The following is a 57,671-nucleotide window of genomic DNA, read 5'->3' as shown; positions in this document are numbered from 1 at the left end:
CGATGCGATAACACTGCTGGAAGAGTACGAGGCGTGCGGCGTGGACGCCGTCAGCGTCACCCAGCCGGCGATTTACGGCTACACCGCCGAGGCGCTCTACCGCTTTTATGCCGGCGTCGCCGAGCACACCAAGCTGCCGGTCTATATCTATAACGCGCCCCAGACCGGCAACACTCTCACCCCCTCCCTGGTGGCCAGGCTGGTGGAGGAATATGAGGGGATTCGCGGATATAAGGACAGCGTGCAGGATATCATCCATCTGCAAAGCGTGATGGCCAGGATCCCAAAGGGCCGGCATTTTGAATGCCTGGCCGGGTCGGACGCCACCATCTTTCCCACCCTGGCGCTGGGCGGCTGCGGGGTGATCTCGCTGATTTCGGCCCTGTTTCCAAAGCCGGTGGCGGATGTCTGCGAGCTTTATTTCGCGGGCAGGATCGAGGAGTCGCGCGAGGCCGCCTGCCGGGTGCTCGAAATCCGCACGGCGCTCAAGGGCGCGCCGTTCCTGGCGGGCTACAAGTATGTGGCCGAGCTGGTCGGTATGCCGCTGGGCCGGGTGCGCCCGCCGCTGTCCGAGGCGAGCGACGGGCAAAAAGAGAAGATCAAAGAGAGCCTGCAAAAATTGGGGCTGCTCTAAAAGAATCAAGAGAGGGCCGGTTCTTTATGAACCGGCCCTTTCCTCATGATTGCTTTAAAAAGACGCGCAGGAAGGTGTCTCTGATTTCGGCCTCTCCAAACCGGCCGGGGGTGCGCAGAAATTGGTTGGCCCCGGCCCCCGGCCCCGTCCAGCGCCGGGCGGCTACCTGAGAGAGCTCTTCCCGGCTAAGGGGCGGCGGGGTGTAGGCGTTGAGCCGCCGGACCGCTTCCCCCAGTGCCTCGATCGTCCCGCCGCAGGCGCGCTCGTACCGGGCGGCCTTCTGGGGCAGCAGCTCCTTGGCGCGGGAGAGGTAGTCGGGCAGGAAGAAGGCGCAGGCCGTGCCGTGCGGGGCGCCGTACTCCTCGGTCAGATAGTAACCGAAGGCGTGGCAGTAGCAGGTGCCGATGTGGGCGATCACCATGCCGCCGAAGAGGGAGCCGTAGTAGAGATCCTCCCGCTGCTCCCAGGAGATGGGCCCGTCCTCACGCAGGGACGCCAGGACGGGGACTATGCGTTCCACCGCCGCGAGGGCGGCCGCGTCGGTCATCTCGTTGGCGGCCTTGGAGAAAAAACCTTCCGACGCGTGGGTCAGAGCGTCGAGCGCGGTGGAGACGGTATAGCGGTAGGGCAGGGACAGGGTGTATTTCGGGTCGCCAAAGACCACCCTTGCGTAGTTGCAGTCCGCGCCCACCGATTTTTTGCGCCCGGTCAGGTCGGAGGTCATCACGCTGTATTTGTTGATCTCGCTGCCGGTGCCGGCCGTGGTTCCCACCAGCACGATGGGCAGGGGAGGGTGCTCCCAGCGCTTTTGCACCGTATAGACCGAGTCCCCGGGCAGGTCGTTGCGCGCGAACACCGCCGCCATCTTGGCGCAGTCGAGGGCCGACCCGCCGCCGATCCCGACGACGAATCCGGCGCCCATCTCTGCCGCCAGCGCCCCGGCGCGCCGGGCGGTGGAGATCAGCGGGTTTGGCTCCACCTTGTCGAACAGCTCCCAAGCGATCCCCAGGCGCTTGAGCAGCGCGCAGACATCCTGGAGCGCCCCGGACGCCAGCGCCCCGTGCCGGCCGCTCACCAGCAGGCATCGCCGGCCCAGGGAGGAGAGGACCTCCCCCTTTTCGTTCACGCAGTCCTTCCCCGTCACCAGGCGGCAGGGGAGGTAGTAATCCATGTTTTTCATCGGTATCCTCCAATTCTTCACGGAAATGGAAAAAGTAACGCCTGGGGCGTTACTTTTTCCGCAGAGATAGGCTGAGATTGTATCCGGATCTTTATCAGGAAACACTGGTGTAGATGTCGGTGAACTTGTCGCACCAATTCTTCTTGTTCTCGATGGCTACCGATTCCTCGGCCTGGAGGGCGTTTACCTCGCCGTAGGGCTTGAGGATGGGGGAATCCGGCAGGTCGTTGCGGATGCCGCGGTTGTTGAGCTCGGTGACCATCATGGTCTGGGCCTCCTTGCCGGTGAGGAAATCGACGAACTTCTGCGCGTTTTCCATGTGCGGGGCGTTCTTGACGATACAGACGTTGGTGCCGCGGAAGATGACACCTTCCTCCATGTAGACCAGCTTGACGGGAGCGCCGGCCACCACATAGTCCGCGCCGCCGGTCTCATAGGTCAGCCCCACGGTGTACTCGCCGTCGGCCACGCCCTTATAGACCGCGGAGGAGCTGTTGAGCAGCTTGCCGTCCAGGTTTTCACAGAATTTCGTCACATAGTCCCAGGCTTCGTCGGTGTCGCCGCCGCCCATGGCGTAGAGCATGTTGACCAGGTGCTCCCAGCCGGAGGCGGTCTGCGCGGGATTAGCCGCCGCGATCTTGCCCTTGAGCGCTGGATTGAGCAGGTCTTCGTAGCCGTTGATCTCGATGTCGCCGATCAGGTTGGTGTTGACCATCAGTACGCTCGGCATCAGCGTCGCGCGGGTGATGCACTTTTCTGAATTTTTAAACTCGTCCGAAAGGACGAACTCCTCGTTGGGGCTGACGTAGTCCTCGAACAGCTCCATCTGGGGGGTGACGGTGGAAACCGTGCCCGCGAACAGGATGTCGCCCAAGGGGTTGTTGGTTTCGGATTCGATCCTCTTGAGCAGCTCGCCGGTGCCGGCCGCGATCAGGTCGACCTTGACGCCGGTCTCCTTCTCGAACTCTTCGATCAGCGGATCGAGGAACTCCAGCGTGTAGGCGCTGTAGACCACCACGGTGTTGTCGTCGCTCTTGGAGGCCGCGGGTGCGGCCTCGCCCGTACCGGCCTCAGCGCTGGCCTCGCCGCCGCTGGCGCTGGTGGTCCCGGAGCCGCCGCCGCTGCACGCCGCCAGGGTTAAAACAAGGGATGCAGACAGGATCCCCGCCAATACCTTCTTCATATTCATGCTTTTTCCTCCTTCACAATCTGGGTTCCTTGACAATTCCATTATAGCCGGGCGGGGAGGGCGCCACAATCCGAGAAATCTGTCAAAACATCTGAGAAACTGAACTCTTTTATTGAGGTCTTTAAAAAATGCGCATGCATCGCAGGTCCGCATAGCCGGCCCGGCACAAGCAAACGCCCCCGGCCTTCCAAAGCGGAAGGCCGGAGGCGTTTTATGAAGCGCAGTCGGATGGAGGGGTAAACGGTAAGTAGGCCGCCTGTAACCAGGCGGCAGAATTTAACAACCTTTGCGGAGCTTTAACAACCGCAGCCCCAGCTGCCGGAGCAACCACAGCCGCAGCCACTGGAACTGCCGCAACCGCAGCCGCAGCCACTGGAACTGCCGCAACCGCAGCCGCAGCCACCGGAACTGCCGCAGCCGCAACCGCAGCCGCTGGAACTGCCGCAGCCACAGCCGCAATTGCCCCAGGAGTTGCAGGAGCAACTCCCGCACAGGACGGTATCCGTCGCGATCACAGTATCCAGCGCGACGGAATCAGATTGACAACCACAGTTGCAGGCGCCGCACCCGTTATTCATCCAACACATTTTACATCCTCCATATCTGCGGGAGTGCCCCGCAGACTATCCTATGAAGGAGGGAAATAAAAGGTGTCAGCGGGTGGAGATGTCGCTGGCGTCCGCGATGATCTGATACCCCATCTTGTTTAAGCAGTTTTCAATTTTGTCATAGGAGGCGCCCGAGCTGTCGTAATCCACCGCGATCCGGTTGGTCTGCTCGTTCACGCTCACCGAGGAAACGCCGTGCAGCGTGTCGAGCTGGCGCTTGATCTGCCCGAGGTCGCGTTTCCCGTCCACGTTCTCCACCATGATCCATGCCGTTTCGTTCGCCATAAGATAACCTCCCGATTCATTTTGATCCCACATGGAGCGTTAAAACGCCCGTTATTATCCTTCCCGCTGCCTCGGCGGCGATACGAGGATTCGCTTGGCACAAAGCGCTTGCGGTGGAAAACAATTCGGTAAAATCAACAAAATTTTTTTCCAGAATAATATTGACTTGCGGTCAGTCAAATGATATACTGGCAACAGATTGGAGGGGAAGAGATGAGGATTACCAAGAAGCCCGACGAGCGGCGCGAGGAGATCGTGCAGGCGGCCAGGGAGCTCTTTGGGCAAAACGGCTTTGCCAAGACGACCATCAGCGACATCGCGCAAAGGATCGGGATCGCCAAGGGCCTCTTCTACTACTATTTCCGCACCAAGGATGAAGTGATGAACGCCGTGGTGGATGAATACATCTCGGAAACCTCCGAGGTGGTGCGGCATATCGTGGAACAGGATACCGATTTTTTAAAACGGATGAACCAGGTCGTTTTCACCATCATTGAATTCACCCAAAAGACCGAGACCGTGTTCGCCGAGCTCAAGGACTCCGACCGCTTTATGTTCCACCAAAGTATTTTGGAATACGCGGTGGAGCGCTTCCGCCAGCAGGTGGCGGGGCTGGTCGAGGAGGGCGTCGAGAAGGGGATCATCTGCTGCAAGCACCCCTACACCACGGTGGAAATCCTGTTTTACGGCTTCGGTATGCTCAATGTGAGCAACATGGAGCGCGAGCAGGTGATCGATATCGTCGGGCAGGCGCTCTGCGTGCGACAGGAGCAATAACTGGGAGGCCGGGACGGCCTTTTCTTTGGCGATAAATTTGACTTATGGTCAGTCAAATTTACAAAAAGTTTTGATTGCGTTTTCTTCCTTTTTATAGAAATCGACGGACGATCCGCGAAACATGGGGGATCGGGCCGCAGAAAAGAGGGGTTTTCGTTTGCTGAAAAAATTCGCGCACCTGCTGACGCGCAATTCGGTGGTGGTGCTGACCTTGGCGGTGCTGCTGCTGATCCCGAGCTTCATCGGGATCGTCAGCACCAACATCAACTATGACATCCTCAGCTACCTGCCGGACGACCTCGAGTCCACCCAGGGCGAGACCATATTGGAGGACACCTTCCAGAACGCGGCGACCTCCATGCTGGTGGTCGAGGGGATGCCGGCGCGTGATGTGGAAAAGCTCAAGGAGAAGATCGCCGACGTGCCGAACGTCTCGAATGCTTTGTGGATCAGCGACATGCTGGACATCAGCGTGCCCAAGGAGATCCTGCCGGACACGCTCAAGGACATCTTCTACAGCAGCAAGGCCGACTCCACCATGATGATCATCCAGTTTGATCATCCCGGCGCCTCGATCGAGACCATGACCGCCATCGACGACATCCGCGCGCTGTGCAATGAGCAGTGCTTCCTCAGCGGGTTTTCCATCTTTACAAGGGACATCGCCTCCCTGGTGGCCAGCGAGATGCCCACCTACACCATCCTGGCGGTGGTGCTCACCATCTTCGCCATGCTGCTGACCATGTCCTCCACCGTGCAGCCCTTTGTCTTCATCATCGGGATCGGGTTCGCGGTGCTTTACAACATGGGGACCAACGTCATTTTCGGTGAGATTTCCTATATCACCAACGCCATCGCGGCCATCCTGCAGCTGGGGGTCACCATCGACTATTCCATCTTCCTGATGGACCGCTACGACGAGGAGAAGCCGAAGTTTTCCGACCGGCGCGACGCGATGGCCAGCGCCGTGGTCAGCGCCTTCACCTCCCTGTCCGGCAGCTCGATGACCACGGTCGCCGGATTCATGGCCCTGTGCTTCATGCGCCTGGCGCTGGGCAAGGACATTGGCCTCGTGATGGCCAAGGGCGTCATCATCGGGATTCTGGTGGTGGTCGTGGTGCTGCCCTCGCTGGTGCTGCAGTTCGACAAGCTGATCCACCGCTGGCACCACCGCACCATCATCCCGGACTTCAGCCGGCTCAACAACTGGATCATCGACCACCGCAAGACCTTCACCGCGCTCTTCCTGGTGCTCTTCATCCCGGCGGTGATCCTGCAAAGCCGCACCGAGATTTACTACAACCTCGACCGGGCGCTGCCCGAGGACCTCGGGTCGATCGTGGCCACCGACAAGATGAAGGAGCAGTACAACATGGCCTCGACCCACTTCATCATCCTGGACGATTCGCTGCCGGCCAACGATCTGAGCGACATTGCGAAGAAGGTCGAGAAGGTACAGGGGATCGAGAGCGTGCTGGCCTTCAACAAATTTGTCGGGCCGGGCATCCCGGACGAATTCATCCCGCAGGAGATCAAGGACTTCTGCAAGAAGGACGGCAAGCAGATGATGATGGTCAATTCCAGCTACAAGGCGGCCACCGACGAGGAGAACGCCCAGATCGACGAGCTCTATGCGATCGTCAAGGCCTATGATCCCGATGCGCTCATCACCGGCGAGGGACCGCTGACCAAGGATCTGAGCGAAATCACCACGGTGGACATCAGCGTCACCAACGTCATCTCGATCCTGGCCATCCTCCTGATCGTCGCCATCTGCTTTAAATCCCTCACCGTGCCGGTGGTGCTGGTCGCGGCCATCGAGCTGTCCATCTTCATCAACCAGGGGATCCCCGCCCTCAGCGGGACGGTCATCCCCTTCATCTGCCCGATCGTCATCGGGTGCATCCAGCTGGGCGCCACGGTGGATTACGCCATCCTGATGACCACCCGCTTCCGCGAGGAGCTGCGGGCGGGACATGAGAGCGTCGAGGCGATGAAGATCGCCTCGAACGCGGCCGACCGCTCGATCATTACCAGCGCTTTGGGCTTCTTCTGCGCCAACTTCGGCGTGGCGATCGTCTCGAAGATCGAGATCATCCAGTCCATCTGCTCGATGCTCGCGCGCGGCGCGATCATCAGCGCACTGGTGAGCATCTTCATCCTGCCCTCGATCCTGCTGTGCTGTGAAAGGATTTTCGCTCGGACCACCAAGGATTGGCGCACCACCCCGAAGCCCCGCGCCTCCAGGCGGCGGGCGGATAAAAAGGCCCCGGCCGGGCTCCCGGAATCTGCGAATTAGTGCGAATTAGGAGGAATCAATCATGAGAAAAGCACCCTTAAAAGTGATTTGTGCGGGCATGGCGCTCCTGTTCGCAACCGTCAGCGTGGCCGCGGTGGCGGGCGTACCCGCCTCGGCCCCGGCGCCCTTGGCGCCCGTGAGCGCCGCCCCGGCCGTGAGTACGGCCGCAAAGGAGGCGACAATCGGCCTCTCCTGCAAGAAGACCGAGACGGTCTATGTCAACCTCGATCCCTCGGGCAAGCCCCGCGAGCAGATCGTCACCGACTGGCTGCACACCGACGAGGCGAACGTCACCGTCGAGGACCGCACCACCCTCGACGATGTGATCAACATCAAGAGCGTGGAGGGCCCGCAGCGCGACGGGAGCGCCCTCACCTGGAAGATGGACGGGACCGACCTGTACTACCGCGGCAAGGCCAGCGGGAAGCTGCCCGTCGAGCTGGAAATCTCCTATTCGCTCGACGGAAAGCGGATGAAGCCCGAGCAGATGGCCGGCCAGAGCGGCCGGGTGCAGATCGATTTAAAATTTCGCAATACCAACAGAAACACCGTTCGGATCGGCGGGAAGAACGTCACCATGTACACCCCGGCGATGGCCGTGGTCGCCATGACCCTGCCGGACGACAAGTTCTCGAACGTCTCGGTGTCAGATGGTACCGTGCAGACCGACGGCAACAACCAGGCAGTCGCCCTGATCGCCATGCCCGGTATGGAGCAGAACCTCGATCTTGAGCGCTACGACATCCCCGGCTTCGAGGACCTCGACTTCCCGGAGGAGTTCACCGTCACCGCCGACGTGACCGAGTTCGAGATGGGCCCGATCATGATCGTGATGACCACCGAAATCCCCGACCTCGACGAGATCGACGCGCAGCAGGACATCCGGGAGATGAAGGCGGATATGTACGACCTGCGCGACATGCAGAACAATCTCGACGCCGCCGACCCCAACCACCGCACCCGCTCCCTCTTCACCGATGAGCCGATCACCGAGGGCGCGCGCACGATGATCGACGACATCTTCGATTTCTATGACCTGGACACCGCGGTGCTCGACATCCTCCCGAAGTACATCACCGACGAAAACATCGACCTTTACGACCGCGTCTGGGAGGACATGGATAAGGTGGACATCGACGACCTGCTCGATTCCGACGCGATCAACGACATGATCCACCAGATGAGCAAGAAGAATATTGAGAAGATTCGCGACCTGCTCGACGACTATGACACCATCGAGGATTTGGACTGCAAGGACCTCGACAAGCTGTGCGACCAGGCGATCGAGATGCTCGACGCCATGCAGGACAACAAGGAGCAGGTCGAGACCTTCAAGGTGCTGCTGAAGTACAGCGATGCGATGGTAAACTTAGCAAAATCCCTGGATAACCCGGCGGTGGAACAGTACCTGACCCCGGAGAATATGAGGGTGGCCGTCAAGGCGGTGGCCGAAAACGAGATCAACAAGCTGGCGCTGATGATCCCGCAGAGCGGGACGATCGACCCCGGCGTGCAGAGCGCCATCCTTTCCCAGATCAAGCCCTACGTCAGCGCCCAGGAGTATGCGGCCCTCGAGGCGCTGCTCTCAAGCGACATGGGCGCTTCCCAGGGCAGCCGCGACAGCTCCGTTCCCGCAGAGCTGACCATCGGCTCGGAGGAGCGGGGTACCATCCGCCGCTCATCGAACACCTCGCCGGTGGACCATTCCTTCTGGGACGGCTACGACGAAGAAGATGAGGAGGACGAAGAAGACGGGGACCTGACCGTCGGTGAGAGCGGGGAGGAACATGCGAGCCACCGCGCCGCCCGCAGCGTAACGCTCGCTTCCGGCGGCCCGACCAATTACCAGACTTTGATGGGCATTTTGCAGAGCAAGCGGGACACTATCGCCGGGCAGAAGGCCGACGAGGTCATGGCGCAGCTGACCCCGGCGCTGCAAAGTATAAGCCAGCTCAAGGGCGCGATCGTCGGGGAGCTGGGCGGCGCCGAGAAGGCCAAGGAGCGCCTGCAGAAGGCCGCGGCCTTCACCGAGGCGCTGCTGCCCAAGGTGCATGAGATCGTGGACACCGCCGAGAAGCTCTCCGACCGGATCGGCGGACCCGAGAGCCGGCAGCTGCAATACCTGTTGGGGGAAATGCGCGACATGCTCGACGATTTGGACGAGAACCGCGACAACATCAAGGCCCTGCAGCGGGTGATGCGCGAATACGACTCGGATAAGTTCCAGGATTTCCGCGACAACTACGGCAGCCTCAAGCAGAGCTTTAATGACGCGCGGCCCATCCTGCGCGACCTGCGCCGCGATCTCGACGATCCGGCGATGGACAAGAGCCTGCACGAGAGCCCAAAGACGGTGGATGTGCTGCTCAACATGAAAAACGACCTGCTCGCCAACCGCAACGTCAGCGAAATCCTGCGCGACGCGGTGGCCCCGCAGAGCTCAAACCTGATGGCCAGCGTCTTCAACCTCTTCGACGTGCTGCAGGACAAGGGCGCGGTGGACAAATATACCGGTCAGGTCGAGGACCTCGACGAGCTCATCGAGCGCAGGGACGCCCTGGTGGACCTGGCCGACGCTTACCGCATCTACACCGACGCGCCGGAGTACATGGACACCGACCTGAAGTTCATCATGAAGACCGACGAGATCAAAATCCCTGAGGTGGAGGAAGCCCCCGCCCCGGTACAGGAGAAAAAGGGCTTTGGCGAATGGATCAAGGGCCTGCTTAAAAAATAATTTGAAGAATGAAAAGCGGCGCCCTCCAATTTTTGGAGGGCGCCGCTTTGCCATTTAATTGACCGCTAGAAACGCTTTCTTGCAGTCCAAATTCCCCTGAAAGCTGGACTGTCGATCGAACGCGGCTTCTAATCGGCCCTGTTTTTTCTAATTATATCCTATTTTGCCAGCTCTTTCAAGGGGATTCGCGCTTTTGCGGCGGATTCCCGGCGGGGCGGAGACCGGCAGAAAGCGTTTCTTGCGGTCAATTATGGGGAGTTGGAACCGGTGAAAAAACAGATGGCGGTATGCGCGCTGATCCTTTTATTCATAGTAACGCTTAGTCCCGTGGTTCTGGCGGCGGGAGCCGAGGTAAACGTGGAGGCGGGCGAGGCCTGCGACTATGGGGTGGACATCCCCTTCACACCCTCCCCGCGCGCCGCACGGTATACCTTCGAGGTGTTCGACGAGGAAGGAGCCCAGGATTCTCTGATGCGCGCCCAGGTGACGGTGAGCGGGGAAGGCGAGCAGCGCGTCTATCTCCCGCTGGCGGTGGACCCCGAGGGGGCGCACCGCTATACCCTCCAGGTCACCGCCCATCCCGCCTCGGAGCGGGTGGGGCTGGACACGGCGGCCACGGTGCGCACCCCCTTTACCACCTCTCCCTCCTGCGGCTGCGCGGCGGGGACCGCCGGCGCGTTCTACGCCGGGGCGGGCACCGAAGGAAGCCCGTGGCGGGTGACGAACCAGGCGCAGCTCGCGCACATCCACAGCGCGCACCTCGCCGGCGGACACTCTTTTTTGCAGGTGCGGGACATCCGGCTCGACGGGAGCTGGGGCGGGATCGGCACCGACATCAAGAGCTTTACCGGCCGGTACGACGGCGGGTACCATACAATTACGTTCCCGAATCAAACGCTTTCCAGCGGGCTCTTTATCTATGTTGTTGATTCCACGATCACTTCGTTGGGGATTGAAAATGCCGCGATCAGCTCCTCCGCTGCCCGGGGAGCGCTGGCCGCGGTTTGCATGGGAAACACGCGGATTACGGACTGCTATGCACTGAACTCCACCGTCTATGGATACGCCGCGGGCGGGCTTGTCGGCACGGCGGAAAAGGGCAGTGTCCTGGAAAACTGCTATGTCCTGGGCCCGCGCCTGAACGCCGACTGGGAGACGGGGGGACTGATCGGCCGAATCAACAGTGGCGGGCTCGACCTGAGCGGCTGCTACGCCATCCCCGCATCGGGCGGCTCGCCCCGGCGCGGCAGCTTCGCCCTGGCCGGCAACACCTCCTATCCCGGAACAGGCGGGAATATCTACAACAGCTATTGGTGCAATTCCCCGATTTCGGCCGGGGTCGGCGGCAGCGTCAACGACGGAGGCGGCTACGGCACGCCCCCGACGCTGCACGCCCCTTCCAAGGGGCTGGCGCTCGGGGACTTCTCCTTGCTGGACAACTTGAATTTTGACAGCGGGCTCTGGGAAATCCGCACCCTGACCTTCAACACCGCCGGCGGCAGCGTGAGCCAGCCGGTGCCGGTGCTCAAAGGCTTCTACGGCGATTGACACCGGCTAGCCCCTGTGCTACAGTGAAGAAAATGTGAAGTGCCAAGGGGAGGAAATAGCCATGCCCAGACGCCTGCTGCCCATCGTAACCGGTATGCTGCTGTGCATACTTTCACTGACCGCCGCTGGCGCGGCGCTCGCCGTCCCCGACGAGGAGGACGTGCGGACGGCCTTTGTCTTCGGGGACTTCGTGAAATACGAGGTCACCGACCCGCAGGACGTCGAGCGGATTTTTACAGAGCTCCAGGAGATCGACGACCTGACGGCGCCCAATGAGCAGTACGCCTTCGCGGCCGGCGGGGTCCCGCGGGGCGTGCTGTTCGAGCTTAAGGATGGGAAGACGGTTTGCTACGAGGTGTGGGGCGACAACCGCATCCAACGAGAGGGCAGCGCTTCCCCCGCCATTCTGAGCGGGAAGCTCGGCACCCTGCGAGGGCTGATCGAGGAGCTGAGCCAGAAATACCAGCCGGACGTCGAGCCGTTTCTGCTCGCTTCCCCCGGTGAAATCCCCGCGCCGGGCCAGGCGGACGGGGGAACGCTCCATCTTTACGACAACCCGACCAAGAGCTACGCCCCCGTCAAGGGCGGCAGGCTGACCCGGCTGATCGGGGCGTTGGCGGCGCTGGACGGCGCCGGCCGCCCGGCCGGGCCGGACGAGCTGGGCGCCGCCCTCGCCTCTCCCGACGGGATGGCGGTCTACGACGGGGAGATCAAGCTGGAATATGAGTTCTACGAAAAGGGGATTCTCATCAAAACCCACGTCAACCGCTACAACTTCGGGCAGGAGCCCTTTCGCAGCGATATGGGGATTCCGGACAGGGCCTACGTCTTTTCGGGGGAGGGCTACCGCGCGCTGAGGAACCTTCTGCGCGAGGATATGAAGGAGCTGCCGAAGGGCGACTACTGGCTGGGGATGATGCGCTATTATAAGCTACGGGGCGGGGCGGGGATGCCGCCGGCCTTCTCGCTGCACAATTACCTCACCGGCTACCGGCGCGAATCCGACGCGAACGAGGGGATCATCTTCTCCGACCTCAAGGCGCTGCAAATCGAGCCGGAGAGCTACCAAAAGATTACCGGTCAGGTGCTGCTGTCCGAGCCCGAGCTCGCCATAGAGATCCGCTTCGAGGGCGGGATCGTCTACACGGTGAGCATGAACCAATCTTATTTGCAGGTGCACTCCAGCGATGTGGGCTATGCCGTGCGCCACCGCTTCGCCGCCGGCTCCCCGGGCTATGGGCGGCTGCTCGAGATCGCGAGTGAAGCGCAGCGGTATGCCGATGTGCGCCAAAACCCCGGCACCTGAAATCCCCGGCGGGCCGTGTAGGATCCTATTTGGGCCGTTTACAGAAGAGCGAGCCGAGCCCGTTCCCGAGCAGAGAGACGATCCCGTAGCCGACGGAATACATCCAGGCGGAAGGATTGTAGTAGAGGAAGATGGACGGCACGAATAAAACCGCCACGGCGAGCGCAAACAGGGGATGAAACCCATGCCTGCCCCCGTAGGCGGCGGCGCAGGCAAAACAGAGCAAGGGGATCACCACCAGCATGAGGAGCATGGCGCTCCCGGTGTCCCGGATCAGCAGCGGGAGGATGTAAAAGTCAATTGCCATTGCCAGCAGGAACGGGAGCATTTTTTTGACTGTATCCATGGGCCCTCCTTCATTGATTTTGAATTTGCTCGACAATCAGCCTTGTGTTCTCTTCAATGGGCTTTGTCCCATCGACCCGGATGACGGGGTAGCGGATGCCGTCTACCCATTCTTCGACTTCCTTCCCGGCTCTGGATTCGACGAACGCAAAGAAGCCTTCCTCCCGCTCATGTAAATCCCCGCCCGGCAGCATTCGATCGCCGAATTTCTCAAAAGAACGTTGTTTAACCCGCTGTACCCGAATGTTTTTGGGAACGTCAATCAATACGGCATAGTGAAAGCAGGAGGAAATGGATTCCCTGTAATCCCCCTTTACGCAGGTGAAGATGAAATTTTCATGCGCGTTCACCTCGCTAAAAAGGAGCTTTTCCACTTCTTCGCGGGTGCGGGGAGAGGCGTAGACATCACGGGGGTCTGTCCCGGGAAAATAGAGCTCTTCAATATCAATCAGATGAAAATGCAGTTTTTCTGCCAGGGCTTTCCCCAGCGTGCTCTTCCCGGCGCCGTTTAAGCCGCATAGGATAATACCTGTTCCCATCAGTCTTTCTCCATCAATTCTTAATTTGTAGAGTGCGCGTTCTCCCTGAAAGGCAAACATAGCCTTTTTATAACAATATCATATCAAATGGTTCTTCTCAAGGCGGTTTCGTGAAAACGCCGGAGCCGGCCTATACAAAACATACGTTGCAGCGTGCTCGCCGCCTTGACTTGGGGATAGCGGTTTGGTATACTGGTAGAGTTAAGGGCGGATTTCTTCCAACGGAGGTTTTTCAGATGTCTGGACATTCCAAATGGAGCACAATCAAACGCAAAAAGGAGAAGACCGACGGCGCGCGCGCCAAGGTCTTTACCAAGATAAGCCGCGAGATCATCGTGGCCGTGCGCGAGGGCGGCGGGGACCCCAATAACAATTCCAAGCTGCGCGACCTGATCTCCAAGGCCAAGTCGAACAACATCCCCAACGACAACATCGACCGGCTGATCAAGAAGGCGGTGGGCGACGGGGACAAGAACAACTACGAATCCATCGTCTATGAGGGGTATGGGCCGAGCGGCGTCGCCGTGATGGTGGACGCGCTGACCGACAACCGCAACCGCACCGCGGGGGACCTGCGCCATTACTTCGACAAGTTCGGCGGCAACCTCGGCCAGAACGGCTGCGTCTCCTTCCTGTTTGAGCGCAAGGGCCTGGTGATCGTCAACAACGAGGAGGGCGGGATCTCGGAGGAAAAGTTCATGGAGGACCTGATGGAGACCCCGGCGGGCGACTACGAGTTCGATGACGACGTCATCGAGGTCTACACCGACCCGGACGACCTGAGCGCGGTGCGCGAGGGGCTCGAAGGGAAGGGCTACCGTCTCGAGAGCGCCGAGGTGGAGTACATCGCCACCACCGAGACCAAGCTGGAGGACGAGGAGGACGTTCAGAAGATGGAGCGCCTGCTCGAGATGCTCGAGGACAACGACGACGTGCAGAACGTCTGGCATTCCTGCTCGAACGTCGACTGATACTGAAATTTTGCCCCGCCCCCTGCCTAGGCAGGGGGCGGGGCTTTTGGCATCTGCGGGGCCGCCTTCTTGAAACGCGGGTCGAAACATGGTATGATCGTTCTGAAAATTGCGAAAAATGTGGAAAAAAGTTGTACGGATTCGAGGTGGTTGCCCATGGAACGCAAAACCATGCGCCTGCGCCAGCAGATGCTTTTGCTGATCGCGGTGCCGCTGATCCTGGTGGTGCTGCTCGTCTCGCTGGTCATCACCGCCGAGTACCGGCGCACCATCACCGACGAGCTGGTCTCGGTGCGAAAGCAGGCGGTGGAGCAGATCGCCGAAATCTTCAATACCAAGATGGCGCAGATCTATTCCATCGTCACCCTGATCAGCGAGGATGAGCAGCTTTCCTACTACTTTTCGCAGTCCCACCTGAGCCAGGAGGATTACAACTATTCGCAGAGCTACCTCTTCAAATCTTTAGCGGACAAGTACATCCTCTACCTCGGGAACCCCTATATCCAGTTTAACCTGTTGCTGATGGGCCGCGACCACCTCTCCTACAGCTCGCTGGCCGACCCGCAATTTGACTACGATGTCTACAAGGAGCTGCACGGCTACGGTGAGTCGCTGGGCAGCGGCGGGCGGATCGTGGTGGGCTGTGCCTTTGAGGATACGCGCAACGCCGAAATCTATGCGCGCAGCATGCAGGAAAACGTGGTTATCCCCTTCTTCCGCAGCGTGCAGAACCCGAACACCAACCGCTCGCGGGGCGTGGTGGTGGTCAACGTCCCCCACAGCGTGATCCTGGACTCCTACCGCTACCTCAGCAGCGGCAACAGCTACAGCCGGGTCTATGTCGTCTCCCGGGAGGGGGACGTCGTCTCGGCGCAGGAGAGCGCCCTGCTCGGCGGCAATGTGCTGGATCGGGAGGGGATGGAGGAAATCGTCGGCGCGAAGGAGGCGGGCTACTCGCTCGGGAAGGAGAGGCTGCTGCTCTATTCGCCCGTCAACAACGGGCGCTGGATGCTCATCGAGGAGGTGGACCTGCGCGGATACCTGCGCCCGGTGCAGACGCTGCAGCGCGCGATCCTTTTGATCCTCGCGCTGGCGGTGCTGGCGGGGGCGGCCATCTCCTTTTTCGGCGCGCGCAGCCTGGCGCGGCCGATCGGAGAGCTGAGCGGGCGGATGAGGCGGGTGCGCGGCGGGCAGTTCGAGCTGGACGGCACCCCCTATAAGACCCGGGAGCTTCTGAGCCTGCGGGACAGCTTTAACCAGATGCAGCTGGGCCTGCGCGCCCTGATGGAGCAGGTGCGTGCGGAGGAGCAGATCAAGCGCAGGCTCGAGCTGGCGGTTCTCCAGGCGCAAATTAACCCGCATTTCCTCTACAACAGCATGTTCTCGATCCGCTGCGTGGCCGCCATGCAGGGCAATGAGAAGGTGGCCGCCATGCTCGATTTCCTCATCCGGCTGCTCCGAAATTCGATCGGCAGCACGGGGGAGTCGATCACGGTGCGCGAGGAGGTCGCCTATCTGAAAGACTATCTCAAATTGCGCCAGATGGGCTTCTCCACCCCGTTTGAGGTCGAGTGGGCGGTGGAGGAGGAGCTGCTGGAGCGGCACATCCCGCGCATGCTGCTCCAGCCGCTGGTGGAAAACGCCGTCAACCACGGGATCAAGCCGGCCGGCCGCCCCTGCACCCTGCATATCGAGGCGAGGCGGGAGGGGGAGGACATTCTCTTTTCGGTCTCGGACGACGGGGTGGGGATGAATGACGCGAAGGTGCGCGAGGTGCTCTCGGGGCTCAGCGAGGAGCGCGGGGGCTTCTCGAAGGTCGGGCTCTATAACGTCAACGAGCGCCTGGTCTTAAACTACGGCGCGGACTATGCACTGCAAATTGTCAGCGGGGAGCAGGAGGGCGCCACCATCCTGCTGCGCGTGCCGCTGCGGGACAAAGATTTTTTGCAAAGGGGGGAGAGCGGTGCACCTGCGGGTATTGATCGCGGATGACGAGCTGCCTATCCGGCAGTGGATGGCCTTTTGCCTGCGCGGCAGCGGGCTGGACTGCGAGCTGGTGGGGGAGGCCGAGAACGGCGCCCAGGCGCTCGAGCTTTTCAGGCAGACTTTGCCGGACGTGGTGATCACCGACATCGTCATGCCGCTGATGGACGGGTTGGATTTTATCAGCGAGGCGCGAAAGCTAGGGCCCGACTGTTGCTTTGTGGTGATGACCTGCCATGAGGATTTCCGCTACGCCTACCGGGCGATCGAGCAGAGCGTCTTCCGGTACATCGTCAAGTACCAGACCGGGGAGAAGGAGCTCATCGCCATCTTGCGGGAGCTCGACGAAAAGCTGACGACCCAGCGCCAGTTGGCCGGGATGGCCCATTCCTACCGGCACCTGAAGCAGGAGCGGGTAATCCGGGAGCTGCTGGAAAGCGAGGGCGGCGCGGACGCGCGGCAGCTCGGGCTGCAAAACAGCTCTTTTGTCGCGGCGGCCCTGGCGGGGCCGGGGATCCGGGACGAGGACAAAATCGCCGGGGTGTGCGGGGAGTGGATGTCAGCCTTTTCCCTTTACCGCGATGGGGAGCAGCTGCTGGTCTTCGGGAACCTCGAGGAGAGCCCGAGCAGGCTGATCTCCCTCTCCAACCTCCACAGCTTCGCAAGCGGGCTGCTCGCCTGCGGGGAGCTGGACGTGGGGGTGAGCGATATTTTCTCGGGCGCGGCCCCGCTGCAGCTCGCCGCGCGCCAGGCGAGGGAGGCGCTCGACGGCTGCTTCTTTGCAGGCGGCTACAAGGCGCGGCTCTATTATGAATCCCCGAAGGGGGTGGACCGTGCGCTCGAACAGGCCGCGGAGCGCCTGGGCGAGGCAATCCGCCAGGGGCGCGAGGCGCAGTTTTTGCCCCTCTTTGAGTCTCTGCTGCAAGCCGGGGAACATGCGACGAGGTGCGGCTCGCAGAGCTACCGCGAAACGGTGCAAAACCTCTTGTCCCAGCTCTCCTATTACGCGGCCGCTAAGGAGGTCGGGGGAGGACTCTCACAGCAGGAGCTGCGCGCCGGGCTGCAAAAGGAGAGCAAGGTGCAAGGCTTCAATAAGCGCTCGCGCGCGGCGGCAGAGGCCCTCGTTTCCCGGCTGCGGGAGGAGGGCGGCGCCGATACGGTGGCGCAGGTCAAGCGTTATGTGCGCCAGAACTTCGGGGCGGCGCTGAGCCTCGATTCGATCGCCGAGGCGGTGCACCTCAACCCCTCCTATCTGAGCAGCCTGTTTAAGCAAAAGACGGGGGAGAATTTGAGCACCTATCTCACGGCGGTCAGGCTGCAGGAGGCCGAGCGGCTGATCACATCCACCTCCCTGCGGCTGAGCGAGGTGGCAAAACGGGTGGGCTACCCCAACGCCAGCTATTTTTCTCACATTTATAAAAAGTATAAAGGGGTCAGCCCCGCGGCGCTGCGCGCGGGCCCTCCAAGGGAATGACAGCCGGGCCGGACAGGGTTTCTGCCCGGCTTTTGTTATTTTTGGATTTTTGTTTGTTTTTTTGGTTCGGGCTGCGGCGCCCGGACAAAGACACAAACAGAACGACAAGGAATCCAAACAGCGTTTCTTTTTTGCCATGTTGCCGGCCGGTATAATAAAGGTACGATAAGACGCGGGACATATGAAGAGGGAAATAGTTTGAAGGGGAACTTTCAAACACAGGGTTTTGTGCCTATGCCGCTGAACGGAACCGGCACGAAACGTCCAGAAAGGAAGGGGTATTAAAATGAAACGAACAATCGGTTTACTCTGTGCGCTCCTGACCTTGTTTACCGCCGTACTGCCCGGATGCGCGTCCAAGGAGGGGAGCGCCGCGCAAAAGCCTTCGGGCCAGCCGGCCGCGGGCTCACAGGAGGCGGCCCCGGCCCAGAAGGTCAAGCTCACCTTTTTAAAGGGCGGCACCCAGCCGATGGACCGCGAATACTGGAGCGACTACATCGGGCGCTACCAGCAGGAGCATCCCGAAATCACCATCGAGTACAGCGAGGCGACCTGGAGCGACTTCGACACCAAGGTGAACGTCGCGCTGGCCGCGGGCGCGCCGCCCGATATCGTGGGCGAGCGGCTGGGCGGGATCGCCGTGCGGGGCAACGCCAAGCAGTACGTCGACTTGAACCCTTACATCGACGGGCTGCCGGACAAGGACGACTTCATGCCCTCGATGATGGACCTCGGCAACTATGAGGGCGCGCAGATCGCCTTCCCGGTCTATCCCGGACCGATCCTCTTCGTCTACAACAAGGAGCACTTTAAGGAGGCCGGGCTCGATCCCGAGCAGCCGCCCGAGACCTGGGAAGAGATGCTCTCCGCCGCCGAGCGCCTGACCGTCAAGGAGGGCGACATCGTTAAGCGGGCGGGATTTTTGCTCACCCCGGACAACGACTGGATCGTCTGCCCCATCATGCGGCAAAACGGGGTGGACTTCGCGGATGAAAACGGCGATCCCAACTGGAACGTGCCCGAGATGGTCGAGGCGCTCGACTTCATCAAAGAGCTCTCGCAGTATTCCATCACCGTCACCTCCCAGCAGGAGAGCCAGACCCCGCCCTTCATGGACGGCACGGCCTCGATGTCGGTGCTCTCGCCGTCCTCGATCTCCCAGTTCATCAGCGAGCACCCCGAGCAGAAGGAGAACATCGGCGTGTTCTATCCCAAGAAGGCGCGCCAGTCGGTCTGGAGCGGCTGCGAATTTTTATCCATCACCACCGACAGCAAGAACCATGACGCGGCCTGGGACTTCATCGGCCAGTCCGTCACCTCGGACGAGATGTGGACGCGCTATGAGAAGGCCAACTTCCCGGTGGTGCGCCAGTCGCTGAAGGACAAGTATATCGACGCCGACCCGGTCCTCAACTCGGCGATCTACAACAGCATGTCGATCGGCAAGGGCGCCGAGAAGACGCTCTGGTGGCTCAGCGGGCTCAAGTACATCCTCAACGCTTCCACCGAGGTGGTCTATAACCAGAAGACCTCGCAGGAGGCGCTGGATTCCAACTATCAGCAGTTCTTAGAGGCGATCCAGTAAAATCCATAGGAAAGGGAGGCGGGGCAAATGCGCCACGAGCCGAAGCGGCCGCGCGGCCGCCGGATCGACTGGGCGGGCTACGCCATGCTGCTGCCCAGTTACACCATCTACTTTGTCTTCACCCTGCTGCCGCTTTGCTGCACGATTGTTTACAGCCTGACCGATTTCGACGGCTTCTCGGCTATGAACTTTGTCGGACTGTCCAACTTCTCGCGGCTGCTGCGGGACGGCATCTTTCTGCGGGCCGCCCAAAATACTTTGGTCTATGCGCTCTTCACCATCCTGCCGCCCATCGCCATCGGGCTGCTGCTGGCGGTGACGGTGAACGGCCGGCTGCTCTTCAACCGCTTTTGCCGCGCGGCCTTCTACCTGCCCTATGTGGTGTCGATGGTGGCGGCGGCCACGGTGTGGTACTGGATGTACGACCCGTCGAGCGGGCTGTTCAATATGATCCTCTCGGCCTTGGGGCTGGAGCCGCGCAACTGGCTCTTTGAGCCGGGGACGGCGCTCGCCTGTGTGATCGTGATGTCCATCTGGAAGATCGTGGGATATAACATGATCATCTACCTCGCGGGGCTGCAATCCATCCCGGGCGAGCTCTACGAGGCGGCCAAGATCGACGGGGCCGGCGGTGTGCAGCGGTTTTTAAAGATCACCGTGCCGCTGCTGCGCTCCACCACCTTCTTTTTGTTCGTGATGGCCTGCATCAGCTCCTTAAACGTCTTCGAGCAGGTTTCGGTGATGACCGGCGGGGGCCCCGCCAACGCCACCACCACCATCGTCCACCAGATTTACCAGGCGGCCTTCCAGCAGTATGAGATGGGCTACGCCTCGGCAATGGCGGTGCTGCTGGTCGCGGTGACCATGCTGATCACCCTGCTCAACTTCCGCTATGGCAACGCCGCCGACGCGGCGGACATGTAAAAGTGAACGCTTTCAAGCTCATAAAATTGCGCCTTGCCGGAACCGGCACAATTCTTGGAAAGGAGGAGACGGTCAAAATGAACAATATCTGGAATCGTCTCGGCTTCCTGAACGCGCGCGAATTTTGCTCCTATCTGCTGCGCTCGGCCGTCATCCTGCTGCTGGCGTTATGCACCCTGCTGCCGCTGGCGATGATGGTGCTGACCTCTTTGAAAACCGGGAGCGAGGTCAGCGGCATGGGCTTTCGGCTGCTGCCCGCCTCGCCCCGGTTCCAAAACTATGTCGAGGTGCTCACCGGGTCGAACTGGCCGCTTTATATCCTGAACTCGGTCATCGTCACGGTGCTGACCACCGTCATCAGCCTTGTCTTCAACCTCCTGGCGGGCTACGCCTTCGCGCGGCTGCGCTTCCCGCTGCGAAAGCCCCTCTTTTACTCGGTGCTGCTCGGGCTGATGGTCCCCATGCAGGTCAACCTGGTGCCGGTCTTCATCCTGATCAAGTCGGTGCCGCTCATAGGCGGGAACAACCTGCTCGGGCAAGGGGGCACGGGAGCGATCAACACGCTGCTGGGCATCATGCTGCCGAGCCTGGCGGGGGCCTTCGGGATCTTCCTGGCCCGGCAGTTCTACCTGGGTTTTCCCCGCGCGCTGGACGAGGCGGCCAAGATGGACGGGGCGGGGGCGTGGAGGATTTTCGCCTCCATCTACCTGCCGCTTTCAAAGCCCCTGCTCGCCAGCCTCGGCGTCATCAAAATCACCACCGTCTGGAACGACTATCTCTGGCCGCTGGTGATCACCTATTCCGAAGGGGTGCGCACCGTCCAGCTCGCGCTCGGGCTTTACAAGGACGCGATGGTGCGCTGGGAGCTGCTGATGGCGGCCGCAACCATCGTGGTGCTTCCGCTGGCCGTGGTCTTCCTCTGCGCGCAGCGCTTCTTTGTCGAGGGGATCGTCACCAGCGGGATCAAAGAGTAGGAGGAAGCCATGAAACCGAATATCCTGTTTATCCTGACCGACGACCAGCGCTTCGACACCATCCACGCGCTGGGCAACGGGCAGATCAAGACGCCCAATTTGGACCGGCTGGTGCGCGAGGGCACCGCCTTTACAGGTGCGCACATCCCCTCGGGCACGGTGGGGGCGGTCTGTATGCCCAGCCGGGCTATGCTCAACTCCGGCCGCACGCTCTACCACCTGTGCGACGAGGGGGCCGAGATCCCGCCCTCGCACAAGACGCTGCCCGAGACGCTGCGTGAAAACGGCTACACCACCTGCGGGATCGGAAAGTGGCACAACGGCCCGGGCTCCTATGCGCGCAGCTTCTGCGACGGGGCGGAAATCTTTTTCGGCGGGATGTGGGACCACTGGAACGTGCCGACCTACGAATTCGATCCCAGCGGGAAATATGACAAGATGGCCCGCGCCTCGATCAGCGCCTGCTACGATAATTCCACCTCGCTGCACCGCGCCACCCACATCACGCTCGGGCGCCACTCGACCGACCTGTTTAGCGAGCGGGCGATGGATTGGCTGCGCGGCTACGAAGGGGAGGACCCCTTCTACCTCTACCTCTCGTTCATGGCGCCGCACGACCCGCGCACCATGCCGGAGGAGTTCCAGCACATGTACGACCCGAAGGACATCCCGCTGCCGCCGAACTTCGCCGGCATGCACTTCGACTTCGGGGTGTACGACATGCGGGACGAAATCCTGGCCAGGTATCCCCGCCAGGAGGACGAGGTGCGCCGGCATATCGCCGACTACTACGCGATGATCAGCCATCTCGACTGGCGGATCGGGCAGGTGCTCGACTGCCTGCGCGAGAAGGGGATGTATGAAAACACCATTATCGTCTTTTCCGGGGACAACGGTCTGGCGATCGGGCAGCACGGGCTGATGGGCAAGCAGAACTGCTACGACCATTCGATCCGGGTGCCGCTCATTTTCGCGGGACCCGGGATCCCGAGGGGGCAGGTGCGCGACGGCTACCTCTACCTGCTGGATGTCTTCCCGACGCTCTGCACCCTTTCCGGCTGCGAAATCCCCGGATCGGTCGAGGGGCGGGACTTCTCGCGCATGTTATATGACCCGGAGGCGGCGGTCCGCGACACCCTCTATGCCGGCTATGCCGACAAGATCCGCTGCGTCAAGGACAAGCGGTATAAGCTGATCGAATACCGCTACAGGAAGGCGCGGATCGTCTCGGAGCAGGGCGAGGGCGAGGGGCGCGAGGGGCTGCTTGTCGAGACCACCCCCATGACCCAGCTCTTCGATCTGCAAGCCGACCCCTATGAGACGGTGAACCTGGCCGAGCGGCCGGGCTGCCGGGGAGAGGTGGAGCGCCTGCGGGAAGAGATGAAGCGCTTTCGTGACGAGTGGGGGGAGCTTGCGCACCCCTGCGGCCAGCGCTTTTGGGAAAACTTTTAAAGTAAAAAAACAAGCGGAGTGCGATCGTTTACGCACTCCGCTTGTTCTATCAATTTATCAGTGCTCCTTGCAGGCCAGCTTTTCCACCTCGAGTTTGAAGACGCACACCGAGCCGAGCGCCGCGTCGGGAAAGTCCCAATCGTTCTTCCCGGTGTAGTGCAGCATGATGGTCTGCAGGGCCGCCCGCTTTTCTTCCGGTTCCCCGATGATTGCGACCCGCCCCGTACCGACGACGCTCTGATAGCGCGCGGAGTGCTGGCAGGCCGTGCCCGCCTCGATGAGCGCATAGCCGGTGTCCAGCTCGAAGCCGGCATGCTGCGTTTGGGCGATCAGGTCGATTTTGCGCCCTTCCCTGGCCCCGTGGAAATAGAAGATGCGCTTGCCGTCCTTCTCCTCATACCCGAAATTGAGCGGTATGATGTACACCTCGCCGCCATCGCAGAATCCCAGCCGGCAGCAGTGGCAGGACAAAATGATCTCCCTGATCCTGTTGCGCTCAGAAATTTCCCGGTCTTTGCGTCTCATCCATATCCTCCTTTTATCTTTTCCTGATCCGCGCCGCCTCACGAAGCCCCGGCAGGGCGTGGGAGAGGAACATCTCATAGCTCTCGCAGAAATAGTTGAGCCCCAGCCGCCCGTCTAAGGCCGGCTCGCATTCCCGCCGGCAGCCGCCCCGGCAGAGGGGGTACCAGCGGCAGGCGGCGCATTTCGGGTCCTTGCGGCGGGAGAGCGCGATGAAGCCGCTCTCCTGCCGCCGCCGCTCGATCGTCTCGAAGCTGTCGTCGCACAGGTTCCCGAGCCGCCACTCGTCCAGCGCGTAGAAGTCGCAGGGATAGACTCCGCCGTCCGCCTCGATGAGCAGCTGGGGCGAGCATTCGCCGCACAGCCCGCAGCTCTCGGGAAATTCGCCCGCCAGCAGCCCCAGAAGATTTTCAAAATAGCGGATGTAGACGTATTCCCCCCGCATGAGGTCCCGGAGCCACAGGTCGAACAGCGCGCAGAGGAACTCGCCGTAGAGCCGGGGCGTCAGGGAGTAGGGATGCCCGCCCGGCGCCTCCCCGAGCGGGTCGAGGCAGGGGATGTACTGCTGGTAGCGAAAGCCGCTGCGCCCATAGAAGCCGTAGATTTTCCCGGCCTGCCTGGCCACGTCGGCCGTCACGACGGTGAGCAGGTTGAAGGGCACCCCGCCGCTTTGCAGCCGCTGCGCCGCCGCGAGCACCTTTTGAAAGGTGCCGCCGCCGTTTGGCGCGAGCCGGTAGCGGTCGTGGCTCTCCTTGGTCCCGTCCAGCGAGAGGCCCACGAGGAAGCCGTTCGTCTTGAGAAAGCCGGTCCAATCCCGGTCCAGCAAGATACCGTTTGTCTGGATGGCGTGGTAGATGGGCAGCCCCCTCCGGTTATAGAGCCGCTCGTATTCGATCAGGTCCCGGTAGAAGGGGAGACCCGCCAGGGTGGGCTCGCCCCCCTGGAAGACGAAGGTGCAGCTGCCGTGAGCACTTTCCAGAGCGCGGCGCACGATGGCGCGCAGGGTCTCGCGCGGCATGATCCCGTAGGAGGGCACCTCGCGCTTTTCCGCCTCGTCGGCATAAAAGCAGTAGCCGCAGCGCAGGTTGCATCCCCCCGATGCGGGCTTGATCAGCAAGCTGACGTCCTTCATCTTTTCTCTTCCTCTTTCGGCCGTGTTTTACCCCTCCACTATACCACGAACGAAAATCGTAAGTGGTATAATTGGCCGTGCAGCGGAAGCGCCGACAGACGCGGATCGCTGCGGCCGTTTAAATGTATAATAGCCACGCTGTGGCTATTATATCATGCCGCGCCCCGGCGCACAAGGAAAAGACAGGGCGAGGGCCGGTTTACAGGAAGGCGGAAAAACGGTATACTTGCTATAAACCATCGGAAAGGGAATGATTGCTTGACGATAGAAACCATCCTGCTCATCTGCCTGCTGGCGGTGAGCGCCGCCGCGCTGGTTGTTTCGATCCTTGCCCTGCGTCGGGGGAGGGGAGACGGCTACAGCCGCCAGCTCGAGGCGGGGCAGCGCGAGCTGCGGCAGGAGCTTCTCTCAAGTGTGCAGGGCTCGGTTCAGTCTCTCGGCGAGCTGGTCGCCGCCAACCAGCGCACCGCCGCCGAGGCGCAAAACGAGCGTCTCGCCGCCTTTGAGCGCAGCCTTGCCGCCCGCCAGGAAGCGCTGCAAAGCTCGCTGCAATCCCTTGGCGAGCTGATCGCGGCGACCCAGAGCCGTACCGCCCAGCTGCAAAACGACAGGTTCGGCGAGATTGACGGGCACCTGCTGCAAAAGCAGGACGCCCTCGCCCGGGCGTTGGCGCTGCAATTTCACCAGTTCGAGGAGCGCTTCGGGACCTTTTCGCTGGAGAACGCCCAGCGCCTCGAGGAAATCCGCGCTTCGGTGGAAAAGCGGCTAAGCTACCTGCAGGAGGACAACAACCGCAAGCTCGATGAAATGCGCCGTTTGGTGGACGAAAAGCTGCAAAAGACCCTGGAGGAACGGGTGACCCGTTCCTTCCAGCTGGTTAGCGAGAAGCTGCAGGAGGTTTACCAGGGGCTCGGGGAGATGAGGAACCTGGCCGTGGGGGTGGGGGACCTCAAAAAGGTGCTCAGCAACGTCAAGACCCGCGGGATTTTGGGGGAGGTGCAGCTCGGGGCGATTCTGGAGGAAATCCTCGCGCCGGGGCAGTATGCGCGCAACGTGGCCACCCGGCATGACGGGAAGAACTATGTGGAATACGCCGTCAAGCTGCCCGCCGAGGACGGCGGGCATATCTGGCTGCCGATCGACTCCAAGTTCCCCGCCGACGCCTATGCCGAGCTGCGCGAGAGCTATGAAAACGGCACTCCCGAGCAGGTGAACGCGGCCCTCTCGGTGCTGCAAAGCCGGATCAAATCCTTTGCTAAGGACATCCGGGACAAGTACATCGACCCGCCCTACACCACCGAATTCGGGATCATGTTCCTCCCCTTCGAGGGGCTGTATGCCGAGGTGGTCAGCCGCGGGATGGTCGAAACCCTGCAGCATGAATACAAGGTGAACGTCGCGGGACCCAGCACCATGGCGGCGCTGCTCAACAGCTTACAGATGGGCTTTCGCACCTTCGCCATCCAGCAGCGCAGCGGCGAGGTGTGGAAGGTGCTGGGCGCTGTCAAGACCGAGTTCGACAAGTTTGGCGGGGTGCTGCTGGCCACCCAGAAGCGGCTCGAGCAGGCCAACCACGAGCTCGACCAGCTCGTCGGGGTTCGCACCCGCCAGATCCAGCGCACGCTAAAGGACGTTACCTCCTTGCAGGAGGACCAGGCGGGCCAGGTCTTCGCCCGGCTGCCCGAGGAGGAAGCGACTGCGGCGATGGCGGAGGAATAAGGGAAAACCCCCGGCAGGCCAAAGCCTGCCGGGGGTTTTGTCGTCTTTGGATGTCGCTTACTGAGCGGCAGAAGAGGAATCCGCGGCGGAAGAGCTCTCAGCCTCGGAGGAAGCGGCCTCAGAGGAGGAAGCCTCAGAAGAAGCGGCTTCGGAAGAGGAGGTCTCAGCCTCGGAGGAAGCGGCGGCATCCTCTGCCGGGACGGTGGCGTCGGCGGCAGGAGCGGTCTCGGTCTCGGCGGGCTCGACAGCCGGGGTCTCAGCCGGGGCAGCCTCGGCCGGAGTGGTCACGGCGGCCGGGGTGGTCTCGACAACGCCGCCCTTGGTCACGTTGACAACCCAGGTGGTCTCGTCGATCACGTTGTCGTCCTTGTCGAAGAAGCGGATGGCAACCTCGGTGGTGCCTCTGCCGGTCGCTTTCAGGCGGACCTGGCCGTTCTCGTCGGGCGTGGTGTCATTGACTGCGGCCACGAAGCGGTTGGCCGGATAGACCTCGGCGCGCACGGCGGCGCCGCCGAGCTTGACGGTGATCATATCGATCCCGCCGACGGTGTCGAGGGCCTCAAAGCTCTCGTCAAACACGCCGTACTCGGCAACCTTGATCTTCCAGCTGCCGACGTTGCGGAAGGTGGTGGTGCTGTCCTTGAGCTTAAAGCAGCTGCCGTCGAAGCGCACGGTCAGGTTGTCCTTCTTCTCGAAGGGCTTGTTAAGCTCGACGTAGACGGTGGTCTTGCCGTTTTCCTCGTCGTTCACCATGGTCACGTTCTCGCTCTGTACGTCGATCTTATCATACAGATTGCTGTCGTAGTCGCGGGTGATGACGATGTTGCCCTCGCCCTTGACGACGTCGCTTCTGTCGAAGACGATCTTTAAGGGATTGTTGCCCTGCATGACCAGCTCGCCGCCGTTGCTGGCGGGGGTCATGACCGCGTTGCCGAAGTAGATGGTGTTCGCCTTGGCGCTGCCCGACGCAAACGCGGTCAGGGAGCCGAGGCTCAGGGTAAGAGCCGCCGCGAGCACGACTGCCAAAGATTTGGATTTCATGCTTCTCATGGGAATCTCCTCCAATAATTTTGGTTTTATACGGTGTTTCCGTACGCCCTCATCTTACCCCTAAATTTGGGAAAATGCAAGATTTTGCGACTAAATATTTCCAATTTCTGGCGGTTTTCTGTGAACAAATTGAAAAGATTTTTGGTGAAATATGTAAAATCTTTTCCCTCCAATTTTGTGAGATGCGATAATAACCCGGCAGGATAAAAAAATACACGGACCTCATTTGGACAAAAACTTTTCAAAAAATCCCAAAACTGCTATAATGAAAACGGCCAACAGCGTAACGCCATAATGTTTGGGGGAACAATATGAGGTACAGCGATAAGCTTATGCTGGTCACGGGGGGATCGAACGGGATCGGGCGGGAAATCGCACGCGCCTATTCCGAATTGGGCGCGCAGGTCATTGTCGCGGACAAATTCGGCAACGACCTGGATGCGGATTTCTACCGCATCGATTTTGCCGACCCCGCGCAGACCGAGGCGATGATGGGAATTTTGCTTGACAAGTACGGGGACATCGAGATCATCGTGAACAACGTCGGGATCATGCAGGAAAAACCGATCGAGGAGATGAGCAACGCCGACATCTGGCAGATGCTGAATATCAACCTGGTCAGCGCGCTCATCACCTCGCGGGAGTTTACCAAGAACCGTTTTAGGCGGGGGATCGAGAAAAAATACGGGCGGATCGTGAACATCGCCTCGACCGGCTATCTGACGACGGTGGAGCACAGCGAGGTGTTCGCCGCCTCCAAGGGCGGACTGGTCTCGCTGACGAGCGCCCTGTCCGCCACGCTGGCGGGGTACAGCACCACCGTCAACTGCCTGAGCCCGGGCCGGATCGAGACGCAGGATTACACCGCGTTTTCGCCCGAGCCGCACCCGCACAAAAAGCTGGGCGAGCCCTCGGACATCTCCAGGGCCTGCCTCTATCTGACCGACGAGGCAAACGGCTTCATCAACGGGCAGAACATCATCATCGACGGCGGCGTGACCAAGCGCCAGGCCGAGGACTGAAAAAAGAAGGGAAAGGCATGAACGAGAGCGAACGGCTGCAGCGGATGATCGATGAAAGCGGACGGATCGTCTTTTTCGGCGGGGCGGGGGTTTCCACCGAGAGCGGGATCCCGGACTTCCGCAGCGTGGACGGGCTTTACCGGCAGAGGTATCCCTATCCGCCCGAGGTGATGATCAGCCACAGCTTTTTTGTGGAGCACCCGGCAGAGTTTTTCGACTTCTACCGCGCCAAGATGCTCTGTCTCGACGCGCGGCCGAATGCCGCGCACCAAAAGCTCGCCGAGCTCGAACGCGCGGGCAAGCTGTGCGCCGTGATTACCCAGAACATCGACGGGCTGCACACCCAGGCGGGCAGCCGCCGGGTGCTCGAGCTGCACGGCTCGGTGCACCGCAACTACTGCATGTCCTGCCGCAAGGCCTACGACGCCCGCTTTATCCTGGAGAGCGAGGGGGTCCCGCGCTGCCGGTGCGGCGGGATTGTAAAGCCGGATGTGGTGCTCTACGAGGAGAGTCTGGATAGCGGCCTGCTCGAGCGGGCGGTGGAGTATATCGAGCAGGCGGACATGCTGATCGTGGGGGGCACCTCGCTGGTGGTCTACCCGGCGGCGGGGCTGATCGACTACTACCGCGGGAAGCGGCTGGTGCTGATCAACCGCGACCCCACCCCGGCGGACGGCAGGGCCGACCTGCTGATCAGCGGGAATATCGGGGCCGCCCTCGGGCGGGTACGCGTCTGATGCGGGTCCTGGTGGACGCCGACGCCTGCCCGGTCAAGCAGGAGATCCTGCGGCAGTGCAAGGCGCGGCGCATTCCGGTTATTATGCTGATCGACACCAGTCACGAGCTCCATGACGGCTACAGCACCGTGATCACGGTGGACAAGGCCCGCGACAGCGTGGATTTAAAACTGATCAACCTCCTCTCGCCCGCGGACGTGGTGGTGACCCAGGACTACGGAGTCGCCGCCATGGCGTTGGGCAAGGGTGCCATGGCGATCCATCAGAGCGGGACGCTGTATACGAAGGAAAACATCGACCGGCTGCTCTTCGAACGGCACCTGGGCGCCAAGCTGCGCCGGGCCGGGAAACGGGCGGGGAACACCCCCAAGCGCACCCGGGAGCAGGACAGGGCCTTCGAGCGGGCGTTTGCCGCCCTGCTGGACGGCGTTTCGGAGGTGCGGCATGCCGACTGAAGCGCTGAGCTTTTTGTGGGGATATCTTGTTGCAATCAACGTGACTGCCTTTTTGGCGGCGGCAGTCGACAAGCGCCGGGCCAAACGGGGCCGGTGGCGGCTGCCGGAGCGCACCCTCTGGCTGCTCGCGCTGCTACTGGGCAGCGCGGGGCTCTATTTTGGTATGCTTGTTTTCCGCCACAAAACGCAGCGCCCTCTCTTTCGTTTTGGGGTGCCGGCTCTTTTGGTGCTGCAGGCGGGAATCCTGCTGCTGCTTTTGGGGAACTTATGATTGGGGCCGAAAGATTCGTCTTTCAACCTGATGAAAGGAAGAATTATATTTATGAAATTTAGACTCGAACACAACAACTATAATGTGCTCGATCTGGAGCGCAGCGTCGCCTTCTACCGCGAGGCGCTGGACCTGCATGAGGTGCGGCGCAAGGAGGCCGGCGACGGCAGCTTTATTTTGGTCTACCTCGGCGACGGGCAGACGCCCCACTCGGTGGAGCTGACCTGGCTGCGGGACCGTAAGGAGCCCTATAACCTGGGGGACAACGAGATCCACCTCGCACTGTCGGTGGACGACTTCGAGGCGGCCTACGCCCACCACAAGGCGATGGGATGCATCTGCTTTGAAAACAAGGAGATGGGCATTTACTTCATCTCGGACCCGGACGGCTACTGGATCGAGATCGTTCCCCAGAAATCATAAACGAGCGATAAGAGCCCGGGTGAAAGGCGGCCGCCTTTCACCCGGGCTCTTTTTGTTTTGCCCCTTGCAATCTTAACGGATTTTTTATCCCTGGGGCCGGTTCCCTTTTACCGTTTTAACGCCGCCGGTGTTAGGATGAAAGCGTGAGGAGGGGGTCTATATGACGATGGCACTTCACATGGTTCACGATGTAAAACGGATGGAGCATGAGGCGATGATCCGCTTCGTGCAGGCACATCCCTATCTGGCTTTTTACTGCCTGCTCATCGGCATGCCGCTGCTGATCCTGGCTTTGCTTTTCGCCGTCACGTCGGCCGCCGCGCTGGTGCTTTCCTTGCTTTTCGGCTGGCTGTGAACGGCCTTTATGCTTTCTTAACGCCGGCCTTCGGCTGTTAACGCCATCTTTATGGGGCGGATGATAGAATCACAAAAGAGAGAAAGGCAAAGCCCGAAAGCGAAATCTTGGAAACCTGGAAAGGAAGGATCACAAGGATGAACGCAGTTGTTGCCATCATCGGCGCTCTCGCCGTGGGGTTACTCGTTTACTATGTCTATATACTCATGAAGGGGGATGAGCAGTGATGAATGCATTCCTGCAATACATACTCTATCTCGCCGTTCTGGTGGCCCTGGCCATCCCGCTGGGCGCCTACATCCAAAAGGTGATGGACGGCGAGAAAACTGTTCTCAGCGGGGTTTTGACCCCCTGCGAAAACGTCATATACCGGATCATGCACGTCCAGAAGGACGAGCAGATGAGCTGGAAAAAGTATCTTCTCAGCGTCCTGGCCTTCTCCGGGATCGGGCTGGTGTTCCTGTTTTTGCTGCAGCTGCTCCAGGGCGTGCTGCCCGGCAACCCGCAGCACCTGCCGGGAGTCAAGTGGGACCTGTCCTTCAACACGGCGGTCAGCTTCGTCACCAACACCAACTGGCAGGCGTATTCCGGCGAGTCCACCTTGAGCTACCTGTCCCAGGCGCTCGGGCTGACGGTGCAGAACTTCGTCTCCGCCGCGACCGGGATCGCGGTGCTCTTCGCCATGATCCGCGGCTTTTTGAGGGTCAAGACGCAGGGACTAGGCAGCTTTTGGGTCGATCTGACCCGGTGCACCCTTTATGTGCTGCTCCCGCTGAACCTGATCATCTCGCTCTGCCTGGTGGGCGGCGGCGTCATCCAGAACTTAAAGCCCGCGCAGAGCGTGCCGCTGCTCGAGCCCATCGCAGTCAGCGCCGAGGGGGAGATCATCGACGGCGCCGTGATCGATGCCGAGGCCGGCACCGTCACGCTCGACGGGCAGCCGCTAAAGGGCGCCCAGATCATCACCGAGCAGTTCGTTCCGATGGGCCCCGCGGCCAGCCAGGTCGCCATCAAGCAGACGGGCACCAACGGCGGCGGCTACATGGGCGTCAACTCGGCGCATCCGCTGGAAAACCCGAATCCTTTTACCAATCTGTTTGAAATGATTTCGCTGCTGCTGATCCCGGCGGCCCTGTGCTTCTCATTCGGGCGCAGCATCAAAAACAGGAAGCAGGGGATCGCCATCTTTATGGCAATGTTCCTCTGCCTGGTGCTGGCGCTCGGCGTGGTGGCTCTCAATGAGCAGCTGGCGACCCCGCAGCTCATGCAGGGCGGCGCGGTGGACGTCTCCGCGGTCGAGCAGGCCGGCGGCAACATGGAGGGCAAGGAAGCGCGCTTCGGCATTGCGGCCTCCTCCACCTGGGCGGTCTTCACCACGGCGGCCTCCAACGGATCGGTCAACTCGATGCACGACAGCTACACGCCGCTGGGCGGCATGATCCCCATGCTGCTCATGCAGCTCGGCGAGGTGGTCTTCGGCGGCGTGGGCTGCGGGCTCTACGGCATGCTGGCCTTCGCCATCCTCACCGTGTTTATCGCGGGGCTGATGGTGGGCAGGACGCCGGAGTTTCTCTGCAAAAAGATCGAGCCGTATGAGATGAAGTGGGCGGTGCTCGTCTGCCTGGCCACCCCGATCGCCATCCTGGCGGGCAGTGGCATCGCGGCGCTGCTGCCCCAGGTGGCCGATAGCCTTGGCAACCCCGGCGCGCACGGCCTGTCCGAAATCCTATACGCCTATTCCTCCGCGGGCGGCAACAATGGCTCCGCCTTCGCGGGCTTTAACGCCAACACGGTGTTTTTAAACGTATCGCTGGGCCTGGTCATGCTCTTTGTGCGCTTCCTGCCGATCGTGGGGACCTTGGCCATCGCGGGGAGCCTGGCGGGGAAAAAGAAGATCGCGGCCACCGCGGGCACGCTTTCCACGACCAACGCCATGTTCGTTTTTCTGCTGATCGTGATCGTCCTGCTCGTCGGGGCGCTGAGCTTCTTCCCGGCGCTGGCGCTCGGGCCGGTCGCGGAATTCTTCCAAAGCATTGCGTAAAGGGGGTACTGATATGACTGCACATGCGACACAAGCAAACGCTTCCTTCGCCGGCCGCAAGCTGATCGGCCGGGCGATCAAGGATTCCTTTATCAAGCTGCGTCCCGGCATACAGGCAAAAAACCCGGTCATGCTGCTGGTTTACATTTCGGCCATCCTGACCACCGCCCTTTGGGTGGTTTCCTTCTTCGGGATCCAGGACGCGCCCTCCGGCTACACGCTGGCGATTGCCGTCATCCTCTGGTTCACCTCGCTCTTCGCCAACTTCGCCGAGGCGATCGCCGAGGGGCGCGGCAAGGCGCAGGCCGATTCGCTGCGCGCCTCGAGGCGGGACGTGGAGGCGAAAAAAATCCCTTCCGCCGGCCAGAAGGAGCAGATTACCGTCGTCCCTTCCGCCACCCTCAAAAAGGGGGATGTCGTCCTTGTCAAGGCCGGCGAGCAGATACCGGCGGACGGCGACGTGATCGAGGGCGCCGCCTCGGTGGATGAGAGCGCCATCACCGGCGAGTCCGCCCCGGTCATCCGCGAAAGCGGGGGCGACCGCAGCGCGGTCACCGGAGGCACCACCGTGCTTTCAGACTGGATCGTGGTGCAGGTCACCAGCGAGGCAGGGGAGAGCTTCCTCGATAAGATGATCGCCATGGTCGAGGGGGCGGCGCGCAAGAAGACGCCCAACGAGATCGCGCTGCAAATTTTTCTGGTCGCCCTCTCCATCATCTTTATCCTGGTCACCCTCTCGCTCTACGCCTACTCGGCGTTCTCCGCCAAGCAGGCAGGGGTGGCGAACCCGACCTCGGTGACCACCCTGGTGGCGCTGCTGGTCTGCCTGGCGCCCACCACCATCGGCGCGCTGCTCTCGGCGATCGGGATCGCCGGGATGAGCAGGCTCAACTCCGCCAACGTCCTGGCCATGAGCGGGCGGGCCATCGAGGCGGCGGGGGACGTCGACATCCTGCTGCTGGATAAGACCGGAACCATCACCTTGGGCAACCGTCAGGCGAGCGAATTTATTCCGGTGGACGGGGCGAGCGAGCAGGAGCTGGCCGACGCGGCCCAGCTCTCTTCGCTGGCCGACGAGACCCCTGAGGGGCGCAGCGTGGTGATTTTAGCCAAGGAAAAATTCGGCATCCGCGAGCGGCATCTCTCCCAGAGCGGTATGGAGTTTATCCCCTTCACCGCCAAGACCCGGATGAGCGGGGTGAATTTCGGCGGCAACGAGATCCGCAAGGGCGCGGCCGATGCGATGAAGGACTATGTGCAGGCCGCCGGGGGCGTCTACTCCGAAAAATGCGCCGCGGTGGTCAAGAACATCTCCTCCCAGGGCGGCACGCCGCTGGTGGTGGCCAAGAACCACAAGATCCTCGGGGTGGTCCACCTCAAGGACATCATCAAACAGGGGGTCAGGGAGAAGTTCGCAGACCTGCGCAAGATGGGGATCAAGACCATCATGATCACCGGCGACAATCCGATGACCGCCGCAGCGATCGCGGCGGAGGCGGGGGTGGACGACTTCCTCGCCGAGGCGACGCCCGAGGGCAAGCTCAGGATGATCCGCGACTTTCAGGCAAAGGGCCATCTGGTCGCCATGACCGGCGACGGGACCAACGACGCCCCGGCGCTGGCGCAGGCGGACGTGGCCGTGGCGATGAACACCGGCACCCAGGCGGCCAAGGAAGCGGGCAACATGGTGGACCTGGACTCCTCGCCCACCAAGCTGATCGACGTGGTACGCATCGGCAAGCAGCTGCTGATGACCAGGGGAAGCCTGACCACCTTCTCGATCGCCAACGACGTGGCCAAATATTTTGCGATCATCCCCGCGCTCTTCATGGGCCTCTATCCGGGGCTCGGGGCGCTCAACATCATGGGGCTGCATTCCCCGATGAGCGCGGTGCTCTCGGCGATCATTTACAACGCCTTGATCATCATCGCGCTGATCCCGCTGGCGCTGCGGGGCGTCAAGTACCGCGAGCTGCCCGCCGGGAAGCTGCTCTCGCGCAACCTGCTGATCTATGGCCTGGGGGGCCTGGCGGCGCCCTTTGTCTTCATCAAACTGATCGATATGCTGCTGGTTCTGCTGGGCCTGGCATAAGGAGGCTTTAACAATGAATACGCTGAAATCCGTCCTGCCCAAGGCGGCAATCATCTTCGTGATCTTTTCCCTTCTGTGCGGGATCGTCTATACCGGGGTGGTCACCGGGATCGCACAGCTGATCTTCCCCTATCAGGCCAATGGAAGCATCATCGAGATCGACGGCAAGGTGTACGGATCGGCCCTGCTGGGCCAGCAGTACACCGACGAGGGGCACCTCTGGGGGCGGATCACCAACCTGGACGTCTCCACCTACCGAGATGCGGACGGCCAGCAGCTGGTCTACGCCGCGCCCTCCAACAAGACCCCTGCGGGCGAGGAGCTCGAGGCGCTGGTGGCAGGGAGGGTCGAGAAGCTGAGGGCCGCCAATCCCGACATGGGGGATACCCCCATCCCGGTGGACCTGGTGACCTGCTCGGGCAGCGGGCTGGACCCGGACATCTCGCCCGCTGCGGCCGAATACCAGGTGGCTCGGATCGCGAAGGCGCGCGGCATTGGCGAGGACGAGGTCCGTGCGGCGATCGAAAGCTGCACCACCGGGCGCTTCCTCGGGCTGTTTGGGGAGGAGACGGTCAACGTGCTGAAGGTCAACCTGACGCTGGACGGGGTACTATAGTCATATAAAAAAGGGAGTTTCTTTTGAAACTCCCTTTTCAATTGACTGGCGTTGGGGTAAAATCTTAATACAATCTTAATGCTTCTTTATCATTCCTTAACGCGAAATTTAACGGGGAGACGCTATACTGAAGGAAAAGGGGGTGGGACCATGCGGGAGGACAGGAGCAGCCCGGAGGAGCTGCTGCGGCAGATCAAGATGGAAGAGGGTAAAAAGGGCCGCGGCAGCCTCAAGATTTTTTTCGGCTACGCGGCCGGGGTGGGCAAGACCTACGCCATGCTCAAGGCGGCGCATGCCGAACAGAAGCGCGGCTGCGATGTGGTGGTCGGCTATGTGGAGGCGCACGCCCGCCCGCAGACGGCGCAGCTGCTGCAGGGGCTGGAGCTGCTCCCTACCCGCCGGGTCGCGCACGGGGGGATCACCCTGCGTGAATTCGACCTGGACGCCGCGATCAAGCGCCGCCCGCAGCTGATCCTGGTCGACGAGCTGGCCCACACCAACGCCGAGGGCTGCCGCCACCTCAAGCGTTACCAGGATGTCAATGAGCTGCTCGAGCAGGGAATCGACGTCTACACCACCGTCAACGTGCAGCACATCGAGAGCCTCAACGACCTGGTCGCCTCCATCACCGGGGTCACCGTGAAGGAGCGCATCCCCGACTCGGTGTTTGACGGCGCCGACCAGGTCAAGCTGGTGGACATCGAGCCCAAGGAGCTGATCGAGCGCCTGGGCGAAGGGAAGGTCTATCAAAAGCCGCAGGCCGAGCGGGCGCTTTACAACTTCTTCACCGAGCAGAACCTCGTGGCGCTGCGGGAGATCGCCCTGCGCCGCACCGCCGACCGGGTCAACCGCATGGCGGAGCGCTCGGGCAGGCGGGCGGGCGGCTTTGCGGACGAACATATCCTCGTCTGCCTTTCCTCCTCGCCCACCAATCCCAAGATCATCCGCACCGCCGCCAGGATGGCCAGCGCCTTTCACGGCAACTTCACGGCCCTGTTCGTGGAGACGCCGGACTTCCCCGGCATGAGCGAGGAAAACCGGGGCCGGCTGCGGCGGAACATCCACCTCGCCCAGCAGCTGGGCGCGACCATCGAGACCGCCTATGGGGAGGACGTGGCCTTTCAGATCGCGGAGTTCGCCCGGCTGGCGGGCGTGTCCAAGATCGTGCTCGGGCGCAGCAGCGCCAGGCGCCGGCTGCTGCCGGGGCGCCCGTCGCTGACCGAGCGGATCACCCGGATTTCGCCGAGCCTGGATATCTACATCATCCCGGACCAGAACACCCCGCGCTATAAGCCCAAAAGACGCCCGGTGCAGCGGCCGAAGAATATACTTTTGGACCTTTGCAAGAGCCTTTTGGCGCTGGGAATCTCCACCGCCATCGGCTACCTGTTTGATTGCCTCGGCTTCAGCGAGGCCAACATCATCACCGTCTACATCCTCGGCGTGCTGGTCACGGCGGTCATCACCTCCCACCGGGCGTTCAGCCTGGTGGGGTCTCTCATCAGCGTGCTGCTCTTCAACTTCTTTTTCACCGAGCCGCGCTTTACCCTGAGCGCCTACGACGCGGGATATCCCGCGACCTTCCTCATCATGCTGGCCGCGGCGTTTTTGACCAGCTCCCTGGCCGCCAGGATCAAGCGCCAGGCGCGCCAGTCGGCCGAGACGGCCTTCCGCACCAAGATCCTCTTCGACACCAACCGCCAGCTGGGCAGCGAGCAGGATGCCGACGGGATCGTGTCGGTCACCTGCAACCAGCTGCAAAAGCTGTTGGGTAAGGATGTTATTTTCTACAGCGTGGGGGAGGAGGGGCTGCGCGCGCCGCAGTTCTTTCCGGCGCACCCGGGGATCGGCCCCGACGCGTACACCACCGGGAACGAGCGGGCGGTGGCCTCCTGGGTATATCACAACAACAAGCACGCCGGGGCGACCACCAACACGCTGGGGGACTCCAAGTGCCTCTATCTCTCGGTGCGCGTCGGCACGCAGGTGTACGGGGTGGTGGGATTGGTGATCGGCGGCGCGCCGCTGGACGCCTTTGAAAACAGCATTGTGCTCTCCATCCTGGGCGAATGCGCGCTGGCGCTCAAAAACGAGAGGACCACCAGGGAGCGCGAGGAGGCCGCGCTGCTCGCCAAGAACGAGCAGCTGCGCGCCAACCTGCTGCGCTCGATTTCGCACGACCTGCGCACCCCCCTGACCTCGATCTCGGGCAACGCGGGGATTCTGCTTTCGAGCGAAGAGAGCATCGATAAGGGGAAGCGCCGCCAACTCTACGCCGACATCTACGACGACTCGCTCTGGCTGATCAACCTGGTGGAAAACCTGCTCTCAGTCACCCGCATCGAGGACGGCACCATGAAGCTGCGGCTGACCACCGAGCTGCTAGAGGAGATCATCGGCGAGGCGCTGCAGCATACCGACCGGCGGCGCAGCGAACATGACGTGCAGCTGAAAGCCGACGGCTCGCTGCTGCTGGTCAAGGCGGATGCGCGCCTCATCATGCAGGTGGTCATCAACCTGGTGGACAACGCCGTCAAGTATACACCGCCCGGTTCGCAGATCGTCATCGAAACAAAGCGGGAGGGGACCATGGCCGTCGTGACGGTCAGAGATAACGGCGGTGGAATTTCGGACGAAGCGAAGAAGCACATCTTCGACATGTTCTATACCGCCGGCGCCGGGGCCGCCGACAGCCGCCGCAGCCTCGGGCTGGGGCTGGCGCTGTGCAAGTCCATTGTCACGGCGCACGGGGGGAACATCACGGTCGGCGACAACCAGCCGCACGGCGCGGTTTTTACCTTTACATTGCCTATGGAGGAGGTCAAGCTGCATGAATAAGCCTTTGATTTTGGTGGTGGAGGACGACTCAGCCGTCAGAAACCTGATCACCACCACCCTGGAGACCCACAACTACCGCTTCCAGCAGGCGCCCACCGGGGAGGCGGCGATCCTGGAGGCGGTCTCCTACAACCCGGACGTCATCCTGCTCGACCTGGGGCTACCCGACCTGGACGGGATCGAGGTCATCCGCAAGGTCCGCTCCTGGTCCAAGGTCCCGATCATCGTCATCAGTGCGCGCAGCGAGGACACCGACAAGATCGACGCGCTCGACGCCGGGGCGGACGATTACCTGACCAAGCCCTTTTCGGTCGAGGAGCTGCTCGCGCGCCTGCGCGTCACCTTCCGCCGGCTGGGGGATTCCCTCGGCGAGACGGGGCAGGGGGCGGTATTCCAGAACGGGGAGCTGAGGATCGACTACGCCGCCGGGTGCGTCTACCTGCAGGGGAGGGAGCTGCACCTGACGCCGATCGAATATAAGCTGCTCTGCCTGCTCTCGAGAAATGTCGGCAAGGTGCTGACCCACACCTACATCACCAAGGAGATTTGGGGCAGCGCATGGGACAATGATGTGGCGAGCCTGCGTGTCTTCATGGCGACGCTGCGCAAGAAGATCGAATCTGACCCCTCCGACCCGAAGTATATCCAAACCCATGTCGGGGTGGGCTACCGCATGCTCAAGGTATAGGCCTCACTGTCCGCCGAACAAAACAAGAGCGCCGCCGTCCTATCTGGACGGCGGCGCTTTTACGGTTTCAGATAATGACCCGGCCCGGATCAGCTGAAGGTCGGCTGCTTGGGATCGGGATTCTCGGTCAGGTCCGCGGTTTCGGCAAACTGCTTGTCGGTGACCAGCTTGGCGAAGACGACGAAGCGCTGCTTGTTGTTGACCGAATAGGTGCCGTACTTGTAGGTACAAGTCGAGAGGGTGAGGATCTTGTCCTTGGTGGTGACCTCGACGTTGTAGTCGTAGAGCGAGCGGTCGCGCATGTCGTTGATCAGCTTCATGTACTCCTCGTTGTTGTAGTTGGGATGGATGTAGCTGACCGGCTTTGCCTTGTCCTCGGTGTAGGAGACCGCGAAGATCTGATAGACGAAGTCCTCGTTCTCGGTGCTGACATAGACGTACGGATTCGCCTTGGCGAACTCGATGTCCTGGAAGTGGAACAACTGCGCGAACATCACGTCGTTCGGGTCGTCAGTGATCCCCATCGGGTTGCCCAGGTTGTGCCCGTAGATGATGGTGTTGCGGGGCAGGTCGTCCTTGGTGCCGTCGCCGAAATCGCACTCGAAGTCGGCATAGAGGCAACCGGCGAAGTCATAGACCTTCTGGGTGTTGCGGCGGTAGTAGAACTCGTTGTCGGTGGTCTGCACCACGACCTGGTTGATGGTGGTATTGGGGATCTCGATCCACAAAGTGGAGTCCGCGTTTGCGGCCTTGGCCTCGGCGAGCTTCTGGCGGTTCTCCTCGGGGACCTCGACCTGATAGGGGCTCGCCCGCAGCGGCGGCTCGAGGGTATTGACCCAGTGGGAGGGGTTCAGGCGCTCGGGCTCCTGGGGCTCGGTGGTCTTCTTACAGGCAGTCATCCCGCCCAGAATGGCGATGACCAGCAGGGCGGCTACGGACTTTTTGATGTTCGGGTTCATTCGCAAACTCCTTTAATGTTCAGTCTTTCTTTGGAAGGGGCAAGGCCCCGGAAAACAGCGCATATCACTTAAATAAACCACTACTAAATATAAAACCTGCACCGGTAAAAGTCAATGGCCTTCGGCATTTTGTTACCCAATTGTAGAAAATGCGCCAAACTCTGCCAAGGGCATGATTATGCCGGATTTTCCTCGCTGCCGGGGGAGGGGAGCAAAAGATTTGCGATCGACTCGGCCGCCTTCTTTCCCGCCCCCATGGCGAGGATGACGGTGGCGGCCCCGGTGACGGCGTCACCGCCCGCGTAGACCCCCGGCTTGGTGGTGGCCATTTCCTCGTTGACGATGAGGCAGCCGCGCCTATCGGCCTGCAGCCCCTCGGTGGTGGTGCGGATCAGGGGGTTGGGCGAGGTGCCGATCGCCATGATGACGCTGTCCACCTCCATCTCGTACTGTGAGCCTGGAATTTCGACGGGGCTGCGCCGCCCCGAGGCGTCCGGCTCGCCAAGGCGCATTTTGACACATTCCATCCCGCGCACCCAGCCCTGATCGTCCCCGAGCAGGCGGGTGGGCGCGGTCAGCAGGCGAAACTCGATCCCTTCCTCCTTGGCGTGGTGGATCTCCTCGAGCCGCGCGGGAATCTCCTCCTCACCGCGGCGGTAGACGATGTAGACGCGCTCGGCCCCCAGGCGCATTGCGCAGCGCGCCGCGTCCATCGCCACATTCCCCCCGCCGATCACCGCCACCGACTTGGAGCGGATGATGGGGGTGTCATATTCGTCTTTATAAGCCTTCATCAGGTTGATCCGGGTGAGGAACTCGTTGGCCGAATAGACCCCGAGCAGCCCCTCGCCCTCGATCCCCATGAAGCGGGGCAGCCCCGCGCCCGAGCCGACGAAGACGGCCTTGTAGCCCATTTCGCCCAGCTCGTCGAGCGAGAGCGCGCGCCCGATGACCATGTCGGTCTCGATTTTTACGCCCAGCGCCCGCAGTGAGTCGATCTCCCGCTCCACGATCGCCTTCGGGAGCCTGAATTCCGGTATCCCGTAGACCAGTACGCCGCCGGCCTTGTGGATGGCCTCGTAGACGGTGACCTCGAAGCCGCGCCGCGCGAGGTCCCCCGCGCAGGAGAGCCCGGCGGGCCCCGCTCCGATCACGGCCACCTTGATCCCGTTCGGTTCGGCGCGCTTCGACGCGGCGGTACCATACTCCATGAAGTAGTCGGCCACGAAGCGTTCGAGCCGGCCGATGGCCACACTCTCGCCCTTGATCCCCCGCACGCATTCCCGCTCGCACTGGTTCTCCTGCGGGCAGACCCGCCCGCAGACGGCGGGCAGGGCGTTGGTCGAGGTGATGATCTCATAGGCGGCAAGGAAGTCCCCCTGCGCGACCTTAGCGATAAACTCGGGGATGCGCACCGCGACCGGGCAGCCCTTCATGCAGGGGCGGTGCTTGCATTGCAGGCACCGCTGCGCCTCCAGCACGGCCATTTCGGGGGTGTAGCCGAGGGTCACCTCGTCAAAGTTTTTGTTTCTCACCTCGGGGGCCTGCGCGGGCATGGGGGTCTTTTGCATACTCATGTTAGGCATCGATTTCACCCGCCAATCTGCAGATATGGTTCGCGTCGACCTGCTCCTGCGCACGGTAGATCGCGTTGCGCCGCTGCAGCTCGTCGAAATCGACCAGGTGGCCGTCGAAGTCGGGGCCGTCCACGCAGGCGAATTTCAGCTCGCCCCCCACATGCACCCGGCAGCCGCCGCACATCCCGGTCCCGTCGATCATGATCGGGTTGAGGCTGACGGTGGTTTTGACTGCGTATTCCTTGGTGAGCGCGCAGACCGCCTTCATCATCGGCACCGGGCCGATGGCGATCACCAGGTCGTACCCCGAATCCGCCTCGAGCAGCTCGCGCAGCAGGTCGGTCACGAAGCCGTGCCGGCCGTAGCTGCCGTCGTCGGTGGCGATCAATAGCTCGTCGCAGGCGGCCTTCATCTCCTCCTCCAGTATGACGATGTCCCGGCTGCGGAAGCCCGCCACCACCTTGACCGTCGCCCCCTGCTCGTGCAGGAACCTGGCCTGCGGATAGGCGATGGCGCAGCCCACGCCCCCGCCGATGACGATGGCCTTATGTACCCCCTCGAGCTCGGTGGGCCGTCCGAGCGGCCCGACGAAGTCGAGGATGTCGTCCCCCACGTCGAGGGCTGCCAGCATCTTGGTGGTGCGTCCCACCGCCTGGAAGACGATGGTCACCTCGCCCGCCTTGCGGTCATAGGCCGCCACGGTCAGCGGGATGCGCTCGCCGTATTCATCCAGGCGCAGGATAATGAACTGCCCGGGCAGCACCTTGCGCGCGATATGGGGCGCGTGGACGCTCATCAGCGTCACAGCTTCATTCAACGCGCGCTTCTCTACGATTTTATACAAACTGATCTCCTCCGTCACAGAACATACCGGCTTACAGATGGTTTGTGCAGGAAATCGTTACATTTCCTGCACATGGTCAGCTTATATTATACTGTATGCCCACCCGATTTGCAAGGCGCGCGGCCCCGATGGAGGATGAAAAAACCGCCAAAATGGCATGGGCGCGGGAATTGCGAATTGACTTCGCCGTCCATTGCTGCGATAATAAGGGTGCTTTTCACACATTCCAAAACGATGGAGATAGTCGATCATGATCAAAACCGGAATCTCAACCGCCTGCTTTTACCCCGCCCTCACCGAGCAATCCCTCGGCTATGTCGTCGAGAGCGGGGCCAAGGTGAGTGAAATATTTATCAACGCCCAGCAGGAATTTTGCCCTGCCTTCTTCGATTCGCTGCGCCGCCAGGCACAGGAGGCGGGGGTGGAGATCGTCTCGGTGCACCCCTATTCCTCCGGGATGGAGACCCAGCTCTTCTTTTCCGAGTATCCCCGCCGCTTGGAGGACGGGATGGAGATGTACCGGCAGGTCTTTTCCCTCAGCGCCGGGATCGGCGCGCGGTACGTCGTCTTCCACGGCGCTTATACCCACTGCCGGCTGCCTCAGCGGGAGATCTACGAGCGGTACTGGAGGCTGCACACCCTCGCCGAAAGGGAAGGGGTCACCCTGCTGCATGAGAACGTGGCGCGCTGCAAGAGCAAGGACCCGCAGTTTATACAGGGTATGCGGGACTACCTCGGGGATGGGGTGCGCTTCGTGCTGGACACCAAGCAGGCGGTGCGCGCGGGCTATACCGCCGCCGCCCTGCGCGAGGCGATGGGCCCCGCGCTGCGGCATGTGCATATCAGCGACTACGCCCCGGGGCAGGACTGCCTGCCGCCCGGCCGGGGGACGTTCGACATCGGCGGCTTCCTGCGCTCGCTGGAATCAAGCGGTTTTTCGGGTGCCGCGCTCGTGGAGGTTTACCGCGATAACTATCGAACGAGGGAGGAATTGTACGATTCTTACAAACTTTTGGCCTCGCTGGCGCCAAATGAGGGTTAGGTTCGATTTCATTCGACTTTAAAAGACAGTCGTTTTGTGACTTTTTACAATTTGGTCTGGAAAATATTTGTATTAACTCATAAGAAATGCGAGCTCGATACAAATTCCAACGAAAAATGGGCCTTTATTTTTGCCTCGATTCATGTATAATAATTGCCGAGCCCTTCGCGAGGAGCCCCTGCCCTTTCCGACCACTACCTGCCGGTCGGGGAGGGCACCTGTAACAAAGACAAAAAATCGAGACAAAATTGGAGGTAAGAGCATGTTTGAGGAAATTGAATACCGTGTGTATCGGGAGGAACTGGAGCTGGAGGGTATCGGCAGGTATACCGCTTTTGGCGTGGCGGGCTTCCGGGCGGGCGATAGGCGGGAGCCGGTCTGTCATGTGGGGGATATTTCGACCGAGCGCAGCGTCGCCGAGCGGCTGGCGGAGCTTTGCAACCGGAATATCCTCTCCCCGAGCCATCTGCTGGACGCCGCGCAGGATTTTTTGGACTCCGACGAATTTTAAGGTTGTGCATCCCGGCGCGCGATGGTATGATAGTGGCAAGAAATACCGCAGATGGAGGGCTTTGCCATGAAGTGTCCCTATTGCTTTTATCAGGAGAGCAAGGTGGTTGATTCCAGGCCGACGGACGACGGCGAGCGGATCCGCCGCCGCCGGGAGTGCCTGAGCTGCCTCAAGCGCTTTACCACCTACGAGGTGATCGAGACCACGCCGCTGATGGTGGTGAAGAAGGACCGCTCCCGTGAGCAGTTCAACCGCAACAAGATCCTCAACGGTCTGCTGCGCGCATGTGAAAAACGTCCGGTCTCCCTGGGGACGCTCGAGGGGATCGTGGACGACATCGAGCTCGCGCTGCAAAATTCCCTCGAGCGGGAGGTGCGCAGCGAACAGATCGGCGAGATGGTGATGGACCGCCTCAAGGGGGTGGACGAGGTCGCCTATGTGCGCTTCGCATCGGTCTACCGCCAATTCAAAGATATCAACTCGTTTATGGACGAGTTGAAAAACATCCTGGAGACGAAAGAAAAAGCATGATGAACGTGCAATAAAAAGGACGGCTGCAGCCGTCCTTTTTCATTTTTGGCGGGACGGTTTGACGGCCAATCGGAACAACAATCGAACCTGTTAGAATGGCGTGATAATGCGGTTTGAACGAGGCAAGAAAAAAGTCGAAAATTTCAATTTTTCCTAAAAATATTGTCGATTTCTGTTGACGGGACGGCAAGATGACGCTATAATGAAACTACCGCATACAAAATGTAAAAGGCAAAGCTGGCGAAAGCCAGTGACGCAAAACTATAGGGCCTTGATTTGAAGGAACTTAACCCCTCCTTCAGATTGTGGCAGCCAGGTGCCATTTCTCGTATGGATAATTCTATTATCTGAATTTTATGTTTTGTACGGTGGTTTAGACATGAGGGAACACCCTGTGCGAATTTTTACATCGCTCGTCGTTGGGATCATGGCTATACACCTACATATGCCTTCATCTCCGCAGTTTGAGGTCCGGGCAGCTAATTTCAGACGCAGGCCGGAGGTTTACTCCAGCTTTCGGGCTATCGCCAGTTCGCTCCTGGCGCTATAGTTTTGCGTCGATTTCCCCCTCCGGGTCGTTTGAAAGACCCGGCCTCAACAACCTGCCGCCCCCTGACCTACACAGGCCGGCAAACGACGCACATCGCCCGTCATGTCTGAACTTGAAAGCCGCATTGTAATTTTACAATGCGGCTTTTTTAATGTATGATAGGGGACAGGAAAAATTGGGAGGGATCACAACCTATGCGCATGCGCCGCAAGAAATGGGCGGTGCCCGAATTGACGGCCGCCCCCTTTTATATCAGGAACCCCCAGGAGCAGCTCGGGCGCTGGCGCGCGCTCTATGCACGCGCAGAGCAGCCGCTGATGGTCGAGCTCGGGTGCGGCAAGGGGGGCTTTATCAGCCGGCTGGCACTGCAAAACCCGCAGTTTAATTTCCTGGCGATCGACCTGATCGACGACATGCTCGGGCTCACCAAGCGGGCGGTCGAGCAGGCCTACCGGGAGGCGGAGCGCGAAATCGACAACGTCCTGCTCGCCCAGCAGGACATCGAGCGGATTACCAGAATCCTCGGGGAGCGGGACCAAGTCGAACGGGTGTACATCAACTTCTGCAACCCCTGGCCCAAGGCCGGGCACAAAAAGCGCAGGCTGACCCATCCAAAGCAGCTGCGCCTCTACCGGCAGTTTTTGGTCCCCGGCGGGCAGATTTATTTCAAAACGGACGATAGGGACCTCTTCGAGGATTCGCTCCGTTACCTCGACGAGACCGGATTTGCGGTGGAGTATCTCACCCGGGACCTGCATGCCAGCGGCTATCAGGGGAACATCGAGACCGAGCACGAGCGGATGTTTTCCGCCGAGGGAGTGCCGATCAAATTCCTGATCGCCACCATGGGCGGGCCGCCGAAGGCGGAGGGATAGCCCGGCTATTTTCGGCCATCAATAAAAAAAGCCGCGGATTCCGCGGCTTTTTTTATTTCTGGGCACAAGCGAAGCAATATAAACGGCCTTGGCCGTAGAGATCGTAAAAAAATAGCTCTTTGAGCTGGTTTTGGTTATCCTTTTCAGCGGGAAAATGATCGTTAGCTACCGTTTCATGCGGTCAAAACAGGCGGCCAAATTTCCGTTTCCTGGTAAAACCTTTCCACCCTTTGGAAAACCTATCCTAATTATATCCTGATCTGGGCGCTTTTTCAAGGGAAACCGACTGTTTTCGCTTGGACCCTGAACCCCAAAGACCGACAGAAACGGTAGCTGGCGGTCTTTCTCAGAAAGGGGATCAGGATGAAACGACAGATGAAATGGGGGGCCCTGCTCGTATGCGCGCTGTTCGCGTTCACGGCGCACACCGCCTTTGCCGCGCAGGGGATGAGCGCCGCGGGATATGAGAAGACTTATGGGATCAACATTCCCTTTACCCCCTCGCAGCGCACCAGCCGCTATACCTTTGCGGTCTATGGGGGGGAAACTGCCGGAGGGACGGCGCTGGTGCAAAAGGAACTGACCATCACCGAAGCGCAGACGCTCTTCCTCGCCCTTCCCTATGACTACGCCGCGCCGGAAACCTATACCCTGGCGGTGACCGCCCATCCAATGCCGGGACGGGAGGGTATGGACAAGGCCGCCACCAAAACCAGCGCCTTTACTACCGCTCCCACCTGCGGCCACACCGCCGACGCGGGCGGGTACCTGGCCGGGGATGGGAGTGAGCAGAGCCCCTATGTGGTCAGCACGCAGGCCCAGTTGAGCCATCTGCGGCAGCATAGCGCCGCCTGCTTCTGGCAGTCGCAGGACATTACCCTGAGCGGCACCTGGACTTCGATCCCCACCTTCAGCGGCAGCTACGACGGGGGCGGGCATATCATCTATGATCTGCAGGTCGCCAACAGCGCCGAAGGGGCATTGTTTCAGGATGTGACCGGGGCCTCCTTTTCCCGGCTGGGATTTGTCAGCCGCGGCGCGGATGTCGGAGCGGTCTATACCTCCGGGACCTTGGGACGCAACCTGAATCAGTGCACCATCGACCAGTGCTTCGTGGATGTCAATATCTACGGAGCGCCGAACCGCGGCTCGGACGTGGGCGGCTTTGCAAAAGCTTTAAACGATACCACCATCACCAATTCTTATTCGGCCAGCACGCTTTCCGGGAACGCGCTCTGTGCGGGGATGAGCTGTTACCTCCAAAACGGCACCATGAACAACTGCTATTCCGTCTCGTCCATCAGCGGCGGCTCGGCGGGCGTTGGAGGGCTGATCACCACCTACAATCCGGTCAACCCGAAGGTGACAAACAGCTATTGGCTGCTCGGCCCCGCCTCCAGCCCGGGCGGCGGCGTTCGGATTACCGACAAGGCGCTCTTCGGGCAGGAGGCCACCTTTGCCGGGTGGGATTTTGAAAATATCTGGACGATGGGCACCGTCTATGCCGATGTGATCGGGGAGGAGATCACGGCCCCGGTGCTGCGGGCCTTCCAGCAGACGGGGGCGCGGGACTATAGCCTGCCGCAGGGAGCGGAGGATGAAACGGCGGGCCTGGGCTTTTCCGAATGATTTAGAGATTACCCGTTTTAAAAATTCCACTTGACCTTTTTGCTGCCAATAAGTATAATACGTGTTAGAACGACTGATTGGAGCGGGAAACATGGGAAAGGAAAACGGGAGGCTTGGGCGCGGCCAGATTGCGAACATGAATATCTGCTATCAAATGTATTCCCTGGATTATTTTTTTACCTCCACGAAACGGCTGGGGCTGAGCAGCATAGAGCTTTGGGGCGCGCCGCCCCACCTCGATCAGCGCTTTATCAGCAATGGGGAGCTTTACCGGCTGAAACGGCGGGTGCGGGGAGAGGGACTGCGGATCGTTTGCTATACGCCCTTTCAAAACGGACGCGTTATCAACCTGGCCGACCGGGATAAAAGCTTCCGGGAGTTCAGCATCGGATGGCTGCGGCGTTCCCTCGAAATTGCTTCCTGCCTCGAAACGGATAAAATGTTGGTTACGGCCGGCCGCGGGCTGCTGGATGAGCCGGCTTCCGAAGCCTTCGAGCGGGCCGCCGACAGCCTGGGGCGGCTGGCCAAGACCGCCGGACGCTATGGGATTACACTGCTGCTGGAGCCCTTGCGGGAGGATGAAAGCAACCTGGTCTGCTCCCTGGGGGAGGCCGCGCACATGCTGTGCCGGGTATCGGATCCCGCGCTCAAGGCGATGGCCGACACGTCGCCCATGTACGCCCAAGGGGAAAATTTTACCGGCTACAGACGGACACTTCGGGATGACTTCGCCCATGTACACCTGGTGGACGGCGATCCCGACGGGCATCTCGCGCTTGGGGACGGAAATCTGCCGCTAAAGAAATATCTGGAAGAATTGATCGAATTGGGCTATAATGGTACCATGACGCTGGAGCTGATCGCGGATGCCTATTTCAGGGATCCCGAAGCTCCGCTCAGGCGTTCCCTGCGATTCCTATCACCCTATCTGGAGGAAGACTGAATATGTATAAAGTGGATGGCTCAACCAGCAAGCCCCTGTACCTGCAGATCAAGGTCTACCTGCTGCAGCAGATCGCCAACGGCACGTTCAAGGTCGGGCAGCAGGTACCGTCTGAGGCGAAGCTGATGGATCAGTTTGGGGTCAGCCGGGTGACGGTGCGCGCGGCGATCTCCGAGCTGGTGGAGGAGGGGGCCCTGATCAAGCGGCAGGGCAAGGGCACCTTCGTCAACCAAAACAAGATGACGGAGCCCCTGCGCGGCGGCGCGGGCTTTTATGAGTCCTGCTACATCAACCATCTGTGCCCCTCCAGCAAGACCGTCCACGCCGAAATTGAGGAAATGCCGGGGAACATCAAAGAAGCCCTGGGGATCACCGGCGAGTCGATGGGCCTGCACTGCCGCTTCATCCGCTTTGTGGACAAGAGGCCCATCATGCTCGACGAGGTGTGGTATGTCCCCAGGTTCTTCTATTTGCTGGACGGCGACATCAACGGTGCGCTCTATCCGCTGATCCGCGAGCGGGAAAACTGCTCGCTGAGCATTGCGGGCGGCTATGTCGAAACCTGCCGCGCCACCCAGTCCGAGGCGGAGATGCTGAAAATAAAAAAGGACGATACCCTGTTGCTTGTGGTGACCGTCGTCAAGGACGACCAGTTCAGGCCGGTCCACTGGGGGAAGAAACTGATCCTGGGCGAGCGCTTCCGCCTCTTTATCTGAATATCCGCTAAAAACACACACCCCTGAGAGAAATTTTTGTTGACATCCATGAGGGGGTGTGTTATATTAAACACAAATAATACGACTTAACACGTATTGAAAAGGAGGGCGGAATCACTGGGAAAGGGAAAAAACGGGTTGACGGTAGGGCCTGCACAGCCGGCCTTAGTGGAAGGAAAGGAAGGAAAGCAGATGAAAAAATCCATTCGTCTCTGGAGCGCGCTTTTGGGGCTGCTGCTGACCCTGTCGGCGGCGGGCTGCGGCGCTGGGCAGCAGGAGAGCGCCGGCAGTTCGCTGAGCTCGGGGGAGGCGAAGAGCAAGGCATCGGAGCCGGCGGACCAGTCCGAAGGGGAAACGATCAAGATTACCATCATGGATTACGGCGACTCGTATAAGCCCCAGCGCGACGCGGCGAACGAAGCGTATATGAAGGAGCATCCAAACCTGGAGATCGAGTACACGCTCACCACCCGCGCGCAGCTGACCAACACGATCCTCTCCGCAGTCAGCAGCGGAACGGCGCCCGACCTGTTCGCCATCCCCGACGGGATCACCCCCGCCCAGGCGGTCAGCGAGGGATGGTACCTGCCGATGAGCGACTATATGGAAAACGAGCAGGAGGTGTGGGACTCGTTCGTGGACGGGGCCATCACCGAGGGAAAATGCATGTTCGACGGCAAGGTGTATATGGTGCCCGAGTCCGGCGGCGCGCCGCACTGCATGGTGCTTTACAACAAGGACCTGTTCGCGGCGGCCGGGCTGGACCCCGAGGTGCCGCCCAAGACCTATTCCGAATTCCGCGAATATGCCCGGCGGATCACCGAGGCGGGCAACGGCCAGTTCTATGGAATTGTCGAGGGGGCCACCCAATCCGACCGCATGGCGCAAATTTTAGTCTGCTGGAGCGACCTGATCGGCGGCAGCTACCGGGTGGACAACAACCTCAACATCCGCACCGGCACGCCCGACTGGAACAACGAGGCGGTCTACCAGGTGTGCGAGCTGTGGAAGAACCTCTGCGAGGACGGAAGTCTCCATCCCAATACGGCGACCTACATCGCCCCGGACGCGCGCGCGGCCTTTGCCGGCGGGCAGGCGGGCATGATCGTCCAGGGCTGGTGGAACGTAGGGGTCTGGGAGGCGGAAAATCCTGAGCTCAACTATGGCGTATTCGCCCCGCCCGTGCCGGACGGCGGCAGCTATACCGGCTGCATCCCGCGCATGACCGGCGACCCGTTCCTGGGGGTCTACTCCGGCACCAAGCATCCGCAGGAGGCGGTGGATTACCTGATCAATGTCATTTGCGGCAAGGACTTCCAATCCGCCGCCGTCGCCGCCGGTGTGCACGACTCGCTGCTGCGCGACGTGAGCGCCGAGGCCAGCGTCTTCGAGGCTTCCAAGGAATATTTTTCGCTGGGAAACGAGCTGGGACGGGTGATCCCCGAGTTTGAGGTGGCCAACCCCGACACCGCCATCGTGGTCAGCAAATTCCAGGAGGTGCACCCCAACCCGACGGAAATCTTCTCCGGTATTCTCAGCGGGCAGGTCACCGACTATAAGACAGCTCTGGCCCAGTATACCGAGGCGGCCACCGAAATGTGGGACAAGGCCCTGGCCGACGCCAATGCCGAAGGGCACAGCTTTACCACCGCGGATTTTGCCTTCCCGGATTGGGACCCGACGAGGAACTTTACGGCCGAGGACTATGCGGCGCTGAAAAAGTAAACGGACGGCGCGGGCGGCGGACTTCATCCGTGTGCCGCCCGCGTGAGGGCCAATAAGGGAAGGGGAGGCTTTTGATGACTGGCAAAATTCCAAAGAGACACAGAAGGGAAGCCGCCTGGTGCTATGCGTTCATGCTGCCGGCCATTGTCCTGTTCCTCCTGTTTCAGGGATGGCCGATCGTCGCCAGTGCCTATTATTCTCTCTTTGACTGGAGTGGGATCGGGGAAAATTTCAAATACGTGGGACTGGAAAACTACCTGGGCGTGCTCAAGGACAGCTATTTCTGGTCGGCTTTAAAGAACAATTACTATTTTACGGTCTGCGTCGTCCCGCTGCAGATGATCATCGGGCTGATCTTTGCGGTGGTCCTCAATGAGGGGAACGATAGGCTGTGCAACGCCTACCGCACGGTCTATTTCCTTCCCGTGGTCACCACGGCCGCGGTTATCGGGATCATCCTCTCGTTCCTCTTCAGCTTTGACGGGCCGGTCACCTATCTGCTCAGCTCTTTGGGGCTGTGCGACCCGGGCCACGGGTGGCTGGCCGATGCGTCCACGGCGATGAATACCGTGGTGGTGATCTATGTGTGGAAGAACGTGGGGGTCAGCATGGTCTACTGGCTGGCGGGGCTGCAGTCCATATCCAGGGACCTGTATGAGGCGGCCAAGATCGACGGGTGCGGCAGCTTCAAGCGCTTTCGCTACATAACGGCGCCGCTGCTCCTCCCGATCGGCGCGGTGATTTTTCTGCTGAACATCATCAGCTCCCTAAAGCTGTTCGACCTGGTCAAGACCCTGACGGACGGCGGGCCGTTTTTTAAGACGGACGTCATCGCCCTGTACATTTACCGCTATGCCTTTTCCAGCACGATGGGCGTGCCGCGCCTGGGCTACGCCTCTTCGGCGGCGATGGTGTTCGGAGCGATCACCATCGTGATCGCCCTGATCGTCTCGGGCGCCGCCGGCGCCGTCAAAAAGCTGACGCAAGTTTAAAAGGGGGGAGAAGATGCGTCTCGATTTGAATCGTACCAACACCCTGGCCAGGAGGCGGCGCTGTTTGATAGGCGTTATCAAATACGCCGTCCTGACGGCGGTGGCGCTCATATGGGTCTATCCGTTCGTCTGGATGGTCTCCGCCTCCCTCAAAACGAACAATGAGATTTTTGCCGATAAGCTCAGTTTGATCCCCCAGGCCGTCCAATGGGACAATTATGTGCGGGCCTGGAAGAACGCCAACTTCAGCCAGTATTTCGTCAACACCATCCACATCACCTTTTTCACAGTCGTGATCGTCCTGATCGTGACGATGATGATGGGCTACGCGCTGGGGCGCTTTCGCTTCCCGGGGAAGCGCGCGGTCATGGGCGTGATCGCCGCCTCCATGTTTATCCCCATGGGCTTCAACCTGATCCCGGTGTTTCGCCTGATCAAAAATATGGGCCTGATGAACAGCCGTTGGGGCGTCATCCTGGCCCAGGTGGGGTCGCTCAACGTGGTCTTTGTCATGATGTTTGCCAGCAGCTTCGCGCAGATCCCTAGGGAGCTGCACGAGGCGGCCCTGATCGACGGGTGCGGGTTTTTGCGGATTTTTTTGCAGATCATGGTGCCGCTGTCCAAGCCGATCATCGGCAGCGTGGTCATCATGCAGACCATCTGGTCCTGGAGCGAGTTTTTGCTCCCGCTGGTCCTGACCCTCAACAGCGCTTCGCTTCGCACGCTGGCGGTGGGGCTGTATTCGCTCAAGGGCGAGATCATGCTGGACTGGACGGGGCTTGCGGCAGGGGCGGCCATCGCGCTGCTGCCGATCATCGTGGTGTTCGTATTTTTGCAAAAATATTTTGTCGACGGCATCTCCGGCGCGGTCAAGGGATAGTATGCCGTATATTAATTCTAAAAAGGGGAGTCACAAGTCATGCAAAAAGAAATCATGGAAATCAACCGTCAGCTCGAAGAAATCCGCGCCGCCCTCGCGGGCAAGGAATTTGACAGCCTTTTCTTTACCGGCTGCGGCGGGGGGCTGCAATATACCGAGCCCAGCAGGTACGCAGCGGCGGCCCAGTCCAAGAGGCTGCGCGTCTACGGCATGCCTGCGGCGGAGCTTATGGCGATGGACCCGGCCTGTCTTGGCGAACGCTCGATCGTCATCGTCTCCTCCTTAAACGGCGTCATGCCCGAGGCGGTGCAGGCGCTGCGGTGGGCCAATGAAAAGGGCGCGTTCACCATCGGCACCACCGCATTCCCGGGCACGCCGGTGGACCGGGAATCCAAGACGTCTTTGATCTATCAGGAGGCGCGCGGCGCGCATCCGTACACCCAGATGTACGGGATCACCCTGCTGATCACCTTCACCATTTTGGATGTTCTGGAGGGGAACCGTACGATCGGCCGCCTCCCGGGACAGATGGAGCGCCTCGATGCGCTCTGCGCCAAGGCGGGTGAGGTTTATGGAGGGGAGAAGCTCGACGAGTTTATAGCGCGGTTCGCGAGCAAGAATATGATCTATGTCGTGGGCAGCGGCCCCAACTATGCCAACGCCTATTACCTGGCCACCTGCTACCTGTTGGAAATCCAGTGGATGGACGCCAGCCCGATCAATTCGGCGGAGTTTTTCCACGGCTGCCTCGAGATCGCGGACCGCTACTCCAACTTCGTCATGCTGGTGGGGGTGGGCGCGTCCCGGAAAATGGACGAGCGTGCGCGCGACTTCATCGACCGCTTTTGCGACGGGATGTTTGTCGTCGACGCCGCGGACTACGATCTGTCAGCGATCGACGACGACCTGAAGCCCTATATTGCCCAGATCATCACCCACTATCTCATTGCGAGCGTCTTTATGCCCAGGCTCGCCGAGGCGAGGCACCATTCCCTGGACCGCCGCCGCTACTACGGGAAGATGGAATATTGATGGCAAAAAAGTAAGGCCGCGCTGCAAAAGGGTCTGTTTCTGGTTCATGCCCCTGGTACGCCGGGGGCATAGCTTTAGGGCCGATTGAGGGAGCGATGCAGATGATAAAACTAAAGATCGAATCCATGGGGAACGCGGGCCGCGGGGAGCTGGAGGCGCTCTGCGGCGCCGGCGCCCGGCTGCTGCCGGGGCTGTGGGCCGGAGACGAACGGTACCGGGACAGCATGGGCTGGCTGGACCCGGAGGAGTGGGCCCCGCCCGTCCGGGTGGAGCAGCTGCAGGGGAAGGCAAAAGAGGTGCGAGAGAAAGCGCAGTCCCTTGTCCTGATCGGGGTCGGCGGCTCCAACAAGGCGGCGAGGGCCCTCGTCACGGCTCTGGAGCCCGAAGGGATACCGATCGTCTATGCGGGGAACACGCTGTCCCCCCACAGCATGCGGCAGGTGATAGGCCAGTTGGAGGGGAAATCCTTCTACATAAACGTCATTGCCAAAAACTTCGAGACGCTGGAACCGGGTGTGGCTTTTCGCACCCTGCGGGCGGTGCTGGAGGGACGCTATGGCGGGGGAGCAGCAAAACGCATTTTGGTGACCGGCACGCCGGGCAGCCGGCTGCAGGAGATGGCCGGGGAAAACGGCTACGATTTTTTAACATTTCCGGATAATATCGGGGGCCGTTATTCGGCGCTTTGCGACGTGGGGCTCTTCCCCATGGCGGCCGCCGGGGTGGACATTGCGCAGGTGGTGCGCGGGGCCGTCGAAATGTGCTGCGCCCTGCGCACCGACGGCAGCCCCCAAAACCCCGCGGTGCGGTATGCGGCGTTTCGGAATCTATGGTACCAGCAGGGCAAGCGCCTGGAGATGCTCTCCATCTTTGAGCCGCGCCTGGGGTATCTTGGCGAATGGTGGGTGCAGCTGTTCGCTGAAAGCCAGGGCAAGCGCGGGATGGGACTGTTCCCGGTTCTCTCAAAATATTCGGAGGACCTGCACTCGGTCGGACAGTATGTACAGGAGGGCGCTCCCATCCTTTTAGAAACCTTTTTGCAGGTCGAGGACCCGGAAGCCGACGTGAGCGTGCCGCCGAGCCCTGTCCAGGACGGGTTTCAGTACCTGGAGGGCAAGGATTACCGCTTCCTCAACCGCGCCGCCGAGGAGGCGACCATGCAGGCCCACTCCTCCCGGCTGCCCTGCCTCAGGCTCTCTGTCCCGAGGATCGATGCCTATCACCTGGGACAGCTGCTTTATTTCTTTGAATTCAGCTGCTACCTGTCCAGCGAGATGCTGGGGGTCAATCCGTTTGACCAGCCGGGGGTGGAGGCCTACAAGCAGGCCATGTCCAGACGGCTGAGGGGCGAAGCCATCTGAGCGGCGCCGGGGCGCACTGGACGGTTGCGGCACGCAGCCGCCGGGAGGACAAGAAATGAAATACATCTATACCAATTTAAAGCGCTTTGACATCCCTGTACGGCTGGCCGGGGTAAACAGGCTCGCCCCGGCCGGCTGCTGGGGGGCGCAGATTGTCGAGCGGCTGCAGGACGAAATAGAGCGGTATTCCGGGAAGGCGCGGTTCACCTTCTTTTTCCCGGAGGCACACTTGATCACAGCCGCAAACGCAAAAAGGCTGGGCTCCCCGCTGCAGATCGGCTGCCAGGGCGTCTGCCGCGAGGATGTGGCGCCCGGCGGCAATTTCGGGGCGTTCACGACGAACAGGCCGGCGGCCGCGGCAAAGGCACTGGGCTGCGGGGCCGTATTGATCGGCCACTGTGAGGAACGCGCGGACAAGGCGGGGATTTTGGCCGAAGCGGGCGTGTCAAACGAGGGGGCGGTCAACCGGATTTTAAACCAGGAAATCCGGGCCGCGGTGGGCAGAGGCCTCGACGTGCTTTACTGCATAGGGGAAAGAGCCGAACAGCAGGAGCGCTGGCAGGAGGTGCTCGCCGGGCAGCTGGAAATTGGACTGCGGGGCGCTGGTGGCGGACACATCGCCATCGCCTATGAGCCGGTCTGGGCCATCGGCCCCGGGAAAGCGGCGCCGGACCGGGATTATATCCAAAGGGCCGCGCGCTTCGTTAAAGAGGCTACCGGCGGCTTGCCGGTGGTATATGGGGGCGGGCTCAAGGATCAGAACGCCGCCATGCTGGCTTCCATCCCGGAAATCGACGGCGGGCTGATCGCCCTCACGCGGTTTTCGGGCGAGATCGGGTTCTATCCCGAGGAATACCTGCAAATCGTGCGCCGGTACCTGGGGGAATGAGAAAGGGGGACTTTTGTTGCAGCTGGAATTTGAATACGGCCATGGCCTTATGAAGGCGCGGCTGCCCGACACGACCGACATCTTTATCCCCGGGGAGACGGTACCCGATCCCCCGCATATCCCGGAGGACCAGGTGAAGGAAGCGACTTGGGACAGCATACGCAATCCCATCGGAATGGAGCCACTGTCAAAGCCGGCTCATAAGGGCTCCAAATGCGTCATCATCTTCCCCGACCGGGTGAAGGGCGGGGAGCAGGAAAGCGCGCATCGCAAGGTGAGCATCCCGATCGTCCTCGAGGAGCTTTACGCCGCCGGGGTGGAGAAGCGGGACATCCTGCTCCTCTGCTCCAACGGCCTGCACCGGAAAAACACCGAGAAGGAGCTTCTGGGCATTCTGGGCCAACCGCTCTTCGATGAATTCTGGCACAGCGGGCAGATCGTCAACCATGACAGCGAGGACTGGGACCACCTCGTCGACCTGGGCCTCACCCCGCGCGGGGACCCGGTAATCATGAACAAATATGTCTACGACGCCGACGTCGCCGTGCTGATCGGACACGTCCAGGGGAACCCCTATGGGGGCTATTCCGGCGGTTATAAGCACTGCGCCACCGGGATCACCCACTGGAGGAGCATCGCCTCCCACCATGTGCCAAGCGTCATGCACCGGCCCGAATTCGTGCCGGTGAGCGGCGGGAGCCTGATGCGCACCAAGTTCGATGAGATCGGGATGTACATGGAGAAGAGGATGGGGAAAAAGTTTTTCTGCTGCGATGCGGTGCTCGACAGCGATTCCCGGCAGATAGCGGTTTTTTCCGGCTATGCGGCGGCGATCGAGCCGCTCAGCTGGCAGGTGGCCGACCGGCGCACCTACGTCCCCTGGGCGCAGAAAAAATACGACGTGCTGGTCTTCGGTATGCCCCAGTCCTTCCACTACGGCGACGGGATGGGCACCAACCCCATCATGCTCATGCAGGCGCTTTCCGCGCAGGTTATCCGCCATAAGCGGGTGATGAGCGATCGCTGCGTTATCATTTGCTCATCGACCTGCAACGGGTTTATGAACGAGGCGCTCTGGCCCTACCTCCCCGCACTCTACGAACAGTACCAGCGCGACGGCATGCAGACCCTGCCCGACCTTTGCCGGCTGGGGGAGTACTATGCCACCGACGGGGAGTATATCCGCCGGTACCGCTACGCCAATGCGTTCCATCCCTTCCACGGCTTTTCGATGGTCAGCTGCGGGCACCTGGCCGAGCGGCACACCGCGGCCATCTATCTGGTGGGGGCCGAGCAGCCCGGCCTGGCGCGGGGGATGGGGCTCAAAACCCGCGCCACCTTCGAGGAGGCGCTGGAGGATGCCAAGCAAAAATATGTGGGGGAAACCCCCAATATCCTCGCCCTGCCGAAGACCTTTACCAGGGCGGCGGTGCACCTGTGCCTCAAGGACCGGGAATACCCGGGCACCGTCAGCAGCACGCTGGCGGAGCTGTCCCACCAAGCGGAGGTACCCTGATATGGAAAACAACATGTTGATCATTCATGGCGGCGCCCCCACGACTGTGATGAACGCCTCCCTGTACGGTGCGGTAATGGAGGCGAAAGACAGCGGGAAGGTCACGGCCGTGTTGGGCGCGCGCGGCGGGGCGCTGGGGGTGCTCCGGGAGGATTTTATCCGGTTGGACAACATCCCGGAGTATGCCCTTCGCGGACTGCTGAGAACCCCCGCCTCGGCCATCGGCACCTCCCGGGACCATTTGAAGCCGGAGGATTACGGGCAGATGGCGCGGGTCCTGCGCGAGCGCCACATTGGATATGTCCTTTACAACGGCGGCAACGGCTCG

At 61.0% G+C, this 57,671-nt stretch carries 52 protein-coding genes and 1 riboswitch (2 of these 53 cut by a window edge); of the genes, 40 read left to right on the top strand and 12 right to left on the bottom strand.

From position 1 onward, the window contains the following. Positions 1-634 carry the 3' portion of a dihydrodipicolinate synthase family protein gene (locus EDD78_RS07160; protein WP_132084470.1) on the top strand. Its footprint begins 260 nt before the window's first position, so only the last 634 of its 894 coding nucleotides appear in the window; its start codon lies beyond the left edge, outside the window; the stop codon is at positions 632-634. A 43-nt stretch (positions 635-677) separates the two neighbouring features. On the opposite strand, the gene EDD78_RS07155 is transcribed toward EDD78_RS07160, so the two are convergent. The 4 genes from EDD78_RS07155 to EDD78_RS07140 all read right to left on the bottom strand — a co-directional run bounded on the left by EDD78_RS07155 (position 678) and on the right by EDD78_RS07140 (position 3,896). Beyond that, on the bottom strand, positions 678-1,814 hold the full coding sequence (locus EDD78_RS07155) for an iron-containing alcohol dehydrogenase (protein WP_132084469.1): 1,137 nt from the start codon (positions 1,812-1,814) through the stop codon (positions 678-680). A 94-nt stretch (positions 1,815-1,908) separates the two neighbouring features. Continuing rightward, entirely contained in the window at positions 1,909-3,003 is a 1,095-nt protein-coding gene (locus EDD78_RS07150; protein ID WP_132084468.1) for an ABC transporter substrate-binding protein, read from the bottom strand. Positions 3,004-3,279: 276 nt separating this feature from the next. Then, complete coding sequence (locus EDD78_RS07145; RefSeq protein WP_165873141.1) at positions 3,280-3,495, bottom strand: hypothetical protein; 216 nt, start codon at positions 3,493-3,495, stop codon at positions 3,280-3,282. A gap of 161 nt (positions 3,496-3,656) precedes the next feature. Next, positions 3,657-3,896 carry a heavy-metal-associated domain-containing protein gene (locus EDD78_RS07140; protein ID WP_079699680.1) on the bottom strand — a complete coding sequence of 80 codons (240 nt, stop codon included), beginning with the start codon at positions 3,894-3,896 and terminating at the stop codon, positions 3,657-3,659. A gap of 213 nt (positions 3,897-4,109) precedes the next feature. Between EDD78_RS07140 and EDD78_RS07135 the strand changes: the two genes are divergently transcribed. The 5 genes from EDD78_RS07135 to EDD78_RS07115 all read left to right on the top strand — a co-directional run bounded on the left by EDD78_RS07135 (position 4,110) and on the right by EDD78_RS07115 (position 12,563). Continuing rightward, positions 4,110-4,673 (top strand): TetR/AcrR family transcriptional regulator, encoded by a 564-nt coding sequence (locus tag EDD78_RS07135; protein WP_159449010.1) that lies wholly within the window; start codon positions 4,110-4,112, stop codon positions 4,671-4,673. A 157-nt stretch (positions 4,674-4,830) separates the two neighbouring features. Continuing rightward, positions 4,831-6,972 carry an efflux RND transporter permease subunit gene (locus EDD78_RS07130; RefSeq protein WP_286170787.1) on the top strand — a complete coding sequence of 714 codons (2,142 nt, stop codon included), beginning with the start codon at positions 4,831-4,833 and terminating at the stop codon, positions 6,970-6,972. Between the two features lie 22 nt (positions 6,973-6,994). After that, on the top strand, positions 6,995-9,709 hold the full coding sequence (locus EDD78_RS07125; RefSeq protein WP_132084466.1) for a hypothetical protein: 2,715 nt from the start codon (positions 6,995-6,997) through the stop codon (positions 9,707-9,709). 267 nt (positions 9,710-9,976) lie between these two features. Continuing rightward, positions 9,977-11,257, top strand: a complete 1,281-nt coding sequence (locus EDD78_RS07120; protein WP_132084465.1) for a hypothetical protein — start codon at positions 9,977-9,979, stop codon at positions 11,255-11,257. 61 nt (positions 11,258-11,318) lie between these two features. After that, complete coding sequence (locus tag EDD78_RS07115) at positions 11,319-12,563, top strand: hypothetical protein (RefSeq protein WP_132084464.1); 1,245 nt, start codon at positions 11,319-11,321, stop codon at positions 12,561-12,563. Between the two features lie 25 nt (positions 12,564-12,588). Here the strand turns inward: EDD78_RS07115 and EDD78_RS07110 are convergent, their stop codons facing one another. After that, a complete protein-coding gene (locus EDD78_RS07110; RefSeq protein WP_079699674.1) occupies positions 12,589-12,909 on the bottom strand; it encodes a DUF2651 family protein in 321 nt (106 codons plus the stop codon). Positions 12,910-12,919: 10 nt separating this feature from the next. After that, positions 12,920-13,447, bottom strand: a complete 528-nt coding sequence (locus EDD78_RS07105; protein ID WP_132084535.1) for an AAA family ATPase — start codon at positions 13,445-13,447, stop codon at positions 12,920-12,922. A 236-nt stretch (positions 13,448-13,683) separates the two neighbouring features. On the opposite strand from EDD78_RS07105, the gene EDD78_RS07100 reads away from it, so the two are divergent. The 7 genes from EDD78_RS07100 to EDD78_RS07070 all read left to right on the top strand — a co-directional run bounded on the left by EDD78_RS07100 (position 13,684) and on the right by EDD78_RS07070 (position 22,810). Then, positions 13,684-14,418 carry a YebC/PmpR family DNA-binding transcriptional regulator gene (locus tag EDD78_RS07100; RefSeq protein ID WP_079699673.1) on the top strand — a complete coding sequence of 245 codons (735 nt, stop codon included), beginning with the start codon at positions 13,684-13,686 and terminating at the stop codon, positions 14,416-14,418. A 156-nt stretch (positions 14,419-14,574) separates the two neighbouring features. Beyond that, positions 14,575-16,410 (top strand): sensor histidine kinase, encoded by a 1,836-nt coding sequence (locus tag EDD78_RS07095; RefSeq protein WP_165873140.1) that lies wholly within the window; start codon positions 14,575-14,577, stop codon positions 16,408-16,410. Then, on the top strand, positions 16,382-17,875 hold the full coding sequence (locus EDD78_RS07090; protein ID WP_165873139.1) for a response regulator transcription factor: 1,494 nt from the start codon (positions 16,382-16,384) through the stop codon (positions 17,873-17,875). Before EDD78_RS07095 ends, EDD78_RS07090 begins: the two co-directional genes overlap by 29 nt. Positions 17,876-18,161: 286 nt before the next feature. Continuing rightward, positions 18,162-19,460, top strand: coding sequence for an ABC transporter substrate-binding protein (locus EDD78_RS07085; RefSeq protein ID WP_132084461.1), 1,299 nt, complete (start codon positions 18,162-18,164; stop codon positions 19,458-19,460). A gap of 27 nt (positions 19,461-19,487) precedes the next feature. Continuing rightward, the gene (locus EDD78_RS07080; protein ID WP_132084460.1) at positions 19,488-20,384 is read left to right on the top strand and encodes a carbohydrate ABC transporter permease; all 897 of its coding nucleotides are present in this window, start codon (positions 19,488-19,490) and stop codon (positions 20,382-20,384) included. Between the two features lie 77 nt (positions 20,385-20,461). Then, complete coding sequence (locus EDD78_RS07075) at positions 20,462-21,358, top strand: carbohydrate ABC transporter permease (RefSeq protein ID WP_132084459.1); 897 nt, start codon at positions 20,462-20,464, stop codon at positions 21,356-21,358. A gap of 9 nt (positions 21,359-21,367) precedes the next feature. Then, entirely contained in the window at positions 21,368-22,810 is a 1,443-nt protein-coding gene (locus tag EDD78_RS07070; RefSeq protein WP_132084458.1) for a sulfatase family protein, read from the top strand. 57 nt (positions 22,811-22,867) lie between these two features. On the opposite strand, the gene EDD78_RS07065 is transcribed toward EDD78_RS07070, so the two are convergent. Then, a complete protein-coding gene (locus EDD78_RS07065; RefSeq protein ID WP_132084457.1) occupies positions 22,868-23,335 on the bottom strand; it encodes a pyridoxamine 5'-phosphate oxidase family protein in 468 nt (155 codons plus the stop codon). 13 nt (positions 23,336-23,348) lie between these two features. Beyond that, positions 23,349-24,464, bottom strand: coding sequence for an anaerobic sulfatase maturase (locus EDD78_RS07060; protein WP_132084456.1), 1,116 nt, complete (start codon positions 24,462-24,464; stop codon positions 23,349-23,351). A gap of 258 nt (positions 24,465-24,722) precedes the next feature. Here EDD78_RS07060 and EDD78_RS14195 point away from each other — a divergent pair, with 258 nt between their 5' ends. Beyond that, positions 24,723-26,183: a DNA recombination protein RmuC gene (locus EDD78_RS14195; RefSeq protein WP_286170781.1), complete on the top strand. Its 1,461-nt coding sequence runs from the start codon at positions 24,723-24,725 to the stop codon at positions 26,181-26,183. 57 nt (positions 26,184-26,240) lie between these two features. Here the strand turns inward: EDD78_RS14195 and EDD78_RS07050 are convergent, their stop codons facing one another. Next, on the bottom strand, positions 26,241-27,233 hold the full coding sequence (locus EDD78_RS07050) for a hypothetical protein (RefSeq protein ID WP_079699664.1): 993 nt from the start codon (positions 27,231-27,233) through the stop codon (positions 26,241-26,243). A 311-nt stretch (positions 27,234-27,544) separates the two neighbouring features. Between EDD78_RS07050 and EDD78_RS07045 the strand changes: the two genes are divergently transcribed. The 11 genes from EDD78_RS07045 (at position 27,545) to EDD78_RS06995 (ending at position 38,771) form a co-directional block, all read left to right on the top strand. Continuing rightward, the gene (locus EDD78_RS07045) at positions 27,545-28,255 is read left to right on the top strand and encodes an SDR family NAD(P)-dependent oxidoreductase (RefSeq protein ID WP_079699663.1); all 711 of its coding nucleotides are present in this window, start codon (positions 27,545-27,547) and stop codon (positions 28,253-28,255) included. A gap of 17 nt (positions 28,256-28,272) precedes the next feature. Beyond that, entirely contained in the window at positions 28,273-28,992 is a 720-nt protein-coding gene (locus EDD78_RS07040; RefSeq protein WP_079699662.1) for an NAD-dependent protein deacylase, read from the top strand. Next, positions 28,992-29,447, top strand: coding sequence for a YaiI/YqxD family protein (locus tag EDD78_RS07035; protein WP_132084455.1), 456 nt, complete (start codon positions 28,992-28,994; stop codon positions 29,445-29,447). Before EDD78_RS07040 ends, EDD78_RS07035 begins: the two co-directional genes overlap by 1 nt. Next, a complete protein-coding gene (locus EDD78_RS07030; RefSeq protein WP_079699660.1) occupies positions 29,437-29,718 on the top strand; it encodes a DUF1294 domain-containing protein in 282 nt (93 codons plus the stop codon). The genes EDD78_RS07035 and EDD78_RS07030 overlap by 11 nt, the downstream gene beginning before the upstream one ends. Positions 29,719-29,769: 51 nt before the next feature. Further along, the gene (locus EDD78_RS07025; RefSeq protein WP_132084454.1) at positions 29,770-30,141 is read left to right on the top strand and encodes a VOC family protein; all 372 of its coding nucleotides are present in this window, start codon (positions 29,770-29,772) and stop codon (positions 30,139-30,141) included. Positions 30,142-30,301: 160 nt separating this feature from the next. Continuing rightward, positions 30,302-30,496: a hypothetical protein gene (locus EDD78_RS07020; RefSeq protein ID WP_132084453.1), complete on the top strand. Its 195-nt coding sequence runs from the start codon at positions 30,302-30,304 to the stop codon at positions 30,494-30,496. A gap of 223 nt (positions 30,497-30,719) precedes the next feature. Continuing rightward, a complete protein-coding gene (kdpA, locus tag EDD78_RS07015) occupies positions 30,720-32,537 on the top strand; it encodes a potassium-transporting ATPase subunit KdpA (protein WP_350308581.1) in 1,818 nt (605 codons plus the stop codon). Between the two features lie 13 nt (positions 32,538-32,550). Continuing rightward, complete coding sequence (kdpB, locus tag EDD78_RS07010; protein ID WP_079699656.1) at positions 32,551-34,629, top strand: potassium-transporting ATPase subunit KdpB; 2,079 nt, start codon at positions 32,551-32,553, stop codon at positions 34,627-34,629. 13 nt (positions 34,630-34,642) lie between these two features. Next, positions 34,643-35,245 carry a potassium-transporting ATPase subunit KdpC gene (kdpC, locus tag EDD78_RS07005; RefSeq protein ID WP_132084452.1) on the top strand — a complete coding sequence of 201 codons (603 nt, stop codon included), beginning with the start codon at positions 34,643-34,645 and terminating at the stop codon, positions 35,243-35,245. Between the two features lie 150 nt (positions 35,246-35,395). Next, a complete protein-coding gene (locus EDD78_RS07000; RefSeq protein ID WP_132084451.1) occupies positions 35,396-38,083 on the top strand; it encodes a sensor histidine kinase in 2,688 nt (895 codons plus the stop codon). Beyond that, the gene (locus EDD78_RS06995) at positions 38,076-38,771 is read left to right on the top strand and encodes a response regulator (RefSeq protein ID WP_132084450.1); all 696 of its coding nucleotides are present in this window, start codon (positions 38,076-38,078) and stop codon (positions 38,769-38,771) included. The genes EDD78_RS07000 and EDD78_RS06995 overlap by 8 nt, the downstream gene beginning before the upstream one ends. 89 nt (positions 38,772-38,860) lie before the next feature. Here EDD78_RS06995 and EDD78_RS06990 read toward each other — a convergent pair whose 3' ends face one another. From EDD78_RS06990 to EDD78_RS06980, 3 genes are all read right to left on the bottom strand, one after another. After that, positions 38,861-39,730, bottom strand: coding sequence for a class B sortase (locus EDD78_RS06990; RefSeq protein ID WP_079699652.1), 870 nt, complete (start codon positions 39,728-39,730; stop codon positions 38,861-38,863). 176 nt (positions 39,731-39,906) lie between these two features. Then, positions 39,907-41,316 (bottom strand): NADPH-dependent glutamate synthase, encoded by a 1,410-nt coding sequence (gene gltA / locus EDD78_RS06985; protein WP_132084449.1) that lies wholly within the window; start codon positions 41,314-41,316, stop codon positions 39,907-39,909. After that, entirely contained in the window at positions 41,309-42,151 is an 843-nt protein-coding gene (locus tag EDD78_RS06980; protein ID WP_079699650.1) for a sulfide/dihydroorotate dehydrogenase-like FAD/NAD-binding protein, read from the bottom strand. Before EDD78_RS06980 ends, gltA begins: the two co-directional genes overlap by 8 nt. A gap of 250 nt (positions 42,152-42,401) precedes the next feature. On the opposite strand from EDD78_RS06980, the gene EDD78_RS06975 reads away from it, so the two are divergent. The 15 genes from EDD78_RS06975 to EDD78_RS06905 all read left to right on the top strand — a co-directional run. Then, the gene (locus EDD78_RS06975) at positions 42,402-43,193 is read left to right on the top strand and encodes a sugar phosphate isomerase/epimerase family protein (RefSeq protein ID WP_132084448.1); all 792 of its coding nucleotides are present in this window, start codon (positions 42,402-42,404) and stop codon (positions 43,191-43,193) included. A 262-nt stretch (positions 43,194-43,455) separates the two neighbouring features. Continuing rightward, on the top strand, positions 43,456-43,704 hold the full coding sequence (locus EDD78_RS06970) for a DUF6514 family protein (RefSeq protein ID WP_079699648.1): 249 nt from the start codon (positions 43,456-43,458) through the stop codon (positions 43,702-43,704). A gap of 66 nt (positions 43,705-43,770) precedes the next feature. Continuing rightward, a complete protein-coding gene (gene nrdR / locus EDD78_RS06965) occupies positions 43,771-44,235 on the top strand; it encodes a transcriptional regulator NrdR (protein ID WP_079699647.1) in 465 nt (154 codons plus the stop codon). A 220-nt stretch (positions 44,236-44,455) separates the two neighbouring features. After that, a riboswitch (cyclic di-GMP riboswitch) is annotated at positions 44,456-44,559 on the top strand. Between the two features lie 420 nt (positions 44,560-44,979). Beyond that, positions 44,980-45,660 (top strand): tRNA (guanosine(46)-N7)-methyltransferase TrmB, encoded by a 681-nt coding sequence (gene trmB, locus EDD78_RS06960; RefSeq protein WP_132084447.1) that lies wholly within the window; start codon positions 44,980-44,982, stop codon positions 45,658-45,660. Positions 45,661-46,023: 363 nt separating this feature from the next. Beyond that, positions 46,024-47,289 carry a hypothetical protein gene (locus EDD78_RS06955; RefSeq protein ID WP_132084446.1) on the top strand — a complete coding sequence of 422 codons (1,266 nt, stop codon included), beginning with the start codon at positions 46,024-46,026 and terminating at the stop codon, positions 47,287-47,289. A gap of 91 nt (positions 47,290-47,380) precedes the next feature. Continuing rightward, a complete protein-coding gene (locus EDD78_RS06950; RefSeq protein WP_132084445.1) occupies positions 47,381-48,232 on the top strand; it encodes a TIM barrel protein in 852 nt (283 codons plus the stop codon). A gap of 2 nt (positions 48,233-48,234) precedes the next feature. Continuing rightward, positions 48,235-48,948, top strand: coding sequence for a GntR family transcriptional regulator (locus EDD78_RS06945; protein WP_132084444.1), 714 nt, complete (start codon positions 48,235-48,237; stop codon positions 48,946-48,948). 192 nt (positions 48,949-49,140) lie between these two features. Then, complete coding sequence (locus EDD78_RS06940) at positions 49,141-50,673, top strand: ABC transporter substrate-binding protein (protein ID WP_132084443.1); 1,533 nt, start codon at positions 49,141-49,143, stop codon at positions 50,671-50,673. Between the two features lie 74 nt (positions 50,674-50,747). Then, positions 50,748-51,665, top strand: coding sequence for a carbohydrate ABC transporter permease (locus tag EDD78_RS06935; RefSeq protein ID WP_132084442.1), 918 nt, complete (start codon positions 50,748-50,750; stop codon positions 51,663-51,665). Between the two features lie 64 nt (positions 51,666-51,729). Beyond that, entirely contained in the window at positions 51,730-52,545 is an 816-nt protein-coding gene (locus EDD78_RS06930; RefSeq protein WP_286170779.1) for a carbohydrate ABC transporter permease, read from the top strand. 39 nt (positions 52,546-52,584) lie between these two features. Continuing rightward, positions 52,585-53,577, top strand: coding sequence for a hypothetical protein (locus tag EDD78_RS06925; RefSeq protein WP_132084440.1), 993 nt, complete (start codon positions 52,585-52,587; stop codon positions 53,575-53,577). A gap of 101 nt (positions 53,578-53,678) precedes the next feature. Continuing rightward, complete coding sequence (locus EDD78_RS06920; protein WP_165873138.1) at positions 53,679-54,938, top strand: phosphoglucose isomerase-related protein; 1,260 nt, start codon at positions 53,679-53,681, stop codon at positions 54,936-54,938. 55 nt (positions 54,939-54,993) lie between these two features. Further along, a complete protein-coding gene (locus EDD78_RS06915) occupies positions 54,994-55,827 on the top strand; it encodes a triose-phosphate isomerase (RefSeq protein ID WP_132084438.1) in 834 nt (277 codons plus the stop codon). Between the two features lie 16 nt (positions 55,828-55,843). Further along, positions 55,844-57,343: a lactate racemase domain-containing protein gene (locus tag EDD78_RS06910; RefSeq protein ID WP_132084437.1), complete on the top strand. Its 1,500-nt coding sequence runs from the start codon at positions 55,844-55,846 to the stop codon at positions 57,341-57,343. Position 57,344: 1 nt separating this feature from the next. Then, positions 57,345-57,671 carry the 5' portion of a diphosphate--fructose-6-phosphate 1-phosphotransferase gene (locus EDD78_RS06905; RefSeq protein WP_132084436.1) on the top strand. It continues 834 nt past the right edge of the window, so only the first 327 of its 1,161 coding nucleotides appear in the window; its start codon is at positions 57,345-57,347; its stop codon lies beyond the right edge, outside the window.

The sequence above is a fragment of the Harryflintia acetispora genome (genome assembly GCA_004340125.1).
Taxonomy (GTDB): Bacteria; Bacillota; Clostridia; order Oscillospirales; family Ruminococcaceae; genus Harryflintia; species Harryflintia acetispora.
This window is presented reverse-complemented; position numbering and strand designations above follow the sequence as displayed.

Excerpts from the sequence above, each read along its gene's own strand:
- EDD78_RS06955 (WP_132084446.1), top strand. The coding sequence starts at position 46,024 with ATGAAACGACAGATGAAATGGGGGGCCCTGCTCGTATGCGCGCTGTTC.
- nrdR (WP_079699647.1), top strand. The coding sequence starts at position 43,771 with ATGAAGTGTCCCTATTGCTTTTATCAGGAGAGCAAGGTGGTTGATTCC.
- EDD78_RS07115 (WP_132084464.1), top strand. The coding sequence starts at position 11,319 with ATGCCCAGACGCCTGCTGCCCATCGTAACCGGTATGCTGCTGTGCATA.
- EDD78_RS06950 (WP_132084445.1), top strand. The coding sequence starts at position 47,381 with ATGGGAAAGGAAAACGGGAGGCTTGGGCGCGGCCAGATTGCGAACATG.
- EDD78_RS06945 (WP_132084444.1), top strand. The coding sequence starts at position 48,235 with ATGTATAAAGTGGATGGCTCAACCAGCAAGCCCCTGTACCTGCAGATC.
- EDD78_RS07075 (WP_132084459.1), top strand. The coding sequence starts at position 20,462 with ATGAACAATATCTGGAATCGTCTCGGCTTCCTGAACGCGCGCGAATTT.
- EDD78_RS06995 (WP_132084450.1), top strand. The coding sequence starts at position 38,076 with ATGAATAAGCCTTTGATTTTGGTGGTGGAGGACGACTCAGCCGTCAGA.
- kdpC (WP_132084452.1), top strand. The coding sequence starts at position 34,643 with ATGAATACGCTGAAATCCGTCCTGCCCAAGGCGGCAATCATCTTCGTG.
- EDD78_RS07045 (WP_079699663.1), top strand. The coding sequence starts at position 27,545 with ATGAGGTACAGCGATAAGCTTATGCTGGTCACGGGGGGATCGAACGGG.
- EDD78_RS07125 (WP_132084466.1), top strand. The coding sequence starts at position 6,995 with ATGAGAAAAGCACCCTTAAAAGTGATTTGTGCGGGCATGGCGCTCCTG.
- EDD78_RS07095 (WP_165873140.1), top strand. The coding sequence starts at position 14,575 with ATGGAACGCAAAACCATGCGCCTGCGCCAGCAGATGCTTTTGCTGATC.
- EDD78_RS06970 (WP_079699648.1), top strand. The coding sequence starts at position 43,456 with ATGTTTGAGGAAATTGAATACCGTGTGTATCGGGAGGAACTGGAGCTG.
- EDD78_RS07030 (WP_079699660.1), top strand. The coding sequence starts at position 29,437 with ATGCCGACTGAAGCGCTGAGCTTTTTGTGGGGATATCTTGTTGCAATC.
- EDD78_RS07000 (WP_132084451.1), top strand. The coding sequence starts at position 35,396 with ATGCGGGAGGACAGGAGCAGCCCGGAGGAGCTGCTGCGGCAGATCAAG.
- EDD78_RS07035 (WP_132084455.1), top strand. The coding sequence starts at position 28,992 with ATGCGGGTCCTGGTGGACGCCGACGCCTGCCCGGTCAAGCAGGAGATC.
- EDD78_RS07150 (WP_132084468.1), bottom strand. The coding sequence starts at position 3,003 with ATGAATATGAAGAAGGTATTGGCGGGGATCCTGTCTGCATCCCTTGTT.
- EDD78_RS07025 (WP_132084454.1), top strand. The coding sequence starts at position 29,770 with ATGAAATTTAGACTCGAACACAACAACTATAATGTGCTCGATCTGGAG.
- EDD78_RS07100 (WP_079699673.1), top strand. The coding sequence starts at position 13,684 with ATGTCTGGACATTCCAAATGGAGCACAATCAAACGCAAAAAGGAGAAG.
- EDD78_RS06925 (WP_132084440.1), top strand. The coding sequence starts at position 52,585 with ATGCAAAAAGAAATCATGGAAATCAACCGTCAGCTCGAAGAAATCCGC.
- EDD78_RS07105 (WP_132084535.1), bottom strand. The coding sequence starts at position 13,447 with ATGGGAACAGGTATTATCCTATGCGGCTTAAACGGCGCCGGGAAGAGC.
- EDD78_RS06940 (WP_132084443.1), top strand. The coding sequence starts at position 49,141 with ATGAAAAAATCCATTCGTCTCTGGAGCGCGCTTTTGGGGCTGCTGCTG.
- gltA (WP_132084449.1), bottom strand. The coding sequence starts at position 41,316 with ATGCCTAACATGAGTATGCAAAAGACCCCCATGCCCGCGCAGGCCCCC.
- kdpB (WP_079699656.1), top strand. The coding sequence starts at position 32,551 with ATGACTGCACATGCGACACAAGCAAACGCTTCCTTCGCCGGCCGCAAG.
- EDD78_RS07070 (WP_132084458.1), top strand. The coding sequence starts at position 21,368 with ATGAAACCGAATATCCTGTTTATCCTGACCGACGACCAGCGCTTCGAC.
- EDD78_RS07040 (WP_079699662.1), top strand. The coding sequence starts at position 28,273 with ATGAACGAGAGCGAACGGCTGCAGCGGATGATCGATGAAAGCGGACGG.
- EDD78_RS07060 (WP_132084456.1), bottom strand. The coding sequence starts at position 24,464 with ATGAAGGACGTCAGCTTGCTGATCAAGCCCGCATCGGGGGGATGCAAC.
- EDD78_RS07155 (WP_132084469.1), bottom strand. The coding sequence starts at position 1,814 with ATGAAAAACATGGATTACTACCTCCCCTGCCGCCTGGTGACGGGGAAG.
- EDD78_RS06975 (WP_132084448.1), top strand. The coding sequence starts at position 42,402 with ATGATCAAAACCGGAATCTCAACCGCCTGCTTTTACCCCGCCCTCACC.
- EDD78_RS06920 (WP_165873138.1), top strand. The coding sequence starts at position 53,679 with ATGATAAAACTAAAGATCGAATCCATGGGGAACGCGGGCCGCGGGGAG.
- EDD78_RS07140 (WP_079699680.1), bottom strand. The coding sequence starts at position 3,896 with ATGGCGAACGAAACGGCATGGATCATGGTGGAGAACGTGGACGGGAAA.
- EDD78_RS06915 (WP_132084438.1), top strand. The coding sequence starts at position 54,994 with ATGAAATACATCTATACCAATTTAAAGCGCTTTGACATCCCTGTACGG.
- EDD78_RS07085 (WP_132084461.1), top strand. The coding sequence starts at position 18,162 with ATGAAACGAACAATCGGTTTACTCTGTGCGCTCCTGACCTTGTTTACC.
- EDD78_RS07050 (WP_079699664.1), bottom strand. The coding sequence starts at position 27,233 with ATGAGAAGCATGAAATCCAAATCTTTGGCAGTCGTGCTCGCGGCGGCT.
- EDD78_RS07080 (WP_132084460.1), top strand. The coding sequence starts at position 19,488 with ATGCGCCACGAGCCGAAGCGGCCGCGCGGCCGCCGGATCGACTGGGCG.
- EDD78_RS07135 (WP_159449010.1), top strand. The coding sequence starts at position 4,110 with ATGAGGATTACCAAGAAGCCCGACGAGCGGCGCGAGGAGATCGTGCAG.
- EDD78_RS06990 (WP_079699652.1), bottom strand. The coding sequence starts at position 39,730 with ATGAACCCGAACATCAAAAAGTCCGTAGCCGCCCTGCTGGTCATCGCC.
- EDD78_RS07020 (WP_132084453.1), top strand. The coding sequence starts at position 30,302 with ATGACGATGGCACTTCACATGGTTCACGATGTAAAACGGATGGAGCAT.
- EDD78_RS07110 (WP_079699674.1), bottom strand. The coding sequence starts at position 12,909 with ATGGATACAGTCAAAAAAATGCTCCCGTTCCTGCTGGCAATGGCAATT.
- trmB (WP_132084447.1), top strand. The coding sequence starts at position 44,980 with ATGCGCATGCGCCGCAAGAAATGGGCGGTGCCCGAATTGACGGCCGCC.
- EDD78_RS07065 (WP_132084457.1), bottom strand. The coding sequence starts at position 23,335 with ATGAGACGCAAAGACCGGGAAATTTCTGAGCGCAACAGGATCAGGGAG.
- EDD78_RS06935 (WP_132084442.1), top strand. The coding sequence starts at position 50,748 with ATGACTGGCAAAATTCCAAAGAGACACAGAAGGGAAGCCGCCTGGTGC.